Source organism: Bacillus sp. AY3-1 (assembly GCF_008368785.1).
Classification (GTDB): Bacteria; Bacillota; Bacilli; order Bacillales; family Bacillaceae_G; genus Bacillus_A; species Bacillus_A wiedmannii.
Map to the genome: position 1 here is coordinate 115,343 of NZ_QORZ01000004.1, position 51,094 is coordinate 166,436.

The window sequence follows — 51,094 nt, forward strand, 5'->3', positions numbered from 1 at the left end:
AACAGACTTGCATGAATATTTAGCAGGACCTATTTTTATTCCAACAGAAGAGCACCCATTAACACACGTAAAAGCACCGGTTATTTTAGGTCATGAGTTTAGTGGTGAGGTAGTTGAAATCGGTGAAGGCGTTACTTCTCATAAAGTGGGAGATCGCGTCGTTGTAGAACCAATTTATTCTTGTGGTAAATGTGAAGCTTGTAAACATGGACATTACAATGTTTGTGAACAACTTGTTTTCCACGGTCTTGGCGGAGACGGCGGCGGTTTCTCTGAATATACAGTAGTACCAGAAGATATGGTCCACCATATTCCTGATGAAATGACGTATGAACAAGGTGCACTTGTAGAACCAGCAGCGGTAGCAGTTCATGCAGTACGTCAAAGTAAATTAAAAGAAGGGGAAGCTGTAGCAGTATTTGGTTGTGGTCCAATTGGACTTCTTGTCATTCAAGCAGCTAAAGCAGCGGGAGCAACTCCTGTGATTGCAGTAGAACTTTCTAAAGAACGTCAAGAGTTAGCAAAATTAGCAGGTGCGGATTATGTATTAAATCCAGCTACTCAAGATGTACTAGCAGAAATTCGTAACTTAACAAATGGTTTAGGTGTAAATGTGAGCTTTGAAGTAACAGGTGTCGAAGTAGTACTTCGTCAAGCGATTGAAAGTACAAGCTTTGAAGGACAAACTGTAATTGTTAGTGTGTGGGAAAAAGATGCGACAATTACGCCAAACAACCTTGTACTAAAAGAAAAAGAAGTTATCGGTATTCTTGGATACCGTCATATCTTCCCAGCTGTTATTAAATTAATTAGCTCTGGCCAAATTCAAGCAGAGAAATTAATTACGAAAAAAATCACAGTGGATCAAGTTGTTGAAGAAGGATTTGAAGCACTTGTAAAAGATAAAACGCAAGTGAAAATTCTTGTTTCACCTAAATAATAGAGAATAGTAAAAAGTAGCTCTTTTCTAGAAATAGAAGAGGGCTACTTTTTTTCTATACAGAAAGGTGATAGACTTTCCTTTAACTACAGGTATTTTGTTTGGAAGGGGAAGTCTAATGCTTTCATTTATGTTGACATTGAAACGAATGCTAAAAGCTTGTTTACGAGCGTGGAAAGATAAAGAATTTCAAGTATTATTCGTATTAACATTTTTAACATTAACATCTGGTACGATTTTTTATAGTACAGTTGAAGGATTACGTCCTCTTGACGCTTTATATTTTAGTGTGGTCACGTTGACGACTGTCGGTGATGGGAATTTTAGTCCGCAAACTGATTTCGGAAAGGTATTTACAATCTTATATATCTTTATTGGGATTGGATTAGTGTTTGGATTTATTCATAAGTTGGCAGTTAATGTACAACTGCCAAGTATATTATCGAATAGAAAAAAAGAGTAAAGCATGTGGATGCTTTACTCTTTTTTTACATTAGTTTAGACAATCATTCGTAGTAGCTTAACAATACTTTATTACAATATAAGTGCATTCATTCATTATATTCACTATGTATAAAGTTATAATGATATGAACATTTGCATATTTTAATTTATTGATAGAAATTTCATGAAAGGTGGGATATTCTAGTCATAGGTTAACCGGACGATATCATAGGATCCTAACAAAAAGTTTACAATAATTCAATTATAAAATGGAGGATTTCAGATGAAAAAGAAAGTACTTGCTTTAGCAGCAGCTATTACATTAGTAGCGCCGTTACAAAGTGTTGCATTTGCTCATGAAAACGATGGGGGAAGTAAAATAAAAATAGTTCATCGCTGGTCTGCTGAAGATAAACATAAAGAAGGCGTAAACTCTCATTTATGGATTGTAAACCGCGCCATTGATATTATGTCTCGCAATACAACACTTGTAAAACAAGATCGAGTTGCACAATTAAATGAATGGCGTACGGAATTAGAAAATGGTATTTATGCTGCTGACTATGAAAATCCTTATTATGATAATAGCACATTTGCTTCACATTTCTATGATCCAGACAATGGAAAAACATATATTCCATTTGCAAAGCAGGCAAAAGAAACTGGCGCTAAATATTTTAAATTAGCTGGTGAATCATATAAAAATAAAGATATGAAACAAGCATTCTTCTATTTAGGATTATCTCTTCATTATTTAGGAGATGTAAACCAACCGATGCATGCGGCAAACTTTACAAATCTTTCGTACCCACAAGGATTCCATTCTAAATATGAAAACTTTGTAGATACGATAAAAGATAATTATAAAGTAACGGATGGAAATGGATATTGGAACTGGAAAGGTACAAATCCAGAAGAGTGGATTCACGGAGCGGCAGTAGCAGCGAAACAAGATTACGCTGGCATTGTAAATGATAATACGAAAGATTGGTTCGTAAAAGCAGCTGTATCACAAGAATATGCAGATAAATGGCGCGCTGAAGTTACACCAATGACAGGTAAGCGATTAATGGATGCACAACGTGTTACTGCCGGATACATTCAGCTTTGGTTTGATACGTACGGAGATCGTTAAGTATTAAAAAAAGGTCAAATCTCACAATAGAGTATTTGGCCTTTTTATAACTAATACATGGAGGTATGAAACGTGAAAGGAAAATTGCTAAAAGGTGTACTTAGCTTTGGGATTGGTTTAGGAGTTTTATACGGAGGATCTTCAGCTCAAGCAGAAACGTCTACAAATCAAAATAATACTTTGAAAGTGATGACACATAATGTGTACATGCTATCAACAAATTTATATCCGAACTGGGGACAAAGTGAGCGTGCTGATTTAATTGGGGCGGCAGATTATATAAAGAATCAAGACGTTGTTATATTAAATGAAGTGTTTGATAATAGCGCATCAGATCGTTTGTTAGGGAATTTGAAGAAAGAATATCCAAATCAAACAGCGGTATTAGGTCGTAGTAACGGAAATGAATGGGATAAAACGTTAGGTAGCTATTCATCTTCAACTCCTGAAGATGGGGGCGTTGCAATCGTGAGTAAATGGCCGATTGTTGAAAAGATTCAATATGTATTTGCAAAAGGATGCGGGCCAGATAATTTATCGAATAAAGGATTTGTATACACGAAAATTAAGAAAAATGATCGTTTCGTTCATGTAATCGGGACGCATTTGCAGGCTGAAGATAGTATGTGCGGAAAAACTTCACCTGCATCTGTACGTACAAATCAGTTAAAAGAAATTCAAGACTTTATTAAAAATAAGAATATACCAAATGACGAGTACGTCCTATTTGGTGGTGATATGAACGTGAATAAAATAAATGCAGAGAACAATAGTGACTCAGAGTACGCATCCATGTTCAAAACATTGCACGCTTCTATTCCATCTTATACAGGACATACAGCAACTTGGGATGCGACGACAAACAGTATAGCAAAATATAATTTCCCTGATAGCCCTGCCGAGTATTTAGATTATATTATCGCAAGTAAAGACCATGCGAATCCGTCATTTATAGAGAATAAAGTATTACAACCGAAATCTCCACAGTGGACTGTTACATCATGGCTTAAAAAATATACATATAATGATTACTCTGATCATTATCCAGTAGAGGCAACTATTTCTATGAAATAGTCCTAAAAAAGTTTCTTCTTAATAGGAAGAAACTTTTTTATTTTGTAGAGGAAATTTCAACTTTCTTTCCAATATGTATAAGACATATTGAAAAGAGGAGAGAAAAATGTGGATCGAGGAATTTTTAAAGAGGTTCCATTACCGTGTGCATTTTTGGATGAAGTGGCTTTAGATAGAAATATTCAATCGATTATAGAATTAAGTGGGAATAAGAAGATTCGTATAGCGAGTAAATCGTTACGTTCTGTTCCAGTTATGCAAAAGATTTTAGCTACAAATGATCGATTTCAAGGTATTATGTGTTTTTCACCTAGAGAGGCTTTGTTTTTAATTGAACAAGGATTCAATGATTTATTGCTTGGGTATCCTGCTTATGATAAAAGAGCTTTACATGAAATTAGTTTGCTAACAAAGCAAGGCCTCATTATAACTTGTATGGTGGATTGTGAAGACCATATTGTTTATCTAGAAAAAATTGCTGAGGAGTCTAAAGGGTGTTTTCGTGTTTGTTTGGATATTGATATGAGTAGTCATTTTTTTCAATTTCATTTTGGGGTCAAAAGATCACCAGTAAAAGATGTGCAAAGTACTTTGAAAATAGTGAGAAGGGTAAAAGAATCATCATGTTTAATACTAGATGGTGTAATGGGATATGAAGCCCAAATTGCTGGGGTAGGAGATCACATACCTAATCAAAGAGTGAAAAGTAAAGTAATTTCGTATTTAAAGAAGAAGTCAGTGTTAGAAGTTAAAGAAAGAAGAGGACATATCGTAAAAGAAATACAAAACCTAGGTATTGAACTAAGGTTTGTAAATGGGGGAGGCACAGGAAGTATAAAAACAACTGAGCAAGATAATTCAGTTTCAGAGATTACAATAGGTTCTGCTTTTTATGCCCCGAAGCTGTTCGATTATTATAAAGAGGTGCAATTTCATCCAGCTGTCGGATTTGCTTTACCAGTTGTGCGTAAACCAGCCCTGTTTATTTACACTTGTTTAGGTGGTGGATATATTGCCTCAGGTGCAATTGGGAAAGATAAAGAACCTGAGATTTGGAGACCAAATGGTGCCAAACTATTAGCTTTAGAAGGCGCTGGCGAAGTGCAAACACCGATTTTTTATAACGGTGAGGAACGAGTAGAGATAGGAGATTCTATCTTGTTTCGCCATAGTAAAGCTGGAGAGTTATGTGAGCGTTTTCCTTTTTTATATCGTGTGAAAGAAGGAGAGATTGTTGGGGAGTATTCAACATATCGGGGGGATGGCCAATGCTTTCTATAAAGGGACAAAAATGGAGAAATTGGACAGGGAATGTAGAAGGAACGCCGCATTATACGATGTATCCAGAAAGTATACAAGATGTAGTAGAAGTTGTAGGGCTTGCTCGAAAAAAAGGGAAGAAAATTCGTGTTGTCGGTTCAGGACACTCGTTTACACCTCTTGTGCAAACAGAAGAAATTTTAGTTTCTTTAGATGAATTGAAAGGTATTTTGGATATGGATGCAGAGAAGATGGTTGCCGAAGTATGGGCAGGAACAAAGTTACATGATTTAGGGAAGTTACTTGAAGAAAAAGGTTATGCACAAGAAAATTTAGGGGATATTGATTTGCAATCGATTGCAGGAGCGATTAGTACAGGGACTCATGGAACGGGTATTACCTTTGGAAGTTTATCAACACAAGTTATAGAGATTACCGCAGTTTTATCTACAGGCGAGAGTATAGTTTGTTCGGAAACTGAGAATGTGGAATATTGGAGAGCCTTTCAGTTGTCGCTTGGAATGTTAGGTATCATTGTAAAAATAAAATTGAAGGTTATTCCAGCCTATTCACTCGTTTATAAAAGTGAAAAACAGTCATTATCTACTGTAATGAACAAGCTAGAAGAATATAAGAAGAATCGCCATTTTGAATTTTTTGTTTTTCCTTATTCAGATGAAGTACAAGTGAAATTTACAAATGAAACAACGGGTAAAAAAAGTGACTTGAAATGGCATAAACTAAAGGTAGAGTTGCTTGAAAATAAGATGTTCTCTTTGTTATCTAAAGGATGTAAATGGTTTCCTTCTATAAGTAAAGGAGTAAGTCGATTATCGGCTAAAGCTGTACCGAATACAAAGATAGTTGGTCCGAGTTATGAAGTATTTGCTACGTCGCGTGCGGTTCCATTTTATGAAATGGAGTATAGTGTTCCTTCAAATTATATGCGGGCCGTTGTAGAAGAAATTTCAAACCTTATTGAAAAGAAAAAGTATAAAGTGCACTTCCCAATTGAATGTCGTTATGTGAAAAGTGATGATATATGGCTCAGTCCAGCGTACGGAAGGGATTCAGCGTATATTGCCGTTCATATGTATAAAGGTATGAAGTATGCTGCTTATTTTGGTGAGGTGGAGAAAATTTTTCTAAAGTATGAAGGGCGCCCGCATTGGGGGAAAATGCATACGTTAACGTACGAAAAATTACAAAATATATATCCAGAAATGCATTCGTTTCTAAAGGCGAGGAAGTTACTAGATGAAGCAGAAATGTTTTCAAACCTTTACACAGAAAAATTATTTACGATTATGAAAAAAAGCTGACAAAGTATTACTTGTCAGCTTTTTTTAGTATGATCGCATTTCTTGTTTGACTAATACGCTCGTAAAATAGTAATTTATCACGACTAAATACATGCAATAAAACATGAATAATAAATAGACCGTTAATTACAAATTGGAATAATAGTATAACTAGTAATACTAAAGGCTCTGTATGATTTAAGATAGAGCTACTCGAAAGAATATAATTGATTCCGCCTAAAATGAAATAGAATATCCCGTAACGAATGAATAATTCTTTTAGTGTAATACGCTCAGCTTGTCCTTTAATATAAATTCGAAGCAACGCTTTTCCTATTGTTCTTCCATTCGTAAAGTATGGAATGATAATAAAGTAAATTAAGATTGAACATGTAATGAAAAGGAGTTCGTATACATTTGTATAAGATTGGATGTTAGCAATAAATAGTGAATTTCCTTTATTTTTAATGAAAGGTACAACGATAGATAAGAAAATCCAATCAATTTGCATAGCGATGAGACGACGAATAAATCCAACTGGTTTCGTTTCTAAATCAATATGAATATCTAATTCACTTGTTTTCGGAAGGAAGTACGTAAATATTGGTGCAATGATAAAACCAATTACGCCGCCTAGCGTGTTTAAAAACAAATCGTCAATATCAAATAAGCGATAGGCACAATTATAAATACCATATAATCCAGTTACTTGTGTTAACTCAAAGAACAGTGAAAGGCAAAAAGAAATGCACACTGTTTGTAAGAAGCTACGTCGGAAGTAATAACGTAAGTACATACCGAACGGAACGGTTAGTAGAACGTTAAAAGCAACTTGTAAAAACGCAGATTCCTTTAATAAATAGAAGTACGTAGCTGGCTTCGTTAAAATCGCCGAGGTATGATTACTAATCTCTTGTATGAAATAAAATGGCGAGAGTTGCATATGTTGCGTATTAGCCGGTTGTAGGCTACAAGTATCATACGTTTGTGGTAACGGCAAAATCACAAGGAAATAGGCATTTAATAAGTAAAGTAATAATGAATATAAAATAAATGAACGCCATTTATTCAAATAACCGTATTTACGATAATTAAATATTAAAAAAGGGATTAATAGAAACATTGCTAAAATAGGAAATAAAATAAATGCTGTTTTTATTGGAAATAAATATGCAGTCAAAATGAAGCTCCTTTCAATGAAAATTCGTTTATCATTATAACGTTAAAAGAACCTTAAAACAAAATTAAAATATTTCGAAATAGAAAAAATTTCAAATTTAAACGGGGTTAAGTTATACTAAATTTAATATAAGGATATTGTGATTATTATAAGTTGAGAGAGGGTACAAGATATGCGATATGAGCTTTTTTCTGTAAGTGGGGATCATATTACAACTTTTGAAAGTACATGGCGTTTTCAGGAGGGAGAACAGATTTTTGTTCATGATGATCAAACAAAACGAAATTTTATTATTATCCGCCTAACGCATGATGTATTTCAACAAAATAAACATGTTATTCGTTTGTATTGTCAAGAAAAGAAAGTATACGCATAAAAGGGGCCCCTCTGACTGTACAAAAAGGTAAGAGGGGTTTTATCATTATAAAGATATAAAAAAGCGAGTCATCCTAGTTTAATAGAATGACTCGTTTTTCGATTTGTAAGTTGAACTTTATAAGAAAATAAGAGTAAGTACACCTACGATAATACAATAGAAAGAGAAATATTTTAAATTTCCTTTTGCCATAATGTTCATAAACCATTTTAATGAAATATACGTCATGATAAATGTTGCGATAAACGCAACGATATATGGCACGAATAATGTGTCTAGATTTGGATCTTTTGCAATGTCTGTAATACTTAGTAATAAACCACCTAAGCTAACAGGGATATATAGTAAGAATGAGAAACGAAGAGCTGTTTCTTGCTTCATACCAAGTAACATCGCTGCGACGATTGTTGCACCTGATCGGCTTATTCCAGGAATTAGTGCGCAAGCTTGTGCTAATCCGACAATGATTGCATCTTTCATAGAAAGATCACCATCATTTTTACGTCCACGCAAGTTTCTAATAATCCAAAGGCCGACAGCGGTAATAAGAAGGGAAATCCCAACCATTTTCACACCTTTTAAGTACTGGTCGATGTAATCTTTAAATAAAACACCGATAACACCTGCTGGAATGGTCGCAATAACAAGGTAAATAATAAAGAAGAAATCTGATTTTGCGTCCTCTGCTCTTGTAAAGATATAAGATAGACCATTCTTCGTTAGACGAATTAAATCATTTCTATAAATAAGTAATACAGCTAATAATGAAGCTGAATTAACAAGTAGTTCGAAGCTGAACCCTTCTATTTTTAGTCCTAGCAAATGTTGTGCTAAAACGAGGTGACCACTTGAAGAAATCGGAATTGGTTCTGTTAGCCCTTGGAACAGACCGAGAATTAAATATTTTAAAATGTAGTGAAATTGTTCCATAATAACCTCCTTGTTTATTAGTCGAAAGAAACAACTTGTCCATTATAACAAAGATATGGATGAATATTGAAAAGAAATAAAAATTCGAAATATAATAAAACCCCCTTATAGCGCTATAAGGGGGTTTTATTATTAATGAGAAGCCGCTGTTTCTTGGAGACCTTTAGTCAATTGAACATCGACTTTTTCGGCATCATGAATATGGTTCATAATAGTAGTATTTAATTTTTGGAACATTTGTTGTGTATTAGCGAATTCACGTAATATATCATCATTACAAGATTTTTGGTTTTCGATAGCTTTAATAACATTTGTAGCACCATTTTGTAACGTTTGAATCATAATTAAAATATTTTCAATTCTAGCGTTTGTGTCGGCACTCATTTCTACACCTTCATCAACTAAATGTAAATTATCTTTCGTGTTATCATATGCTTTTTCAATTTCTTCTTGAATTTTTTTCGTTAAGTTTCCGATGTTTTTTGTACTTTCTGCCGTGCTTTCTGCTAGTTTTCTTACTTCATTGGCAACGACAGCGAATCCTTTACCGTGTTCTCCAGCACGCGCAGCTTCAATACTTGCATTTAAAGCAAGTAAATTTGTTTGTGCTGCAATGTTTTGGATGACCTCTACAATTTGCTCGATTTCTTTTGAGCGTTCGCTTAAATGATTCATACTGTTAGACGTACGCTGCGATTGTTCACCTAATTTGTTAATTACAATAAGTAAACGGTGAACAGATTCTTTTCCCTCATTAGAACAGTCAATAATTTCTTCAATTGATTGAATTAAGCTTTGTTCTTTTTGTAACATTTCGTTATTCAATTCATTGGAATGTGTAGTACGCGTTGAAACATTTTCGAAACATGAGTTTAATTGTTGAACTAAATTTTGAAGTGTATGGTGTTGATTATTTACAAGTTGATGCTCTTGAACGACGCTTTGCACACGGTCGTGAATAGAAGAAATGATTTCTTGTTTTTCAATATCTTTTTGTTTTAATTCTGCTTCTAATTCCTGTATACGATTTTCTAATTGATCAATTTTATGTTGGAGTGATTTCTTTTGAGTAAACATATATTTATTTCAACCGCCTTTAGAAGTTATATTTTCTCTATATTTGGATTTTAGCATCTTTTATAATTTTTAAATATAGGAATTGTTAAATATTTAAGAATCTATTACATTTTATGCATAATTCCCTTTTTTTCGTCATGAAAAATAAACTGTATTTAATGGTATTGTAAACAAACTGTAAAATAAATCATGTATAACTGTATAAGAAGGGAGTCGGATTATGAACTATTTTAAGCGAATCAGTAGTCTAGTATTAGCAGGCATTATTGGTCTTTCTAGTACAGTCGCTGTAAAAGCAGAGTCAAACGACGAGAAACTTAACAACATGCAACAGCAATTGCAGCAAAACGATGCAGATATGCAAAAGAAAGAGCAAGAGAAGCAAGCTGTTAGTAAAGAAATTCAAGGTATCGAAAACGAACTACATAATTTAAATAATACAATTGCAAAAAATAAAGAGGATCAAGCTGCTATTCAACGTAAAATCGATGAAACACATAAGCAGATTGAGCAAAAAAAGAATGAAATTGTCGTTTTAGAGGATAAAGTCCTTGCTCGTAAGGATATTATGAGAAAACGTATGGTTTCTGTTCAAAACAGTTCAAATACAAGTTTAGTAGTAGAAGTTGTAGTAGAGTCAAAAAACTTTGCAGATTTCTTACAACGTATGAACGCAGTTTCTACTATTCTAGAAGCAGATAAAGAAATTTTACGTCTACAAGAACAAGATCTTCGTCAAATTGAAGAAGATAAGAAAACAATTGATGAAAAAGAAGCATCTTTAGTAGTAGACAAACAAAAATTAGCAAAAGCACAAGCTGAGTTGCAAGATAACTTGAAAAAGCGTCAAGATAACTTACAAACAGTTCAAGCTAAATATAATGCGGTTGCAAGCCAACTTAATTTAGCAGCAGACGAAAAAGCTAAAATCGAATCAAATATGAAAGCAGTTCAAGAAACAATTGCTCGTGAGCAAGAAGCAGCAAGAATTGCTGCAGAAGAGCGTGCAAAAGCAGAAGCAGCTGCAAAGGCTGAGCAAGAAGCTTTAGCTAAGGCACAGGCTGAAATTGCTGAAAAACAAAAGCAAGAAAAAGCTAGTAAACCAGCTGAACCTGTAGCGAAAAATACAGTAACAGAGTCTAAACCTGATACGAAACCAGCTCAAGGTGGAAAAGAATTTTACGTAACAGCAACTGCTTATACAGCTGATCCATCTGAAAACGGCTATAAACCGGGTGAAACTGTAAAATCTAGGTTAGGACATAATTTAACTGCAAATCCAAACATGAAATTAATTGCTGTAGATCCATCTGTTATCCCACTAGGTTCTACTGTATATGTAGAAGGATATGGAACAGCAATTGCTGGAGATACTGGTAGTGCAATAAAAGGGCATATCATTGATCTATTAATGCCAAACTCAGCTCAAGCTAATGAGTGGGGTAGAAGAACAGTTAAAGTTAAAATTTTAAATTAATATGTAATCCAACTTTACAATACGTAAAGTTGGATTTTTTTATAAAAATAATGTTAAGTTAAGTTTACATTTTGTTAAGGAAAGCATACAATGAAATTGAGAGGTGGTAAAATTGACCATTTTAAATAGAGTGAAGGAGTTAAGAGCTCGCTTTAATTTTTCCCAAAGTGTATTAGCAGAAAAGGTTGGAGTGACGAGACAAACAATCGCTGCAATTGAAAAAGGTGATTATGTTCCTTCTTTGTTATTAGCGTTGACGATTTGCGATGTATTCCAGTTAAAGATGGAAGATGTGTTTGTTTTAAATAAGGAGGGGAAAGAGGATGAATAGACTCGTATTTTCTTATATGCTAAATGTACTTTTAATAGTATTAGCAGGTTGGGCGTTTATTGAGTTGTATTATTTTACTATTGAAGTCGCTAATTTTATTCAAACGGAGAGAGTACCATCTGAAATTTCACTGAGTTTAATGCCGCTAGGATTACTTTTAATATTTGGTATTGTATCGACTGTTCTTTATAAAATTCAAAAGAAAAAATATAAAGAGCTCTCGTATTGGATGTTTCCACTATTATTTCCTCAAGAGGATGAGCGAGAAAAGGCAATTACAGAAAAGGCTTGTCGTACTACATTTATGTCACTATGGTATGTGTTACCTTGTGCGGTTGGTTTTTTAACTCTTTCTCCAATTGCTAATCTATATGTTCCTGCATATCCAATATATATTGCATTTAGTATTTTCTTTATTCAAATGACGATTTTTCACGTATCCTTATATCGAAATAAAATCGCTTAAAAATAAACCTTCTTGCACGTGCGAGAAGGTTTATTTCTAGCTTACACTTGTACATATAGCAATATTATCTTATCATTTTATATAGAGTAAGATTTTGTAAGGGAAAGGAATTGTATATGAATAAGCAAAGAATTTATAGTATAGTAGCAATCCTTCTATTTGTTGTAGGTGGTGTGTTAATCGGAAAGCCATTTTATGATGGATATCAGGCTGAAAAGAAACAGACTGAAAATGTACAGGCTGTTCAAAAAATGGATTATGAAAAACATGAGACGGCATTTGTAGATGCTTCGAAAATTGATCAACCAGACTTGGCAGAAGTAGCGAGTGCATCATTAGATAAGAAACAAGTAATTGGTCGTATTTCGATCCCGAGTGTTTCATTAGAACTTCCTGTTTTAAAATCTTCTACTGAGAAAAACCTATTATCAGGTGCAGCAACAGTAAAAGAAAATCAAGTAATGGGAAAAGGGAATTATGCATTAGCAGGACATAACATGTCTAAAAAAGGTGTTTTATTTAGTGATGTAGCCTCTTTAAAAAAAGGCGACAAAATTTATTTGTATGATAATGAAAATGAATATGAATATGCGGTTACTGGTGTATCTGAAGTAACTCCTGATAAATGGGAAGTTGTAGAGGATCATGGGAAAGATGAGATAACGCTTATTACATGTGTATCTGTGAAAGATAATTCTAAACGTTACGTTGTTGCTGGTGATTTAGTAGGAACGAAGGCGAAGAAGTAAAAAAGAAGGTCAACTCTTTAAAGAGTTGACCTTCTTTTTTACTAATGTTGAGAAATAATAGAATATTTTAGTTAGTATTTAAGTATTTTTCTATTTATGTATAATAAAGTTAGAATTCAAGATTTTGGGAGGAACAAGAGTGAAACAACAGGTGAAGAAACTTCTTTTAACAACAAGTGTAGCGTTATTGGTAGCTCCAATTTCAGCCTATGCGCATCCAGGGCGTACAGATGCTAATGGGGGACATACGTGTCGGACAAATTGTGAAAAATGGGGATTACAGTACGGGGAATATCATTATCACAATAAGCCAGCTTCTAGTAGTGGTGCAACGAGTCCAGCTCCTAGCCAAAATGATAATGGTGCTGTAGAAGCCGAAAGACAAGTAGAAGCGCAGCGCAATGCTGAGGCTGAAAAACAACGTGCCGCAGAGGCGCAGCGTAAAGCTGAAGAAGAGAGACAACGTGTAGCGGAGGAACAAAGAAAAGCAGAGGAAGAGAGACAACGTGTAGCTGAAGAGCAAAGAAAAGCAGAAGAGGCACGTAAGCGAGAGGAAGCACAGCGTCAAGCTGATATGGAAAAAGGGCAGCTTGAGGGACAAAAAAGTGGAGAGACTGATTTTAAAGCAGGGCAAAATGATGCGGAATCACATTTAGCTGGAAAATCAGATACATATAAAGAAGCATTCAAAACTGCATATGTTGCATCTTGGTCTTTAGAAGAGCAGAAGAAAACGCATTTTGAAAAAGGAAAAGAGCAAGGTTTAGCACAAGAGACGATGGAAGATAGTCAAATTGCTCCGGAGTTTAAGCCGAACTTTGCAGAAGGTTTCCAAGTAGGGAATAAAGAAAGAACAGAAAACATTGAAAAAGAGCAAGCTGAACTAGGGGAAAAGGCAGGTAAGGAACTAGCCGGAAAGAACCCTGGAAATAGAGAGAAAGATGTGTACGTGAAGGTGTATGAAACAGCTTATGAAAAGGGCTATAAGTCTACAAAAAAAGCAGTAGAAAAGGCTGGCTATAAGTATGCATTTGAAAACTATGATTTGAAAGTTCCTGCTAAGTATGAAAAAAATGAATCGTTAAAGAAATGGTTTATTGAAGGATTTAAATCAAATAAAAAAGCAGCAGAAATTAGAGAAGAAGGATATAAAAAAGGAGACAGTTGGCTTGCATTCTTCTATAAGAATTTTGTGCCAAGTGAATATAAAGAACATAAAGAGCTGTACGAACAAGCGATAGAAAAAGGTAAGAATGCATAAAAAAAGATGAGGGGAATCCCTCATCTTTTTTTAATCCATCCATTTCACTAATCTCTTAGAAATTAATAATAAAACAAAACCTAACACAATTGCTACAGCTCCGATTACTGTAAATACTTCAGCATATCCAAGTGAAGTTGTGAAGCTTGCAAGTTGTCCGCCTAAAATGTTAGCAATTCCTGAGCTTGCTAACCATACTCCCATTAATAAAGAAGCAAGTTTTACTGGGGCAAGTGCACTAACCATTGATAGTCCAACAGGTGATAAGAATAGCTCACCTAACGTATGGAAAAGATACGTAAAGACGATAAATAGTAAGTTTGCTTTTTCTGTAATGTTATGTTCATCACTACCTGTTTTTAATGTAGCGATAACGAGAATGATATAACCGATACCAAGCAAGATCATACCAAGTCCCATTTTAGTTGGGATTTTTAAATCCCCGCGCTTGCGAGTTGCAAGTTTTGCCCATAATGCTGAAATGACTGGAGCAAGTAAAATAATAAATAATGGATTGACCGATTGGAACCAAGATGTTGGAACTTCCCATCCGAACACAGAGCGGTCTACAAATTTGTTTGTATATAATGTTAAAGAGCTACCAGCTTGTTCAAAGCCAGCCCAGAAGAAGACAACGAAGCATGTTAAAATGACGATAACTGCGGTACGTTGTTTTTCTTTTTTTGTTAACGGTGTATCTCCTACTGATGGTTGTCCATCTGTTGTTTGCAAATCACGAGTTGGTTTTTTACCGATATCACCAAGGAAGCGATTTGATAATGTTGTAAATAAAATTTGTCCAATGATCATTCCGATTGAAGCGGCTAAGAAACCGTAACGGAATCCAAAGTGAACAACGCCATCCACTGTTGTTTTGAATAAATTTTCTGATAAAAATCCGCAAACGAGTGGAGCTAAAAATGAACCGACGTTAATACCCATATAGAAAATCGTAAATGCACTATCACGTTTTGGATCGTTCTCTTCGTATAATTCCCCAACCAGTGTAGAGATGTTCGGTTTGAAGAATCCGTTACCGATAATAATAAGCGCTAATCCGAGGTATAGGCCGACTTGGTTTTGCATGGCAAATAGTGTAAGGTTACCGATTGCCATTGTTATACCACCAATTGTGATCGCTTTTCGTCTACCTAGGAACCGGTCTGTTAAGTATCCACCAATCATTGGTGTGAAATAACAGGCTCCAGTGTAAAATCCGTAAATGGAGAGTGCCCACGCAGGACTAAACCCAAGACCACCGCTTACTAAAGCTGTCGTTAAATATAATGTTAATAATCCTCGTAATCCATAGTAACTAAATCTTTCCCACATTTCTGTAAAGAAGAGTAAGTATAAACCTGGAGGATGTTTCTTTTTTCTTTGTTGTTCTCTTTCTAGTTGTATCGTTGATTCCATGTTATTTTCCTCCTGACACAAACAAAAACAAAGTTAATAATTTTGTACATTTAATATTTTACCTTATTAACTATTATAAGTCAATAAAGGTTGATTTTTCAGAAGAAATTGGAAAAGAGGGATAGCTATAGAATGGGTGTTTCTTTTATGTTAGACTATGGACTATGTTTTCTTTGTTAGGAAGCGGATTATTGCACTTTTTTATATGTGAAATTGATTTCATAAAAGATGAAATTAAAGAAGGAGAAACAAATGAAATTGTTACAGAAAAAAGAAATTTTACTGATTAGCCTTATGTTATTCTCGATGTTCTTTGGAGCAGGGAATCTTATATTCCCACCTTTCCTTGGGTATGAAGCAGGAGAACATGTGTGGATTTCATTAATAGGATTTATTATATCAGCAACAGGTCTTCCTATATTGGGTGTTATCGCTATTGCGAAAGCGGGAAGCTTTCAAACGTTAGCGGGTAGGGTTCATTCTTCATTCGCCATTATTTTCCCCTGTATCGTGTATTTATTTATTGGACCAGGTCTTGGTATACCACGTGCAGGAAGTTTAGCTTTTGAAATGGGACCAGGTCAGTTCTTCACAGAATCGGGAAGTGTAGTTTTATTATGTTACACGGTTATTTTCTTTAGTATTGTGTACTGGTTAAGTTTATCACCGTCTAAATTAATGGGGTTGTTCGGAAAAGTTTTAACACCGTTATTATTAGGTATGATTGCCCTTATTTTTATAAAGAGTATGTTTACATCAGTAGGCAGTGTGAAAGAGGCTGCTGGAAACTATGGACAAGCTCCTATGTTCCAAGGCTTTTTAGATGGATATTTAACAATGGATGCACTAGCCGCTTTAATTTTTGGGATTGTTATTGCAAATGCTCTTCGTGCAAAAGGTGTTGAAGATGATAAAGGTTTAGCGAAATATATGAGTATTGCTGGAATTGGTGCAGGACTTTTATTATCTATTATTTACATCATACTTGGATATGTTGGTTCAATTAGCGGTTCGTTAGGTACATTTGATAATGGGGCGAACGTGTTAGCGCAAGTTATGACTACATTATTTGGACAAGGCGGGGTCGTTTTATTAGGTCTTATTTTTACGATCGCGTGTTTATGCGTTTCAATCGGGCTTGTTACATCTTGTAGTCAATTTTTCGCAAGTGCATTTCCGAAAGTAGCGTATAAAGTTTGGGCATTTATATTAAGTTTTGCTAGTATGATTTTAGCTAATTTAGGATTAACGCAAATTTTAAAAGTATCAGTACCGATTCTTGGATTTATTTATCCAGTTGCATTAACACTCATTATTCTAGGGTTATTCCATAAATATATTGGAAAGTATGCATACGTATATGCAGTAACTGTTGTGATTGTAGCGGTATTTAGTGCAATTGATATTTTCAATAAAAATGTGATGATGAATCAGTGGACGCCAATATTGAAATACATTCCGTTTTATACAGAAGGTGTTGGGTGGATTTTTCCAGCTATTATAGGTGTTTGTATAGGCGTTATCGTTAGTGGTGTTCTAAATAAGAATAAATGAGTAAAAAGGTGTTTTCCTATTTCGGAAAATACCTTTCTTTTTTTTGGAAAAATGGTATTGAAAATGAATAGACTAAGAGTATGATAAAGATAATTGGTAATATATAGATTTTGAATGAATGATGAGGGGGGAGCGTATGAAGGAGAATTTAAATAAGAAAATAGAAGCGCTCGAAACGGCAATTGAAACAATTCAAGAAGCGCTTTTTGAATTGAAAGCAAAACAAAAAGAAATAGAAGTAGAAAATGCTCAGCGACATGTTAGTAAAGAAAAGAAAGAATATATTGAAACGGTGATGGAGGAAAAACCAAAAGAAGAAGTAGTTACAATAAAAGAGCCTGTGCAAGAACGTGAGGTAAAACAAGTGGATATATCTGCTTTTAAACCAGAACCATTTAATATTATTAAGTTTTGCCAAACTTGGTTACCACGCATATTTGTTGGCATTATGTTACTTGGAGTAATCTGGTTATTTAAAGCAGGGGTAGATGCTGGGTTATTAACACCTGCAATACGAATTGTGTTTGGTATTGTCCTATCAATCGGTTTTTATTATATAGGTGATATTCAAATTAAACGAGAGCGGCAAGCGTTGGGTTTAGTATTAGCAGGAGGAAGTATTACGGGTATAGTTTTAACGACATTTGCAGCGCATTATTTATATGGGTTTATTCCAGCAAGTGTTGCGTTTGTATGTAATATTGCATGGGTCATTTTAGGTATTTATGTAGCGAAGAGGTATCAATCGGAATATCTTACTATATTCGTAGCCGTAGGAGCTTTCTTCGTGCCATTCTTATTAAATAGTACGACTCCTAATCCATATATTTTCTTTGGATATGAGACGATACTAACACTTAGCTTATTATGGTATGCGTTGAAAAATCGTTATCAGTATTTATATATGATTTCTTATGCTGTTGCTGCTATTGTCCTTTTTGTTTTCTTTGCTATTATGTCAATGTTAGTAGAGGATTTGCAAGTACAGTTAACAGTTGTTTATGGTTTGATTCACTTACTATTATTTTGGCATATGTTTACGGAGAGAAGCTTTATATTAGAGCCACGCTTGGCGATATTTAGTGCGAATGCAGTTTTCTTTATATTAGCCATTTCAAAAATACCTGAATTTACAACATGGGGATTAATGATTAGTGCACTCGTTCACGCTACGATGTTCGTGTTTGAATATAGAAAAAATAGGCATTCTTCATTTACAAATCTTTTATTTGGTTTCGCAATGGGTGCATTTAGTTTAGCGATTTTATATGAGTATAGTTTAGTGAATGCAGCGATTGTATTATTATTACAAGGTTTCCTCGGTATGGTGACTGCTATTAAAGTAAAACAACAAATAAAATTATATGTTAGCGCGACGATTTACGCGATTGGAATGATACAGACTATTTTTAGCCCGTTCGATCATTTTGTTTCAGCTGGGTTTGTTGCTCATATTATTTTAATAGGTACATTTTATTACTGCATGAAACGAGCGAAAGATGTATTAACGAGCTTTGGAAAATATGTTTATTCTATAGCACTCTATTGGTTTATGGTTATCGTATTTATTGCAATTACTAGAGTCGGTGAAGTGCTGTCTACAGATGGAAGTATAATAAGCGTATCTGTATCGTTATTATGGATGGTATATGCATTATTTGCCGTTTGGCTTGGAAGGAATAAAAATATGAATGAAATATTGTATGCCGGCTTAGTCGTGTTAGTCGTAACGATAGGGAAGCTATTTCTTCTGGACTTACCAGAAGTATCGATGATGATCAGGGCTGTGTTATTCTTAATTGTAGGTAGTATAGGTATCGTTATTTCAAGAATGTTTTTCTCGAAAGAAGAGAAGTGAGAAGAAGGCAATCCGCATGCGGATTGCCTTTTTCATCATTTCTTATTAATCGTTACAGCCTCACTATATTTCGCTGTTGTATTTTGGCGTAGACGAAGTGTTGCTTGTCCAGTTGTATTTGAATCAAGTTGTACGTTCACAATTTTTTCAGCAGAACCAAAGCTGTTTGTTGTGAATGAGAAGGCGCTACTATATCCGAAAGTAGATGGCCAAGTGCCGTTTGTATTTTGGACTTTTGCTACTTGTGTTCCACCAGTCGAGAAGATACCTAAAGAATAGTTATTATAAGTTGTATTAGGTAATAAGTTGTTTACTTGAATCTTTATTTGGAACACTTCATTGTTTGGTAGAATGCTAGGGCGTGTAATCACATAATCATTTGCTGTTACGGCGCCGTTATATCCGTATGAACCAGATTTAAATGTATTTGTATTAAACCATTGGTAACCCGCGTTTGGTGCACTCCAAGGTTCTGGTTGTGGCTCTGTTGATAAGCTTGGTTGTTCAAATGTTTGTAAAGCAGTAGGTGAATCAAGTTGTAAACCGTTTACTTGATCTAAGCTTGTAAATGTTTCTTTATTCGATAGCCAATTTACGATATTTTCTAGTAAGATAGCATCGTTTTCTTCTTTATATCCATCGTAAGTTTTCTTTGTTTGGCCAGAATCTTCACGAACGTATTTTGGCGATGCATCTTCAACTGGAGAAGAATCACCGATAAAGGCAGCTTTTCCAAGTCCTACTTTTGCGATTGCAGCATATGGACCCTCTGCAACGCCACCGCCGTTATAAACACCACTATCAACAGCGTTATTCCATTTTGACGGATTTTCTGGAAGATAAACAAGCCCTTTTGCTAGTTTTGGGTTTGTAATTGCTAGAGTAGAACCTGCATGCATTGCTACAGATGAAACACCTTTTGTAATTCCAAATGATTGTTCAGGTGACACAATATTTTTAGCTGCAACATCACCGATTGCATTGTAGCGGAAGCGAATACCGAAGTTGTCAGATAGCCAATCAGAGCTTTCTACTCCTTGCATAGCTTGTGAATTTACTTCATCACTTGACATTCCTTTTGCAGGGTTATCCCATGCACCGCGTCTATATCCATTAAATACTTCAGAAGAGTCCCAGCGATTTTTATTACGATCTGCATTATAATGGTCAGCGATAAAGAAAATACTACCGCCATTTTTCACGTATTGTAACATAGCATCTTGTTCAGATTTTTTGTAAGGAATATTTGCTTCTGGAACGATAAACACATTGTAGTCTTTTAAATCTTCGTATGTAATTGGTGTTGATTTACGTAGTTCTTTTACATGATAGCCATTTTGAGCAATACCATTTCCGAAATCAGAAAAGCCACCATCAATAACCCAGTCAGCGGTTCCGGCAGTTTGACCGTGTGTATTATCGAATAATACTTTTTTCCCATTGTTTTGATTTACAACTTTTGCAGCAATTTCAGGAGCTGGGTCTACAGAGCTCTCTGCATAAGTAGACGGTATGAACGAAGTCCCTATACTTAGTGTAATTGCTGTTGCTAAAGAAAATGTAATCCATTTTTTATTCTTCATAGAAGAATCCCCCTAATAATAAATATATGTGCTTTAATAATGTAATTTATTTTTCTGTAAAAATAAAGACGGAAAACATAAAAAATATTAAAAAATTGTAAAAATAACGTGAATTTTGTTGAGAAATATTTATATAGATTTAAAAACATCCCTTCCAAGTAATAAGGAAGGGATGTTTTGTTTAACTAATTTTTGAATTAGGTGTTTCATCAATTTTATGGAAACCTTTCATGTAATACACGATAGCTAAACCAATAAGCCAAATAGGACCAACAATCAATGCAATTCTTGTATCTTCTGAATACGCCATAATACCTAATACGAGTGCAAGGAAAGCGAGTGAGAAATATGAACTGAATGGATGTAAAGGCATTTTATACGTTAGCTTGTCTTTTTTCTCAGTTGATAATCCTTTACGGAATTTAATTTGAGCGACTAATATAATCCCCCAAGTCCAAATTGCCCCGAAAGTTGAAATACTAGTTAACCATGTAAACACTTTTGCGGGCACAAGGTAGTTTAATATAACACCAACGAGTAAAACGATAGCCGTTGCTATGATTCCTTGACTCGGAATACCGTTTTTATTTAAACGACCGAATCTTTCAGGAGCTTTCTTTTGTTGTGCCAATGTAAATAGCATACGCCCTGTACTAAATAAACCACCGTTACAAGAAGAAAGTGCAGCTGTTAATACGACAAAGTTAATAATACCTGCTGCTTTTGCAATGCCGATTTGTTGGAATGTTAATACGAATGGACTTCCTTTCTCGCCAAGTTCGTTCCATGGATAAATTGCCATCATAACGAATAATGCCCCGACGTAAAAGATTAGGATTCTCCAAAATACGTTATCGATAGCTTTTGCGAGTGTTTTCTTCGGGTTTTGAGCTTCACCAGCTGTAACACCAATTAGTTCAACGCCTAAATAAGCGAATAATACCATTTGTAAGGAGAGTAGTAATCCGGAAAATCCATTTGGGAACCAGCCACCATGTGACCAAAGATTTGAAATACCAGTAGCGATACCACCATTTCCGAATCCGAATAAAATAATGCCAGCTCCAACTACTATCATACAGATGATTGTGACAATTTTAATGAGAGCAAACCAAAACTCAAGTTCTCCAAATACTTTTACTGATAAGAAGTTGAAAGCGCTCATTAATAATAGAGCGAGTAGTGCCCAAGTCCAGCGCGGGATATCTGGGAACCAGTACTGCATGTAAATGCCAGCCGCCGTAATTTCGGCCATACAAGTAACAACCCATAAGAACCAGTAGTTCCAACCAGTAATATAGCCAGCAAGTGGGCCGATATAATCATTAGCGTATTTACTAAAAGAACCGGCAACCGGTTGTTCAATTGCCATTTCTCCGAGCGCTCGCATAATGAAAAAAATAACGAGTCCAGCGATCATATAACCTAGTAAGATGGAAGGACCGGCTAGTTTAATAGCAGAAGCGGATCCTAAAAATAGTCCAACGCCAATAGCTGAACCGAGTGACATTAAAGTAATATGTCGTTCTTTTAAACCTCGATTTAAAGTTTCAGATTTGTTTGTGTGTTGCATAAGAAGAATCCTCCTTGTAGAGTGAACGATATTTGAATGCGTTTACTAAATATTTAACTATTTCAAATTATAAAACATTTCTATCTGTTATGCTACAAAAATAAACATGATTAACTGTACTACATCTGTACTTGTCAGACTTAAACTTAAAATTCGAACTATTAGTGAATATATTGACTCTTCTTTTTATTGATTGTTAAGATTAAGTATTATATTTTCTCACATACTAGTAAGAAAAGAATATGTGATAATAATTCAGATGTAGGAAGGGTACATAACCATGTTTCAATTACAAAAATATAACACTTCTGTGAAGCAAGAGCTTTTAGCTGGCATCACAACTTTTTTTACATTTGCGTATATTCTTGTCATCAATCCAAAAATATTATCTGATGCAGGTGTACCATTTGATCAAGCTTTTACGGCAACTATTATTGCGACTGTTATAGGGACGCTATGTATGGCGTTTTTAGCTAACTATCCAATTGTTATTGCTCCAGCTATGGGAATGAATGCGTATTTTGCTTATTCTGTTGTTCAACAGGCAGAGGGGATTACATATGTCATTGCGTTTTCAGCAGTATTTGTAACAGGTATCATTTTTCTTTTATTATCTTTCACTTCATTTAGGCAAAAGCTAATTGTCGCAATTCCTGATAGTTTAAAACATGCAATTGCAGGTGGAATTGGACTATTTATTGCTTTTATTGGATTACGCCTTTCTGGAATTATCGTTGATCATCCATCTAATTTAGTTACGATTGGTGATTTTCATTCTCCAGCCGTTATTTTAACTTTAATTGGTTTAATATTAGCGGCGGTATTAATGGCATTACGTGTGAGCGGTGCATTATTTATTAGTATGATTGTGACAGGAGTTATCGCCTTCTTTACAGGGCAATTGAAGTTTACGGATAAAATTGTTGCGATGCCTCATTTACCAGAGGGAATTATCGTTTCAAACCCAATCAATGCTTTTTCAGATGTAATTGAATACGGATTATATGGTGTTGTATTTTCATTTTTACTTGTACTGTTATTTGATACAACAGGTGCATTACTTGGTTTAATTAAACAAGCGGGTTTAATTACAGATAATACAGAGAAACGTTTTGGTAAAGCGTTTATTGCAGATGCAATTGGTGGGACTACAGGTTCTATCTTTGGAACAAGCCCAACAGCAGCGACGATTGAATCATCAGCTGGTATTGCTGCAGGTGGTAAAACAGGATTAACGGGTATTGTAGTTGTCGGTCTAACGATTATAACGGCATTCTTCAGCCCTGTGATTGCTTCTTTATCCAGTGTAGCCGCTATTACAGCTCCTTCATTAATTATTGTAGGTAGTCTAATGGCGCAAAGTCTTCGTGATATTAATTGGAATGAATTTGAAGATGCATTACCAGCATTTTTAATTTTTATTGGTATTCCGTTAACGTCTAGCATTGCGAATGGAATTGCAATTGGATTTTTAGTGTATCCAGTCTTAAAAATTGTGAAAGGGAAAGGGATGGAAGTACATCCGTTACTATACTTATTTACAATTTTATTTGGATGTCATTTATTCTTATAATATAGATATAGAAGAGGGAGCTTCTTATGGGAGGCTCTTTTTTTGTGTATAATAAAGTAAAAATCAAACGATTTTAGTAAAATATAAATTACCTAATGAAATATATATATTACAATAAAGACAGAGGAGGAACATGAATGGCTGTAAGTAAAATAAAAGTCGCGCGTGTTCAGTTAGATTTAACACAGCAACAATTAGCAGAAAAAGTAGGCGTTACAAGGCAAACGATTAGTTTAATTGAGAAGGGGAAATACAACCCGTCTTTAGATTTATGTTTGAAAATTTGTTATGCGGTAGACAAAACATTGAATGATTTATTTTGGGAGGAAGAGGAGTGAGGATTGTGAAAGATGAACGTTTAATGATTGAGGGGCTAAAACATATTAGACTCGTTTTCATCTTACAAAATATCGTCATACTAGGTATTGTTTTTTATCGCTACGTTTTGCAAGGTGCAGGATATGAAAGTGTTTCGGATTTATTAATGGTATTTATGGGCGGGATCGTAGTCATTAACTTCTTAAATTTAAAACATTCTGTAGAGGCATATGAGCATACAGGTGGAGTATCACGCAGCTATTTTATGAAATTATTATTTATTCCAGTAGGTATTGTTATTGGGATTTTAGCTATTTGTATTATTGTAACACCAGATATTGATATAAAGGAAATTAGTATGACAGGACTTATTATGTTTGCTTGTTTTTTAGTTCCTAGTTTGTTTATATACATATATATGAGAAAAATAAAAAGTGAAGATTGAAATATAAGAAAAGCTTTCCCATATTGCGGAAAGCTTTTCTTATATTCTTTTATACAATACTTTATGAAGGCCAATCGGTTCAATTTCAAAGATTTCACCATGTTCCTGAAAGCCTAAGCGCTTGTAATAGTCAGCTACAGTAATTCGGCCATTACACCATAATATATTTGCTTTACGTTCTTGCAAGACTTGCTCCGCCTTCTGAATTAAGGAACTTCCAGCACGTTTGTTTCGAAATTCAGGTAATGTGGCCATTCCTCGTAGACGATAATGAACACCTGTTAGTAAGTCAGGGTATATCTCTTTTGAGAAGGAAGCGATACTAATTAGTTCATCGTTTATAAATGCGCCTAAGTGAAAGGTGTCTGTTTCATAGTCGGAAGAGTATTTACAATCTGCTAATGTTTGATTCGGGCGTAAAATTTTTTGACGTAATACGTAAGTTTCAGATCCCTCAATATTTTCCACGGTAATCATATTAACATCCTTTCTTATAAGGCGTTTTCTGTTAGTTGTATAAAGAAATAGGCAGGTGCGGCGAAAAGTCCGAGTATGCTAGCAGCTCCGAGAAGGAGTGAAAGTAAGAGGCAAGAGTATTTTATTCCATTCGATTTTTTCCATCCGTAACTACAAATTTCAATGCTAACACCGATGAGAATAATGGCAACGAGTATTTCCGCCAATAATAAAAGAGCTAAAGTTACAATAGACATAATGTGATCCATCCTCATAATATGTGATAGTAACATTTTACCATATGGAATGGAAAAAAATGCCCCTCAATTATGTGAGGGGCATTTTTTATTCTAATATGTTTTTCAACGTATCAATATGTTCTTTTGAACCTGTGACAAGCAATGTATCACCATGTTGTAGTCTCGTATCACCATGCGGGATTAATGCTTTATTACCGCGGTAAATTTGAATGACGAGTACATCCCCTAAAAACGGAAGGCGACGTAGTGCAACACCGTTATATGTATTGCTACGTAGTTCGACTTCACGGACTGTTTCGTTTGCTGTTGTAATTAAGCGAACGAGACTCGGTTTATCAATTAGTGCACGTAACAGAATACGTGTAGAGTTAATTGTTGAGAATACGGCGATATGTTCTTGCGTTGCCTTTTCTTGTAGAAGCGGATCTTCTACACTTGCGATAACATGTTCAACGCCTAGTTCTTTTGCGTGTTCTGCTAATAATAAGTTTTGTTCATCATCACTTGTTGCAACAACAACACGATCTGCATGAAATGCTGTTTGTTCAGTTAATGATGCGATTGTGATGTCATCTAATTTCACGATAGGGAAGTCATGTGATTTCGCTTCCTCATCATTTATTTTATTTTGACGCATCATATATAGTGTTACGTCATAATCTTCTCGTTTTAAATCAAGTGATAACGGAAGGGTAATTCTGCTTGCGCCAATAATAGAAACTTTTGGTTTTGGTGTTTCTACTTTTGGGAACATTTTTTTAAATAATATAGGTGCAAAAATACAAGTAATAACTGCGCTTAAAATAAGGGAAGCAGATAAACTTGGACTGATGATTCCTAGTTTTTCACCAATTTGTGCAGCTGCAATAACTAAAGAAAGTGTCGATGTTAATAAGATGGCACTTCCTAGTACGATATTACGTGGATACCATTTTCGTAAGACGAGTGATGGTAACAGCTTTGAAATAAAGAGTCCTACAATTAAAATTGGGATCATTAGCATGCTAGAAGGTTCTTTAAAAATAGACCAAACCTCTAAGTTTACACCAACCATCACGAAGAAAATAGGAATGAAGAAACCATATCCGATGGAATCCAGCTTTTCCACCATATCTTCATTTGGTGATAATAACGATACGAGTACCCCTGCTAAGAAGGCACCTAAAATATTTTCAGCTCCAACAGATTCAGATAACCCAACTAATATTAAGATGAGTGCAAAAACAGCTCGTGTATCAATTTGTACACTACCAGCTTTTAAGCTATCTAAGTATGGAATGTTTTTAAAGCGTTTTGCAACGAAGTAAATAACAATACCAGCGCCGAATAGAAGAAGAAGGAGCCACATGCTTTGACCGCTTTCGGAATTTAATCCGACAAATACAGCGAGTAAAATCATTGTAACTAAATCTGCAATAACAGCGACTAATAAAATGATTTGGCCGATTGCCGTTTTTCCTAAGTTATTTTCTTTTAATGTTGGTACAACAACACCTAAAGAAATAGTGGAAATAATTAAAGTCATAAACATTGCATTATCTACGAATCCTAGCCATACGAATAGTAATGATAGGGCATAAGATAAGATGAAAATAAATAAAAAGATAATGCTTGCTGCCTGGAATGTGTTTGGTTCGTTTGTCGTATTCTTTTTCCCTTTTTGTTTAAAGATAGAAAAATCAATTTCTAAACCGCTTAAGAACATTAAGAAGATAAATCCTAGTGTCGATAAGACTTGAAGCCACATATCTGGCTCAATAATATTAAACCCACTTTTACCTACAAAGATTCCTGCGATGATTTCTGCAACAACGACAGGAAGTGCTTTTAATTTAAAGCGTTGTAACAAAAGGGGAACGAAAAACGCGATTGCAACGACAACCATAAGTGATAGAACAGAAGTATGATGTTCCATTGCGTTCTCTCCCTTCAAATAAATATAGTACCTATTTAGCCATATAATAGGTAGAAAAGCAACGCATATGGATTCGATTTCATAAAGAAAGAGTTTTCTTAAGATTTGTCATAATAAGTATATTTTTCATGATTCTGTTGTTAATTCCGTAATGTGGATGTAATAGGTGAGGGGATAAAGTGAAACTTTAATCAGTGGGGGTCTTACTGCTCGTTAATGAGGGATAAAAAAAGACTGCTGAGGAATCTCAGCAGTCTTTTTCATGTACATTACATTGAGAAGAAGATCCATACAGTTAAACCAACTGTTGCAGTTGCAACGAAGAAACTGTATATCATTGTAAGGATTTGAACTCTTCCTTCTCCTTCTTTTAAATGCATGAACATAATTAATTGTAACAACGCTTGCGCAACAGCCATTACGATAATAGTTGTTAAGATCGTTGAAAGTGGCAAGTTTGTATAAAGTGCCACGTATAACGCTAGAAACGTTAGTGCAAGCGATAAAATAAATCCGAAAACGTGTGACCAAGGGAATCCGCTATGCGCATGCCCGTTTGCTTGGTTGTTATTTTGATCCATTTACGCCACCATCCCGTTCAAGTAAACTAGTGTGTAAATAAATACCCAAACTAGATCAAGGAAATGCCAATATAAGCTGATAATGAATACTTTACGCGCTGTAACTGGTGTTAAACCTCGTTTTAAAATTTGGATAATAACACAAGTTGCCCAAATGATACCGCCTGTTACGTGGGCACCATGTGTTCCAAGAAGAACGAAGAATGCAGATAGGAAAGCACTTGTTTGAATTGTTGCGCCTTCACCGATGTACATAATGAACTCTTCGATTTCAAAGAATAGGAAACCTGCACCTAAAAGTAATGTAAGGATGAACCATCCAAGCATTGCTTTTTGGTTGTGCTTACGCATTTCGTGAATTACGATACCACATGTGAAACTACTTGTTAAAAGTAGTAATGTTTGAATTAAAAGCGTTTTAAGTTCAAACAGTTGCGCTGGAGTTGGGCCATCAGCCGTACGACCAGCAAGTACTAGATAAGAGGCGAAAAGTGTTGCGAACAGCATAATTTCAGCCCCAAGAAAAATCCAAAATCCTAGGATATTCAATCTGCTTTGCTCGGATTGATATTCCAAAGGTAAGCTTTTATCTAAAGCCGCCATATCATTTCACCTCTCATGCTATATGTTCTGTTTCTTTAATTTCATCAACGCTTACGTAGTAGCCATCATCATAATCGAACGAACGATAGATTAAGCAAGCTAAAATACCAACGCCGCCGATTGCTGCAAGCCAGAACCAGCTAAATACTAATGCGAAACCTGCAAGACCGAAGAATAAAGACGCAATAATAGGCACACCAGAGTTACTTGGCATGTGAATTGGTTTGATATCTTCTGCTGCTGGTGTAACTGTTTCTCCGCGTTTTTTCATGTACCAGAAAGCATCAGCTTCTTTGATTTCAGGAAGTTTCGCGAAGTTGTAATGTTGTACAGGAGATTGAGTTGCCCATTCAAGTGTACGGCCATCCCATGGATCTCCAGTTGTGTCACGTTCACCGTGACGAGCACTCCAAATTACGTTGTAACAAAGAATTAGGAAACCAATACCCATCATTACCGCACCAACAGATGCGATTTGGTTTAGCCATCCCCATCCAAGACTTTCAGAGTAAGTGTACATACGACGAGTCATACCGTCTAAACCTAAGAAGTACATTGGGAAGAAACAGATATTGAATCCGCTCATAAAGATCCAGAATGTCCATTTACCTAGGCGTTCGTTTAACATATGACCAGTCATTTTTGGATACCAGAATGTGAATCCAGCAAGCATAGCGAATACTGTACCTGCGATTAATACGTAGTGGAAGTGAGCAATTAGGAAGTAGCTGTTATGGTACTGATAATCAGCTGCTGCCATACCAAGCATAACCCCTGTAACCCCACCGACTACGAAGTTTGGAATAAATGCCAATGACCAAAGCATTGGAACTGTAAAACGAATACGTCCTTTATACAGTGTAAACAACCAGTTAAAGATCTTAACCCCGGTTGGAATCGAAATCGCCATTGTCGAAATCGAGAAGAATGAGTTAACCGCTGGACCTGCACCCATCGTGAAGAAGTGATGAAGCCATACGACGAAACTTAGTAAAGAAATTGCAACCATTGAGTATACCATCGCACTGTAACCGAATAGACGTTTACGTGAGAATGTACTAATGATTTCAGAGAAAATACCGAATGCCGGTAAAATAACGATATATACTTCAGGGTGACCCCATACCCAGAATAGGTTGGCCCATAACATTGGCATACCGCCGCTCGCCATCGTAAAGAAGTGAGCATCGAATAGACGGTCAAATGTCATTAATGCAAGAGCAACTGTTAATACTGGGAAAGCGAAAATAATGATAACTGTTGTAATTAAGATTGACCAAGTAAACATTGGCATTCTCATTAAAGTCATACCAGGTGTACGCATTTTTAAGATAGTAACAAGGAAGTTAATACCGGTCATTAGCGTACCGAGACCTGAAATCTGTAATGCAATTGCGTAGTAGTTATTTCCTACACCAGAAGTAAACTCTGTACCTGCCATTGGGAAGTAAGAAGTCCACCCAGCGTCTGGAGAACCACCGATTACGAAAGCGATGTTGAATAACATTGCTCCGACAAAGAATAACCAGAAACTTAAAGCATTTAAGAACGGATATGCAACGTCACGAGCACCAATTTGTAATGGTACTACAAGGTTCATTAATCCCATAACGAATGGCATCGCCATGAAAAGAATCATAACTGTACCGTGTGTTGTGAAGATTCCGTTATAGTGTTCAGCATTTAAATAAGTTGTTTCTGGGAATGTTAACTGTGCACGGATCATTAAACCGTCCATACCACCACGGAATAACATGATAACCGCAGAAATAATATACATGGCCCCAATTTTTTTATGGTCAACAGTTGTTAACCATTCGTCCCAAAGCCATTTCCATTTTTTATACTTTGTTAGTACGAAAATGATTGCTAATGTCACAAGAACGATAGAAGCGTCTGCACCGTAAATAATCGGGTCACCTGTGACAAAGAATTCATCAAGCTTCACTGTGTTCACTCCAATCTGTTGGAATAATAGCTATTATTTTTTGTTTTTGTAGTAGTTGTAATCACAATATTCAAGTGATTTTGGATCTACATAACTTAAGTGGTGACTAGAGAATGTCATACGACCAACTACACCAGGTTTAACAATTTCGTTGTACTTATCTTCTGTTAGTTTAGGAGCAGTTTGTTGTACTTCTTTAACCCACTTGTCATATTTCTCTTTAGTTTTTGCTTCAACTTCGAACTCCATATGTGTGAATCCTTCACCAGAGAAGTTCGCACTACGGCCTAGGTAAGAACCAGGCTTATCAGCTTGTAAATAAAGATCCATAATCATGCCATCCATAGTGTACTTCATACCACCAAGTTCTGGTACCCAGAAAGCATTCATTGGACCGACAGAAGTCAGTTTGAATTGAATTGGTACACCAGCTGGGATGTTTAAATAGTTAACGGTTTCAATTTTTTCCTCTGGGTAACTGAATAACCATTTCCAGTTTGCAGATGTAACATAAATCTCAACTGGTTTAATATGTTTGGACTCTTGTGGAACCTCTTCCGAAGCATAAGTTGCTTTTACTGTTGGAATCGATAATGCGATAACGATAATAACAGGAACAAGCGTCCAAATAATTTCTAATAATGTGTTACCGTGTTGTTCAGGTGGCTCGTAGTCCATATTCTCTGGTTTTTCACGATAACGAATCAAGATGACTGTAAACAAGATGAATACAATTGCGATAATTAATGACATAAGCAAGAATGACCAAACAATTAAATCATACTGTGCTTTTGCAACAGGTCCTTGCGGATTTAATACTGCGAGTTTCTTATCACAGCCGCCGAGGAACAGAAGTAATGATAACGGAAGAAGCGAAGCCAGCTTCCAAAACGTTTTCTTTAGTTGCACGATTGAAAATCTCCTTTCTCCTTGGATTGAAACTATGCCAATAAAACAATATAAACCTATTAATTTATAGATGGCAATAGTTTTTGTGATATTGTTAAAAAATAGACACAAATGCACACTTTTTAAGGTGAATATCATTTGTAACTTGATAACATTGTAAACCATTTTCCAGTGAAAAACGTGATTGTGGAAATTTTAAGATAAATAAAGTTATACCAAGATATCCAAGAAATAGAAAAAAGCTATCTTATGATAAGGAAGATAGCTGAATATTTTGTATATTTAGTTTACTTCTTTTTTTAGATTTATTTGTTGTTCAAATGTGACAACTTTTTTATATTTTAATTGGTATAAAATGTAACAAAAAATCATAAATGGAATACCACAATAAAGAGCAATTCTCTGATCTGGAATGAAAGCTAAACTAACAAATGTAATGAAATTGAGTGAGAATGCTACGATTGGAACGATTGGATAAAGCGGTGTACGATATTTTAAATCATTAATGTCCCCGCCGTTTTTTAAGAAATTTCTACGGAAGAAAAACTGTGAAGCTGCGATTGACATCCAAACTACGACAGCGGCCATAGCTGCAATAGATGTTAAAACTAAAAAGACAGTATCTGCCGCAAATATACTTGTTAATAGAGACAAACTTGCAAAAATTAGACTGAAAATTAATGCGTTTAGTGGCACTCCTTTTTTAGTTAACTTTGTAAAAGCTGGACTTGCCATTCCTTGTTTTGCCATCGCCCAAAGCATACGAGAATTTGCGTATAGACCAGAGTTGGCTACGGATAATACTGCTGTAATAATAACAAAGTTCATAATGTCAGCTGCATATGGAACACCAGCCACATCAAATACAAATACAAATGGACTTTCGACTAGATTAGCCTCTTGCCATGGGAGTAAACCTACAACAACTGATATTGCTAGGACGAAGAAGAAGAGAGTTCGCCAAATGGTATTTTTAATCGCTTTTGGAATTGTTTTCTCAGGGTTTTCACTTTCTCCTGAAGCAATTCCGATTAATTCTGTTCCTTGGAAGGAGTAATTTACTGTAATCATCGTAAGAAGAACAGCTAATGCACCGTTTGGAAATAATCCGCCATTTTCAGTGAAATTGTGAAGCATTGGCGCTGGTTTTCCATTAAAGTCTAGTAGACCGAACATAACTGCACCACCGAGTACGATGAAAATAACAATGGTTGCGACTTTTACACTTGCGAACCAAAATTCTGCTTCTGCATATGCTTTTGCTGATAATGCGTTTACAAGAAATAGTGCTGCTGCAAATGTAACACACCAAATCCACGAAGAAACGTCTGGAAACCAACGTTTCATTAAAATACTTACAGTTGTTAACTCTACCCCAACTGTAACAGCCCAATTTAACCAATACATCCAACCGACAACAAATCCAAAACCAGGTGAAATAAATTTGCTTGCATAGCTTTGGAATGAACCTGCTTCTGGCATAGCAACTGATAATTCACCAAGACATAACATCGTTAAATACATAACAAATCCACCGACTAAAAATGCAAGAATAGCACCACCAGGACCGGCGTTATGGACGATTTGACCAGATCCCATAAATAGGCCAGTTCCGATAACACCACCAAGTGCAATCATAAATAGGTGTCTACTTTTCATTGTTCGTTTTAAATCTGTTTGTTCTACTTGTTGATTCATATGCCCCTCACCCCGTTATTTTCTTGTATGTATGAATTGATTTTCATTCCGAGTTTTTAATCATTAGTGGGGGATGTGACACATACTCGGCTTATTTATTATGAAATGAATGGAGTATGTAAAATGCGAACTATGACTAAATACTCTAAGAATGTTTTTATTAACAAGGTGATATCTTCACTATGTTAATTATTTTGATTTTAGCAAAAATATTCAGAAAAGCATATTGTTTTTTCTTTTTATTAAAAATAATTAGAATTTTATAACGATGGAAGTGTGAACAATAATTCATAGAATCTTTCTAGCAAACTAGTAAGAAGAAAGGTACAATGATAAGAGGTATGTCTGTAAAATAATAATTAATGGAGTTTTGTTTAAAATGAAAAAGTTAAAATATCTTTTTATTTTTGGAATTATATTTGCTGCCGCGTTTTTTATAGGGAAAGATAAAATTATACAAAAGGCGCAAGTGTTCCGTTTAGAGTTTTTATCTGAAATGAAAGAAGCGACTATGATTGAAAATGTTCCGTTTATAAAGCAGTTACCAGAATTACCTCGTGGATGTGAAGTTACAAGTTTGGCTATGTTGCTACAATACAAAGGTATACAAGTAGATAAGATGCAACTTGCTAGCGAAATTCATCGTGTTCCATTTGAACAAAATGATTTACGTGGAAATCCTTATGAGGGGTTCGTTGGAAATATTTATACGAAGGCAGAGCCAGGATATGGTGTATATAATCCACCCATTTTTAATTTAGCAGAAAAATATGCTCCTGAAAAAGTAGTTAATTTAACAGGTAGAGACGTGCAAGATATGTATAAAGTAGTTAGTTCCGGTTCGCCAGTATGGGTCATTATTAATACAACGTTTAAGCCACTAGCCGAGAGTAGTTTTGAAACATGGAATACAAGCTCTGGCGAAGTGAAAATTACATATTATGAACATAGTGTAGTAATAGTTGGGTATGATCAAAACTTTGTATATGTAAATGATCCACTTAAAAATAATCCGCGTTTTGCTGTTCCGCGAGCAGAGTTTGAGAAAGCTTGGGAGCAAATGGGGAAACAAGCGATTACTATTTTATAATACTGAAAAAGTCATCTTTTTGATGGCTTTTTATTTTTAAGTTATTATAACGGAAAATTCAGAAGATTCTTTTAAAAGTTAGCGATTCACGCTATAATAACATTTAACTTGGTGAAGAAGGGGCGAAGAGAAATGGATGTTGCAAAGGAACTGGTTTTATCGAAAAATCAATTAATTGAGTGGAGAAGGCATTTTCATAAGTATCCAGAGTTATCTTTTCAAGAAGAAAAAACATCACAGTTTGTATTCGATATACTTCAAAAAATCCCATATTTAGAAGTGTCAAGACCTACTAAATATAGTGTAATGGCAAGGTTAATTGGTAAGCAACCTGGTAAAACCATCGCGGTTCGTGCTGACATGGACGCGCTTCCTATTCATGAAGAAAATGAGTTTGATTTTATTTCTACATATCCAGGTGTGATGCATGCATGTGGCCATGATGGACATATAGCGATATTACTTGGGGTCGTACATAAGTTAGTAGAAGAAAGAGAGAAGATTAAAGGAGAGATTCGTTTTCTCTTCCAACATGCAGAAGAAAACTTTCCTGGCGGTGCAGAGGAAATGGTTGCAGCGGGTGTAATGGAATGTGTGGATTATATTATTGGTGCTCACCTTTGGGTATCGTTAGAGGTTGGTAAAATAGGTGTAATTTATGGTCCTGCAATGGCAGCCCCAGATGTTTTTAAAATTACGATAGAAGGAAAAGGTGGACATGCTGGAATCCCTCATGAAACGGTTGATAGCATTGCAATCGGTACACAAGTTGTTTCGCAACTTCAGCACATTGTATCTCGCCTCACGAATCCATTAGATCCCCTTGTAGTATCTGTTACGCAATTTCATGCTGGGACAACCCATAATGTGATCCCAGAACAAGCGGAGATTGAAGGGACAGTGCGGAGTTTAAGACATGAGTTGCGAGAAGAAACAGAGAAAAGGATTGAACGAATTGTGAAGCATGTGACGGAATCTTACGGGGCGAAATATACATTTTCTTATGAATATGGATATCGACCAGTAGTAAATGATTATGAAGTTACAGAGATTATTGAGCAAACAGCATTACAGCTTTATGGAAGAGAGCAAGTTACTCGTTTACAGCCGACGATGGCTGGAGAAGATTTTTCAGCGTTTTTACAAAAGGCGCCAGGTACATTCTTTTTTATCGGAGCGGGAAATAACGAGAAAGGAATTATATATCCTCACCATCATCCTCGTTTTACGATTGATGAAGATGCATTACCGATTGGCGTGGAAGTCTTTGTATCATCCATTATGAATTTTATAAGTAAAGGAGAATGAGATGAAGAAAATACACGTATTAGCGCTTATTCCAGTTTTTTGTTTAGTTATTGGACCTGTATTTGCTAATTCAGTTACTCCTTACGTATTAGGGATGCCATTTTTATTGTTTTGGGTATTATTATCGGTGCTCATTACGTCTCTTTGTATGGGACTTGTGTACGTATTTGATCCTGCTAATAAGGGGGATGTAAAATGATCGCATTACTTATCATTATATTATTTTTGTTTCTTGCACTATTTTTAGGAATTCGGGCACAACATGGAAAAGATATGAATTTAGAGCAATGGTCAGTTGGTGGAAGAGGATTTGGCACTATTTTTGTTTTTCTTCTTATGGCAGGTGAAATTTATACGACGTTTACATTTTTAGGCGGAAGTGGATGGGCGTACAGTAAAGGAGCACCTACTTTCTATATTTTAGGTTATGGTGCACTAGCTTATATTTTATCTTACTTTTTATTGCCGCCAGTTTGGAAGTATGCGAAAGAGCATAATCTTGTTTCGCAGCCAGATTTTTTTGTGAAGAAATATAAGAGTCAGACACTTGGCATTATCGTTTCTGTCATTGGGGTTATTTCGATTATTCCATACCTTGTTTTACAGTTAAAAGGATTAGGAATTATCGTTTCGGAAGCATCTTACGGAAGGGTATCACCGGTTATTGCAGTGTGGATTGGTGCAATTGTTATAACGATATATGTAATGGTTTCAGGTATACACGGCTCTGCTTGGACAGCAGCTTTGAAGGATATTATGATACTGTTTATCGTTATGTTTTTAGGTATATATTTACCGTACCATTATTACGGGGGATTTCAGCTGATGTTTGAAGCGGTAGAAGCAGCGAAACCAGGATTTTTATCTTTACCTGATGAAGGGATGAGCATTTCTTGGTTTGTTTCTACTATTGTATTAACAGCTCTCGGTTTCTATATGTGGCCCCATACATTTGCTTCTGCTTTCTCTGCAAAAAATGAAAAAGTATTTAGGAAAAATGCGGCGATCATGCCTCTTTATTCTTTAGTATTGCTTTTCGTATTCTTTGCAGGTTTTGCTGCTATACTGCAAGTTCCAGGGTTAAAGGGAGGGGATGTAGACCTTTCGTTATTCCGTCTCGCTCTTCAAACATTTGATCCATGGTTTATTGGGATTATTGGTAGTGCAGGAGTATTAACAGCATTAGTTCCGGGTTCCATGCTTGTTATGGCGGCGTCTACTTTATTAGCAAAAAACATTTACCGAACAATGGTCCCATCTGCTTCAGATAGACAAGTTGCTAAAGTGGCAAAATTATTTGTGCCTGTAGTAACGCTTGTAGCTGTTTTGTTCACTTTTAAAGGTGGAGAAACAATAGGGGCACTTCTTTTAATGGGATATAGTATAGTGACACAACTTTTCCCTGCACTTGTATGTAGTTTGTTTCCACGTCAAGTTATTACGAAGCAAGGGGCAATTGCAGGGATGGGGATTGGGTTGTTAGTGGTCGCATATATTACTTTATCTGGTTCAACTATAGCTACGATGTTTCCAGCTTTCCCTCAATATATAAAAGATTTAAATGTAGGTATAGTCGCATTGTTAATGAATATGATTGTGATGTTTATCGTTAGCGGGTTCACGAGAAATGTGTCTATAAAGACAGACAATATAATAGTAGAAAAGTAATCCGTGTGCTAGAGCTATCTTTGAAAAGAGATAGCTCTTTTTTGTATATATTTTCTTCTATTAGCGGAATCTAACTAAAAACTTGTTGAAAAGGAAGTTAGGTGGGGGAATTGTTAGAGTTAAAAGGTAACTTATTTGAAGTTATGAAAGAAATTAGGGATGAGTTAGGTTCGCCTAATGATTTAACAATTAGGGAAGTTGCCCTTGCTGGTAGTTTTACACGCTGTGCGGTTATTTTTTTATGTGGGTTAACAGATAAGGATAATGTTTATAAATATGTAGTTCGTACACTTCAATATGAAGAAGTACAAAAAGAAGAAGCTGTTGTTCAAACGTTATTGGATCGCTTTATTTCTATTGCGGAAGTTGGTAAGAAGACAACGTTTCCGGATATTATAAATGCGATTTTAGCGGGAGATACAGTTATATTAATTGATAATATTCCAACCGCTATCGTGATTAATAGTAGAGCGTGGGAAAAAAGAAGTTTAGAACCGCCGGTAACAGAAGATTTAATACGTGGACCGAGGATTGGGTTAAATGAAGATATTAACGTGAATAAAATGTTAATTCGCCGTACTTTACGTGACCCGAAGCTGAGGTTTCAATCTTATATTATGGGGAAGAGATCCCAAAAAGAAGTGACGTTAGTATATATAGAAGACATTATTAACCCTTACATTGTAAAAGAGTTAGATCGGCGTCTTCAATCAATAGAGACAGATGTCGTTTTTGAGACGGGTACGATTGAGCAATTAATTCAAGATAATAATTTGTCACCGTTCCCGCAGTTTTTGAATACGGAAAGGCCTGATAATATTGTGGCCTCATTAGCGAAAGGAAAGGCTGCTATTTTGGTGGATGGATCACCGTTTGCCCTTATAGCTCCGTTAGTATTCGTTGATATTTTTCAATCTGTGGAAGATCACTATGAGCGTTGGGTAATTGGGACTTTATTAAGAATTTTGCGGATGGGTTCTGGCATAGTTGCAGTTTTAATGCCAGCGATGTATGTAGCTCTCGTATCATATCACCAAGGACTTATCCCTTCTAAACTGGCTTATTCAATCGCTGGAGCCAGGGAAGGTGTTCCGTTTCCAGCCTATATAGAAACGTTAATGATGGCATTAACGATGGAGTTAATACGAGAAGCGGGAATTAGGTTGCCGAAACCGATGGGGCAAACAATTGGGATTGTAGGTGGTCTTGTAATCGGAGAAGCAGCGGTGAACGCAGGAATTGTAAATCCGTTTTTAGTTATCATTATTGCGGTTACAGCTATTGCTACATTTTCACTGCCTGTATATAGTATTACGATTACGTTTCGGATTTTACTTTTTGTCTTTGTTTTAGCGGCGACTGCTTTTGGTTTGTATGGAATTATTTTAGCTCTTATTGCACTTGCGGTTCATATTACGAATTTGAAGAGTGTCGGGGTGCCGTATACAACGCCTATCGCTCCTGCATTTTATAAAGATTGGAAAGAAGAACTTATTCGTATGCCAAAATCGATGTTGAAAGAGAGACCGGAATATTTACAAACGAAAGACGCTACATTACGTCCAAAGGAGCGAGAGTAATTGAAACCATTTGAGTATGGCGATGAAGAGATTGGATCTCGGGAAATTGGGTTTGCGGTATCTTCAACAATTATTGGTATAGGAGCATTGTCTATGCCAAGAGATATCGCTAACCAAACTTTATTTTCAGACGGTTGGATTATTTTGCTTCTGGGTGGATTGATATGTGCAGTTTTAGGTTGGTTTGTAACGAGGGTAGCTATTTTATTCCCGAAACAAAACTTTGTTCAATATACGAGTACGCATTTGACAAAGCCTGTTGCATACACAATTAGTAGCATTTTAGTATTAACGTTTGCTGCTTTGACAGCATATGAGTCACGAATGATTGCAATTATTTCACAAACATATTTATTTAGTGATACACCAATACAGCTACTCTCTTTCTTCTTCTTATTAGTTGTTATTTATGGAGTAGCAGGATCGAGAGCGGCTTTAGTAAGGTTAAATGTTCTATTCTTACCTATCGTGCTCATTGCGATAGTGTTGCTTTCTTTATTGAATATAAATTTAATGGAAATAAACAATTTACTACCAGCTTTTCAAACGAACGCAAGTCAATATGCTGTAGGAGTTAAAAACTCTATTTTCACATTTATCGGATTTGAGGTAGCTCTGTTTTATGCTGTGATGTTGAACGATAAGACAGCGAAAAAAGCGCCAATGGCAGTTGCAAAAGCAGTGATGGTAAATGTGCTGTCATACATTTTAATTTATGTAACTTGTATTAGCGTTTTTTCGTATATGACAACCCGTGGATTGACGTATCCAACAATTGAATTGGGTAAAGAAATTGAAATTGGTGGAGGTTTTTTAGAAAGATTTGATGCGATTTTTTTTACGACTTGGATTATTACTATTTATAACACTACAGCAATGTATTATGACGTCGCATCTTTATTGTTTTGTGCTATGTTTCCGAAAGTGAAGAAACATATTTTTATTTTCGTAAGTGCTCCTATTATTTTTATGGTGAATATGATACCGAGTAATTTAGATTCATTATCACATTACGGAACTTATTTAGCTTGGATAGATATGGGATTTGTTGTATTAGCGCCTTTGCTCGTTTTAATTGTATATAAAATAAAAAGAAGGAATGGTGGAAATGAAACACCTTCTTAAATTTATAATGGTTATAGCTGTAGTTGGATTTATGAGTGGGTGTTCTGAGTTAGAGGAGATAGAAGAAAGGGGATTTGTAGTAGGTGCAGCCTATGATATTGTGAAAAAAAAGAAATCAAATCCAATTATGAAAGGGACGTATCAGATGGTACTTCCCAGTAAGTTAGCGCAGCAAGGTGGCCAAAGCGGTCGAGATAGTGAGAATTATATTAATGTTAGTGCGAAAGCAGATAGTGTCTTTGAGCAAATACGAATTATCTCTAAAAAAATTAGTCGCTCATTATTCTTTCCGCACATACAAGTGATAATTTTTTCTAAAGATTTACTAGCGAATCCATATGTTTTACAAAATACGTTAGATGTATATATTCGTGATCACGAGATGAGAAGAAATATTCGTTTGTTCGTTTCTAAGAAAAATGCAGAAGCTATTTTAAAGCAGAGTGCCAAGCCTGAGAACTTACCGGCGCAGTATATTGATATGTTAGCTGAGCATCCTCCGAAAAATGCTCAAATGATTGAAGCTGCAAGAATTGGTGAGGTACAGCAAAAAATGATTGCTAACCAAAGTTTCGTATTACCTATTCTAGAACTAACAAAGCAGGGGGTACAAATGAATGGGGCAGCGTTGTTTCGTGGAAAAGATAATAAGTGTGTAGGCAGTTTGAATGGAGAAGAAACATTAGGAATGAATTATGTAATAGGTAAAAAAATTGGAGGGTTCTTTACTATCCGTAAACAAGGTCAGCTTGTTACATACGAAATTCATAAGATGCGCCGAAAGATTAAAGTATCTACGGAAAATGCTACAAAACCGAAGTTTGATATCCATTTATCTTTGGAAGGGACTTTAGCAGAGTTACATTTTAGTGATCATAAACAAATTATGAATGAAAAGGGATTAAAGAAAACCATTGCGGAAGAAATGGAGAAGCGTATCCAAAAATCGATTAAGCTTGTTCAAAAAAAATATAAGGTAGATGTATTAGCGTTAGGAGAAGTATATAAGCGGCATAATTATAAAGAATGGAAGAAGATAGATAAGAATTGGGATCAAGGTGAAAATTACTTTAGTAATGCGGAGGTTACTGTTCATGTTCACCCGACAATTGAGCATTCAGGTTCCGCCTTACCGAAAAGAGTGAAATAAGGTGATGTAAGTTGTTTACTGGATTAGGGATTAGTTGCACGATATTAATGGCAGTCCTTCCGGGAGCCATATACTTTATTCATAAGAAACTCACAACGTATGGAGCACAGCCTTGGAATACTGATGCACAAAAAAAGAAACCTGAATGATTTCAGGTTTCTTTCGCGCAAAGCAAATGTGAAGGGGGATACCTTCTATGTATGCTTTGCTTATAAAAGCCCTAACCAATGTACCAATTGTGTAGAGAGGAATGTCACAACAATGGCGATAACGGTAGGGATTGCAAACGATAAGAATGTCCATTTTGCACTTTTTGTTTCTTTATATATGTTAACCAGTGTTGTTCCACATGGGAAATGAAGAAGTGAGAACAACATTGTGTTTAACGCTGTTAACCAAGTCCAGCCATTTTCTAAGAATAGATTTTTAATTTGGTTAAAATCATCTATTTCAGTTAAAGCTCCGGTTGATAAGTAAGACATTAATAAAATCGGGATAACAATTTCATTCGCTGGTAGTCCAAGAATGAACGCAGCTAAAATGAATCCATCAAGTCCTAACATTTTAGCGAATGGATCTAGGAAGTTTACAAAATACATAAGTAAGCTTGTGTCACCGATGAAAATATTAGCTAGTAACCAAGTTAATGCAGCCGCAGGGGCAGCTACAACGATAGCTCGTTTTAAAACATAAATTGATTTATCGAGTGTTGCACGTACAATTGTATTCCAAACTTTTGGCTTACGGTACGGTGGTAACTCAAGAGTGTAGTGAGTTGGCACACCTTTTAAAGCTGTTTTTGATAGTACCCAAGAAACAGTTAATGTCATAATAACACCAATTACAACCATTCCAACTACAACGCCAGCAGTAACTAATGTTTGCATACTACCTGTATAACCAGCAGCCATAAATAATGAAGCCATTAAAATTAACATAGGCCAGCGACCGTTACAAGGAACGAAGTTGTTTGTTAAGATTGCAAGCATACGTTCACGTGGTGATTCAATAATACGCGTTGACATAATAGCGGCTGCATTACAACCAAATCCCATTGCCATTGTTAAAGATTGTTTGCCATGTGCACCGGAACGTTTAAATAAGCGATCCATATTAAAAGCGACACGTGGTAAATATCCGTAGTTTTCTAATAGTGCGAACATAGGGAAAAAGATTGCCATAGGTGGCAACATAACGCTAATAACAGCACCGATACCACGGAATAAACCAAGTATTAAAATGCCATGTAGCCATTCGGGTGCATGTGCTGCCTGGAACCAAGATGTTAAATATCCTTCGGCCCATCCGAAAAACTCAGCAATCATATCAGATGGTACGTTAGCACCTGCAATTGTAAGATAAAAAATAATAGATAAAATACCGAGCATAATTGGAAATCCCCAGATTGGAGATGTGAAAATTTTATCTAGTTTTTCAGAACGATACAATTTATCAGTATTTGTATATTGAACAGACTCTTTACATATGCTTGCAGATGTTCGATAAATATCTCCGACAATATCATCTCGTATATCTTCTTTTGAGAGTGCTTGTGCATGTTGAATAATATAGTCTAATGGAAGAGCTTTACTGGCTGAGTGAGATTCCATTCATTACGACCTCCCTTACAAGTGGTTCATTATGGTGTTTTTGAAGTGTAGTTAAGAAATTTTTATCTCCATCTAATATACGTAACGCAATCCAACGTGCTGGATACGTATCACCGAACACTTTATAAATTTGTGGTTCTAATTCCTGAATCATATTTTCGATTTTTTCACTGTAAGAAATTTTAATTGGTGTTGGAATTAATTTTTTATTTGCTACTTTAGCGATAACACTTAGCAAATGCCCAATACCTACTCGGTTACGAGCAGAAATCTTAACTACAGGTACACCGAGCGATTTTGCTAATTTCTTTTCATCAATAACGATGCCTTTTTTCTCCGCTTCATCAATTAAATTAATACAAATGACTACATTGCTTGTCATTTCCATCACTTGGAGGGCTAAATTTAAATTTCTTTCCATTGCAGTTGCATCTATAACAACTACAGTTACTTCTGGTTTTTCAAATATAATATAATCTCTTGCTACTTCTTCATCCGCAGAATTTGAATATAGTGAGTAAGTTCCAGGTAAATCTATTAATGTATATTTACTTCCGTTATGTTCATATTCCCCTTCAGCTTTTAAAACAGTTTTTCCCGTCCAGTTTCCAGTATGTTGTTTTAAGCCTGTTAAAGTGTTAAATAATGTACTTTTCCCGGTATTCGGGTTGCCAGCTAAAGCAATACGATGTTTGCTCATCTGAAATCATCTCCTATTAATACCCCGAAAATAAGGGAACTTTCTTCCTTACGTAGTGCGATAGTTGTATTGCTTACTTGATAAGCGACCGGATCTCCAAGCGGACTGCGCTGTAATACTTTAATTGTTGCCCCAGGGATAAATCCTAAGTCTAATAAACGTCGTTTCATAGTTCCTTCTAATTGTATCTTCTCAATTTGTACGAACTCTCCTGTCTTAAACTCGGAAAGTGGTTTTGTATTAGCCGATACCATAAAAGTTACCTCATCTCTATATTGTTTGTTTAAGTTTAAAAAGTTTCCTTAGGTAAACTTTTTGTTAATAATATAGTAGACTACATTGGATGATGCTGTCAATTGGTACTTTAAAAATATTCATTTATTTTTAGAATTGTTCCAATTTATTTAGTTGTACTAAAAAATATTACTGAAATTCTGTTGAATGTAAATAAAGTAAGAGTGTAAAAGTTAAAAGATACAATGTATTTGTAAATGTATTTTTAATTAAAAGGGGAAAAGAGCGAAAAACATTTACATTGAATTTACATTGTTAAGAATAAATTTACATTACAGCTTAATTCGTGTGGATTTTGTTGGGTTCTTTAACTATAAATGTTGGGATTCCTAGCTTTTAAGGGCTATTATCGTCATTTACTTAAAATTAAAAATTGCTTAACACTCACATAATATTGTTGTCCTACAATGAATTTGTGTTCGAAAGAAAATGAATTCGAAAAGTGAGAATCCAAATGGGGGTACAAGACATGGTTATGAAAAAAGGTATTAAATTTTCTTTAGCGGCTTTAGTGGTAGCAGGAGCGTTAGTTGGATGTGGGAAAGCAGATGATACAGCTAGTAAAGAAACTGCTAAAGGAAGCGATAATACAAAACAAGAATTATCAGGTACGATTGCAGCAGCTGGTTCTACAGCTCTTCTACCTCTTGCGGAGGAAGCTGGAAAGAAATTCATGGAGAAAAATTCAAAAGTTTCTATTCAAGTGCAAGGCGGCGGTAGTGGAACTGGGATTAACCAAGTAGCATCGGGTGCAGTACAAATTGGTAATTCAGATGTTCCATCAGGGGATAAAATAAAAGATGCTGAAAAAGCGAAAGAATTAGTAGATAACAAGGTTGCGGGTATTGCATTCGCGCTTGTCGTAAATAAAGATGTAAAAGTTGATAACTTAACAGTGCAACAAGTACAAGATATCTTCACTGGGAAAGTAACAAACTGGAAAGAGTTAGGCGGGAAAGATGAAAAAATCAACGTAATTAACCGTCCAGCTTCATCTGGTACACGTGCTACATTTGAAAAGACAGTTATGAAAGAAGCGAAAATTAACGATGGAACTGGTACAACACAAGATTCTAACGGTGCAGTAGAGCAAGCGATCAATTCTACTCCAGGTTCAGTAAGTTATTTAGCAATGTCTTACATGGTTGGCGATAAAAAAGGTGCGCTACAAACAGTGAAAATTGATGGTTCTGAACCAAAAGTTGAAAACATTTCGTCTGGTAAATATCCATTCTGGTCTTACGAGTACATGGTAACAAAAGGTGAAGCGAAAGAAGCAACGAAAGCTTACATTGATTATGTAAAAGGCAAAGACTTTGAAAAGCAAGTAGAAGATATGGGTTACATCCCGATGTCTAAATTAAATAAGTAATAAATTTTTATGGGGCTGGCTGCAAGGCCAGTCCTGTTCATTTCAATCTATGAAGTGGGGTCTGACCTGTGATGAAGGGGAAAAAACAAATTAATTACGTAAAAAGTGAATATATAGGAAGATCGCTTGTTACGTTTTGTGGTATTTTTATTGTTTTAATTACATTAGCTATTATTGCTTTTATTTGCGGTAAAGGTATTCAATCTTTTACACAAAGTGGTATCTCATTTACTGAGATGTTAACATCGACAAAATGGAATCCAAATGCTGACGAAGGAACCTTCGGGGCTTTGATTTTTATTGTAGGTTCAACGGTGGTTTCGTTAGGTGCGGTTATTATTAGTGCGCCAATTGCTATAGCTCTTGCTATATTCATGAATTTAATTTCGCCAAAGTTTGGAAATAAAGTATTGAAGCCCGTTTTAGAATTATTAGTTGGTATTCCTTCGGTTGTATACGGATTATTAGGGGTTACGATTTTAGTGCCACTATTACGTGATTCGTTCGGGGGAGTGGGATTTAGTCTAATTGCGGGTATTGTTGTATTAAGTATTATGATTTTACCTACTATTGCTAGTATCGCTTCTGATGCAATACGCTCTGTTCCATTTGATTATTTAGAAGCTTCTTATGGTCTAGGATCGACGAAATGGCAAGCGGTTAGCCGAGTGATTGTTCCTGCTGCGAAAAAAGGGATTTTAACAGGTGTTGTTTTAGGTTTAGCGCGTGCTTTTGGTGAAGCATTAGCAGTTCAAATGGTAATCGGGAACACAATTAAATTACCAGAAGGAATATATAGCCCGACAGCGACGTTAACTGGTATTTTGACAATGGACATGACAAATACATTAAACGGAACTGCTTGGAATAATGCGCTATGGACTTTAGCGATGATTTTACTTGTTATTTCATTCCTGTTTATTTTAGTAATTCGAGCGATTGGGCAAAGAGGTGAGCGATAATAATGAATGCAAGAACGGTAAATAAAATTTGGACAGGTATCTTTTATGCAGTTGCAGCTTTAGTTGTAGCTCTGCTAGTATTCTTAGTGTTTGAAATTCTGCAAAAGGGATGGGGATTTTGGGATCCTGATTTCTTGTTTGGAGAACCAAGTAATACAAGAGCTGGTGGTGGGATTGGTCCACAGTTATTCAATTCCTTCTACATGCTTGTTATAACGCTTGTTATATCTATTCCTCTTGGGTTAGGGGCTGGAATATATTTAGCAGAGTACGCAAAACAAGGGCGCTTTTTAAATTTTGTTCGTTTATGTATTGAGACAATGGCGTCGTTACCTTCGATTGTTGTTGGTTTATTCGGTTTGTTAGTGTTCGTTACCATGACAGGTTGGGGATACACAGTAATGGGCGGTGCTCTTGCTTTAACTATTTTAAACTTACCAGGTTTAACACGTGTTTGTGAAAATGCGATTTCAGAAGTGCCTCATAATGTAAAAGAGGCAAGTCTTGGATTAGGTGCAACGAAATGGCAAACAATTGCTCGTATCATTATTCCGTCGTCATTACCGCAAATTATTACAGGTATTATTTTAGCGGCAGGTCGTATATTTGGTGAAGCGGCAGCGTTAATTTACACAGCGGGTTTAACATCCCCGATTTTAAATTCAGCAGCGGACTTCTCAAGTCCTGCCCATCCTCTAAATCCATTTAGACCAGCTGAAACGTTAGCGGTTCACATTTGGAAGTTAAATTCTGAAGGAGTTATTCCGGATGCAAAGTTGATTGCGACAAAATCTGCAGCTGTATTAATTATTATGGTATTACTATTCAATGTTATTTCGCGCTTGGTAGCATCTATATTGCATAAGCGTTTTACAGGAGCGAAAAGAAAAAGTAAAACGACGAAGAAGGTAAAAGCAGCATAAAATACAAAAAGAACTCTCTACTTATAAGTAGAGAGTTCTTTTTGTATTTTAATATAGAAGGAATGGATGTAATGATTGTTGAATTTGTAATTGATTATATAGATGAATAGGTACAGATGAGAGGAGAAGTTAATTTGTTTTTTCTACAAATGTCAGGTTTTCCTGGATCGGGAAAATCGACAGTTTCTAAGTATATAGCGAAGTTAACAGGTGCTGTAATTGTAGATCATGACGTTTTGAAATCGGCATTGTTACAATCATTAGAAATGAAAGGGGTTGAATCGACAATTGTTGGAGGAGTATCATACGATATTGAATGGGCATTGATTGATTCTTATTTAGAACAAGGGCATAGTGTTATATTGGATAGTCCGTGTCTATATGAAGGGATGGTTGAAAAAGGAATAAAATTGTCTAATAAACATGGTGTAAAATATAAATATATCGAATGTTACCTTAATGATATGGAAGAGATTAATCATAGGCTGCAAACACGTAAACGTATGGCCAGTCAGATTGGAAAAGTGGATTCGGAAGTAGCTTTTAAAAAGTGGTTAGATGGTAGTAAGAGACCTTCGAATACTGAATATCTTATTGTAGATTCTGATAAACCTCTAGAGCGATATGCTCAAAAAATGATGGATTATATGAGTAGGTAGAGAAAAGCGTTATCTTCATTCATGAAGATAACGCTTTTCTTTTAAATATCAGGTGTTTCTGTGGAAGTGCTTATTTTTCTACGAGAGCGTCTTTTTCTCCCGATTTTATCTAATAGTTCATACATAACTGGAACGACTACTAATGTAAGAACGGTTGAGACTGCTAAACCACCGATGACAACGACGGCAAGACTTTTTGATACCATGCTTCCTGCTTGCGATTGACCAAATAGGAGAGGGAGCATAGCGACGATTGTTGTTATAGCTGTCATAATGATTGGACGTAATCTAGTGGATCCCGCTTCTAGTAAGGCATCTCTTGTTTCCATTCCGTGTTCCCGATTTTGTTGCACTCTTTCTATTAATACAATCGCGTTTGTAACGACAATCCCGATTAACATTAATGCGCCGATCAAGGAATTTACATCAACGGGTGTTCCTGAAATGATTAATCCTAAAATACCGCCAACAGCAGCTAATGGTAAGGAGAACAAAATTGCAAAAGGAGCGCGCGCCTGTCCGAAGGTGATAACCATAATTAAATATACAATCCCGATTGCAATCCCCATAATTTTGAATAAATCTGTGAAGTTCTCTTGCATAGATTCAGTTGCACCTGCAATAGTTACTTTTGCGCCGCTAGGTAAGTCTAAGTTAGCTATCGTTTCGTTTACTTCTGCGCTTACTTTACTTAAATCTTCATTTGAGGCCTCGGCAGTAATTTGAATCGTTTCTTTTCCGTCTTTATGGAAGACTTCTGTTTGAAGTTTCTTTTCTGAAATAGTTGCAATGTCTTTTAAAGGAATTGGTCCATTGATAGGTGATAGTATGTTTGTGTTTAAAATGTCTTCTTGTTTAGTGATGTTTTCTTTTTTGTGTTCTATTATAATAGTTGTTTTTTCATTATTGATTGAAACTTCACCAATAGGTGATTTCTTCATAAGGAATGCTACTTGTTGTGCTGCTAATTCTGGTGTTAAGCCTAGTTGTTCGGCCTTTGTTTGATCAACATGGATTTGCCATTCTTTCTTAGAGTCTTCTAAATTTGTTTTTACTTTAGAGAGAGCAGCCATATCTTTTAGTTTTGTTTCGACGATAGTAGCAGCCTCTTTTAAATTCGTTTCGTTAGTTGCTGTTACGTTAAATTGCAAATTGTTGCCACCACCAGAGCTTGAATAACTTGTTTTTATATAATCTAGTTCAGCAGGCTCAAAAGCTTTATGTTCTTTCTTTAACTCTTTAATATATTGATCAATATTAGAGCCTTTCTTGAAGACTACAAATATACTGGCAAGATTATTTTTTGTCGTTTGTCCCCATTGTGCATCTTCTGCGCTAGATCCCATTCGTAAAATAACATCTGTTACATCCGAATTAGAAAGTAATTTCTTTTCGAAATCGAAGGCTTTTTGTTTTTGCGTTTCAGGAGCGTAATCAGCTGGGAAAGTCATATTAATAGATAACATTGTGTCGTCTTCAGATTTTATGTTCGCTTTCGGTAGTAATACATAGGCTGCAATTGATCCTGCGAATAATAAAAAGGCGGTAAGTAGAATAATGAATTTATGCGAAAGAGCCCACTTTAATGTAGCGACATATCGTGGTGAAGAACTTGGCTTTTTGTGTTTTGTTTTTTTGAGTAGTAAAAACGCCATAAGTGGAACAACTGTTAGTGCAACGATTAAGGATGATAGTATAGAATATACAACTGCTAATACCATAGGTAACATTAATTTTCCGATTACTCCTGATACGAGGCCGATAGGTAAGAAAACAGCGACTGTTGTTAAAGTAGAAGAAGTAATTGCGACGGCGACCTCTTTCGTTGCATCGAGAATAATATCTTTAGAGAAAGATTCTTTTTGTAAACGACGGAAAATATTCTCGATGACAACGATACTATCATCAACGAGACGTCCAACTGCAACTGCTAAACCACCAAGCGTTAAGGTGTTAAGTGTGATGTTAGATTGGTGTAGTAAAAAGAGTGTTAATAAAATAGATAATGGAATACTGACAACGGCGATGAGTGTCGTTCGGAAGTTACGCAAAAAGATTAAGATAATTAGAGTTGCAGCAATTGCTCCAAGAATTACTTCTTTGCCCATACTAGTAACAGCATTTTCAACTTGCTCATGAGTTGAGGCTAAAAGTTTAATAGAAAACTGATCTTTATATTGTTTACTTATATCTTTGATTTTCTTATCGATTTCCTTTCCGATTGCAACTGCATTTTTACTTGGCTCTTTCATGATGATTAATCCGGTTCCTTCTTCTCCGTTTATATGTGAGATTGTATCGTAGTGTTGTTTAAGTTCAATTTGAGCAACATCTTGTAATTTTACTTGAGGTGCAACGGTTATGTTTTTAATATCATCTACATTTTTTATATCCCCAATGACACGAAGGTTATATTCTTCTTTATTAACGGTAATTGCTCCAGCTGGAGTGGAAGTTTCTTTTCCTTGTAAAACCTTTAATATTTGTTCTGTTGTTACGTTTTTATCTTTTAATTGGTTTGGGTCTAGTATGATAGATAATTCAGAGGCTGATTTTCCGAAAAACATAACGTTGGCAACACCATCAATGCTTTCGAGTTGTGGTACGATTTCTTTTTCGATTTGTTTTTCATCTGCTTTTGAAAATCCGTTTTGCTTCTGGATAGCAATTTGAGCGAGTGGAATCATAGAAGTATTTAATTGGCTAACTATGGGTTTAGTTGCATCTTTAGGTAATTTAATTGTGTTAATGGCCTTTTCAACTTCGCGTGCTGCGTCTTTCATGTTTGCTTTGGATGTATACGCGATATCGATACGTGATAACCCCTCGTGCGTAGAAGAGGTGATGCTGTCGATGTGTTCTAAATTGCGAAATTGTTTTTCGAGGGGATCAGTTACTTCTTTTGTCATCGCTTCAGCGTCGAGTCCTTGAGATAAGGTTGTGACAGTGACTGCTGGATTATCGATGCTTGGTAAAAATTCCATAGGTAATTTAGATCCGGAATAAACGCCAAGTACGGAAATGAGAAAAACCATGATGATAACAGCGGCGCGGTTTTTTAATGAAAACTTTGTTAACCTATCCATAAAGTAATTCCTCCATTGGTTTATTTATAGTTGAGTACGTCCTTCCTTACTATATAACAAAAAATGGATATTTTTCATTAATTAAATGTAAAAAAATTCTAACAATAATCTTAAGTTAATGTTTTTGTTGGAATTTCATTATTTATTCCGCTATTCGCCGAGCGATAAGACTATTACCTAATCGAGCTGTCTGTAAACAACCGATTCGTTCAATTAATAGTTTGTGTGGAGGAACAAAACTAAAAATCGGCATGTTTGCTTTATGTAGGAAGTGGTGAATCTGTTTTTTTAGTTTGGATTGATTTGTTTTTTATATTGTTAGTCTATAGAGAAGTAAATGATCAGGGCTTTAATATAGAAGAGAATGAAAATCTAGGAAGGGGTTATGAAATACAGTTTGGTTAACTAGAGTGTATTGGTATACAATTTAAATAGCTGTTTTCCATAGATGGGAGGAGGTGTCTCTATATAGAAGAAAGTAGGATGGATATTTTTTTGTGTTTTTTAAAAAAACACTTGTTATTTAAAAATCATGATGGTATATTAATAAACGTCGCTGACGCGGAAACGCAGAAAACGACAAAAAAAGAAATTTTAAAACGTAGTTGACATCGAAAAATGAAGATGTTAATATAATGAAGTCGCAACTGAGCGGCAGACTAGTTCTTTGAAAACTGAACGAAACAAACAACGTGAAACGTCAATTTTTATTTTTAGATGCTAGACAAACTAACTTTATTGGAGAGTTTGATCCTGGCTCAGGATGAACGCTGGCGGCGTGCCTAATACATGCAAGTCGAGCGAATGGATTGAGAGCTTGCTCTCAAGAAGTTAGCGGCGGACGGGTGAGTAACACGTGGGTAACCTGCCCATAAG

The 51,094-nt window shown here is 35.6% G+C and carries 47 protein-coding genes and 1 rRNA gene (1 of these 48 only partly in view); 30 read left to right on the forward strand and 18 right to left on the reverse strand.

The genetic code is table 11. The features are described from left to right. The 6 genes from bdhA to DN389_RS02410 all read left to right on the forward strand — a co-directional run. Window positions 1-940, forward strand: partial view of a (R,R)-butanediol dehydrogenase gene (gene bdhA / locus DN389_RS02385; protein WP_000645832.1) — the 3' portion only. It extends 113 nt beyond the left edge of the window; 940 of the gene's 1,053 nt are visible here — the last part of the coding sequence; the start codon falls outside the window, past its left edge; it ends in the stop codon at window positions 938-940. A gap of 118 nt (window positions 941-1,058) precedes the next feature. After that, complete coding sequence (locus DN389_RS02390) at window positions 1,059-1,403, forward strand: potassium channel family protein (RefSeq protein WP_000948239.1); 345 nt, start codon at window positions 1,059-1,061, stop codon at window positions 1,401-1,403. A gap of 264 nt (window positions 1,404-1,667) precedes the next feature. Continuing rightward, entirely contained in the window at window positions 1,668-2,519 is an 852-nt protein-coding gene (gene cerA / locus DN389_RS02395) for a phospholipase CerA (RefSeq protein WP_000731008.1), read from the forward strand. Between the two features lie 72 nt (window positions 2,520-2,591). Further along, the gene (sph, locus tag DN389_RS02400; protein WP_000676775.1) at window positions 2,592-3,593 is read left to right on the forward strand and encodes a sphingomyelinase C; all 1,002 of its coding nucleotides are present in this window, start codon (window positions 2,592-2,594) and stop codon (window positions 3,591-3,593) included. A 108-nt stretch (window positions 3,594-3,701) separates the two neighbouring features. Then, complete coding sequence (locus DN389_RS02405) at window positions 3,702-4,874, forward strand: amino acid deaminase/aldolase (protein WP_046957310.1); 1,173 nt, start codon at window positions 3,702-3,704, stop codon at window positions 4,872-4,874. Next, window positions 4,862-6,175, forward strand: coding sequence for a D-arabinono-1,4-lactone oxidase (locus tag DN389_RS02410; protein ID WP_098190738.1), 1,314 nt, complete (start codon window positions 4,862-4,864; stop codon window positions 6,173-6,175). The genes DN389_RS02405 and DN389_RS02410 overlap by 13 nt, the downstream gene beginning before the upstream one ends. Before the next feature lie 7 nt (window positions 6,176-6,182). On the opposite strand, the gene DN389_RS02415 is transcribed toward DN389_RS02410, so the two are convergent. Next, the gene (locus tag DN389_RS02415) at window positions 6,183-7,334 is read right to left on the reverse strand and encodes a VanZ family protein (RefSeq protein ID WP_000128006.1); all 1,152 of its coding nucleotides are present in this window, start codon (window positions 7,332-7,334) and stop codon (window positions 6,183-6,185) included. A 172-nt stretch (window positions 7,335-7,506) separates the two neighbouring features. On the opposite strand from DN389_RS02415, the gene DN389_RS02420 reads away from it, so the two are divergent. Beyond that, a complete protein-coding gene (locus DN389_RS02420; RefSeq protein WP_001268334.1) occupies window positions 7,507-7,710 on the forward strand; it encodes a hypothetical protein in 204 nt (67 codons plus the stop codon). A gap of 117 nt (window positions 7,711-7,827) precedes the next feature. On the opposite strand, the gene DN389_RS02425 is transcribed toward DN389_RS02420, so the two are convergent. Then, complete coding sequence (locus DN389_RS02425; RefSeq protein ID WP_044791332.1) at window positions 7,828-8,640, reverse strand: undecaprenyl-diphosphate phosphatase; 813 nt, start codon at window positions 8,638-8,640, stop codon at window positions 7,828-7,830. Window positions 8,641-8,772: 132 nt separating this feature from the next. After that, entirely contained in the window at window positions 8,773-9,717 is a 945-nt protein-coding gene (locus tag DN389_RS02430) for a methyl-accepting chemotaxis protein (protein WP_060486976.1), read from the reverse strand. Window positions 9,718-9,937: 220 nt separating this feature from the next. Between DN389_RS02430 and DN389_RS02435 the strand changes: the two genes are divergently transcribed. The 5 genes from DN389_RS02435 to DN389_RS02455 all read left to right on the forward strand — a co-directional run bounded on the left by DN389_RS02435 (window position 9,938) and on the right by DN389_RS02455 (window position 14,001). Next, window positions 9,938-11,194, forward strand: coding sequence for a 3D domain-containing protein (locus tag DN389_RS02435; RefSeq protein WP_060486975.1), 1,257 nt, complete (start codon window positions 9,938-9,940; stop codon window positions 11,192-11,194). Window positions 11,195-11,306: 112 nt separating this feature from the next. After that, a complete protein-coding gene (locus tag DN389_RS02440) occupies window positions 11,307-11,525 on the forward strand; it encodes a helix-turn-helix transcriptional regulator (protein WP_000154014.1) in 219 nt (72 codons plus the stop codon). Next, on the forward strand, window positions 11,518-11,991 hold the full coding sequence (locus DN389_RS02445) for a hypothetical protein (protein WP_060486974.1): 474 nt from the start codon (window positions 11,518-11,520) through the stop codon (window positions 11,989-11,991). Before DN389_RS02440 ends, DN389_RS02445 begins: the two co-directional genes overlap by 8 nt. Before the next feature lie 116 nt (window positions 11,992-12,107). Beyond that, window positions 12,108-12,740, forward strand: a complete 633-nt coding sequence (locus DN389_RS02450) for a class A sortase (protein ID WP_046957304.1) — start codon at window positions 12,108-12,110, stop codon at window positions 12,738-12,740. Between the two features lie 139 nt (window positions 12,741-12,879). After that, a complete protein-coding gene (locus tag DN389_RS02455; protein ID WP_098190736.1) occupies window positions 12,880-14,001 on the forward strand; it encodes a YHYH domain-containing protein in 1,122 nt (373 codons plus the stop codon). 30 nt (window positions 14,002-14,031) lie between these two features. Here DN389_RS02455 and DN389_RS02460 read toward each other — a convergent pair whose 3' ends face one another. Further along, the gene (locus tag DN389_RS02460; protein ID WP_046953787.1) at window positions 14,032-15,417 is read right to left on the reverse strand and encodes a peptide MFS transporter; all 1,386 of its coding nucleotides are present in this window, start codon (window positions 15,415-15,417) and stop codon (window positions 14,032-14,034) included. Window positions 15,418-15,669: 252 nt separating this feature from the next. Here DN389_RS02460 and brnQ1 point away from each other — a divergent pair, with 252 nt between their 5' ends. Then, window positions 15,670-16,971, forward strand: coding sequence for a branched-chain amino acid transport system II carrier protein BrnQ1 (gene brnQ1, locus DN389_RS02465; protein WP_149236778.1), 1,302 nt, complete (start codon window positions 15,670-15,672; stop codon window positions 16,969-16,971). Window positions 16,972-17,107: 136 nt separating this feature from the next. Further along, a complete protein-coding gene (locus tag DN389_RS02470) occupies window positions 17,108-18,829 on the forward strand; it encodes a DUF2339 domain-containing protein (protein ID WP_088121299.1) in 1,722 nt (573 codons plus the stop codon). 35 nt (window positions 18,830-18,864) lie between these two features. Here DN389_RS02470 and DN389_RS02475 read toward each other — a convergent pair whose 3' ends face one another. Further along, on the reverse strand, window positions 18,865-20,412 hold the full coding sequence (locus tag DN389_RS02475; protein WP_098190735.1) for a DNA-binding protein: 1,548 nt from the start codon (window positions 20,410-20,412) through the stop codon (window positions 18,865-18,867). A gap of 181 nt (window positions 20,413-20,593) precedes the next feature. Beyond that, entirely contained in the window at window positions 20,594-21,985 is a 1,392-nt protein-coding gene (locus DN389_RS02480) for an amino acid permease (protein WP_098190734.1), read from the reverse strand. A gap of 280 nt (window positions 21,986-22,265) precedes the next feature. Between DN389_RS02480 and DN389_RS02485 the strand changes: the two genes are divergently transcribed. From DN389_RS02485 to DN389_RS02495, 3 genes are all read left to right on the forward strand, one after another. Then, entirely contained in the window at window positions 22,266-23,558 is a 1,293-nt protein-coding gene (locus DN389_RS02485; protein WP_000487200.1) for an NCS2 family permease, read from the forward strand. Window positions 23,559-23,695: 137 nt separating this feature from the next. After that, window positions 23,696-23,896: a helix-turn-helix transcriptional regulator gene (locus DN389_RS02490; RefSeq protein ID WP_000301181.1), complete on the forward strand. Its 201-nt coding sequence runs from the start codon at window positions 23,696-23,698 to the stop codon at window positions 23,894-23,896. Beyond that, window positions 23,893-24,321 (forward strand): hypothetical protein, encoded by a 429-nt coding sequence (locus tag DN389_RS02495; RefSeq protein WP_088121302.1) that lies wholly within the window; start codon window positions 23,893-23,895, stop codon window positions 24,319-24,321. Before DN389_RS02490 ends, DN389_RS02495 begins: the two co-directional genes overlap by 4 nt. Window positions 24,322-24,360: 39 nt before the next feature. Here the strand turns inward: DN389_RS02495 and DN389_RS02500 are convergent, their stop codons facing one another. The 8 genes from DN389_RS02500 to DN389_RS02540 form a co-directional block, all read right to left on the reverse strand. Further along, on the reverse strand, window positions 24,361-24,798 hold the full coding sequence (locus DN389_RS02500; protein ID WP_088121303.1) for a GNAT family N-acetyltransferase: 438 nt from the start codon (window positions 24,796-24,798) through the stop codon (window positions 24,361-24,363). Between the two features lie 14 nt (window positions 24,799-24,812). Beyond that, window positions 24,813-25,070, reverse strand: a complete 258-nt coding sequence (locus DN389_RS02505; RefSeq protein ID WP_141503374.1) for a DUF4022 family protein — start codon at window positions 25,068-25,070, stop codon at window positions 24,813-24,815. Window positions 25,071-25,122: 52 nt separating this feature from the next. Beyond that, on the reverse strand, window positions 25,123-26,952 hold the full coding sequence (locus tag DN389_RS02510; RefSeq protein WP_088095183.1) for a monovalent cation:proton antiporter family protein: 1,830 nt from the start codon (window positions 26,950-26,952) through the stop codon (window positions 25,123-25,125). Window positions 26,953-27,221: 269 nt separating this feature from the next. Further along, a complete protein-coding gene (gene qoxD / locus DN389_RS02520; RefSeq protein WP_000372611.1) occupies window positions 27,222-27,533 on the reverse strand; it encodes a cytochrome aa3 quinol oxidase subunit IV in 312 nt (103 codons plus the stop codon). Beyond that, window positions 27,534-28,136, reverse strand: a complete 603-nt coding sequence (gene qoxC / locus DN389_RS02525) for a cytochrome aa3 quinol oxidase subunit III (RefSeq protein WP_000729314.1) — start codon at window positions 28,134-28,136, stop codon at window positions 27,534-27,536. It lies immediately after the preceding gene. Window positions 28,137-28,149: 13 nt separating this feature from the next. Next, entirely contained in the window at window positions 28,150-30,084 is a 1,935-nt protein-coding gene (gene qoxB, locus DN389_RS02530; RefSeq protein WP_000762383.1) for a cytochrome aa3 quinol oxidase subunit I, read from the reverse strand. 33 nt (window positions 30,085-30,117) lie between these two features. Beyond that, window positions 30,118-30,993: a cytochrome aa3 quinol oxidase subunit II gene (locus tag DN389_RS02535; protein ID WP_001176183.1), complete on the reverse strand. Its 876-nt coding sequence runs from the start codon at window positions 30,991-30,993 to the stop codon at window positions 30,118-30,120. A gap of 282 nt (window positions 30,994-31,275) precedes the next feature. Then, the gene (locus tag DN389_RS02540; protein WP_149236779.1) at window positions 31,276-32,691 is read right to left on the reverse strand and encodes an amino acid permease; all 1,416 of its coding nucleotides are present in this window, start codon (window positions 32,689-32,691) and stop codon (window positions 31,276-31,278) included. Window positions 32,692-33,070: 379 nt separating this feature from the next. Here DN389_RS02540 and DN389_RS02545 point away from each other — a divergent pair, with 379 nt between their 5' ends. The 8 genes from DN389_RS02545 (at window position 33,071) to DN389_RS28340 (ending at window position 40,761) form a co-directional block, all read left to right on the forward strand. Then, window positions 33,071-33,781 (forward strand): C39 family peptidase, encoded by a 711-nt coding sequence (locus DN389_RS02545; RefSeq protein WP_088121304.1) that lies wholly within the window; start codon window positions 33,071-33,073, stop codon window positions 33,779-33,781. Window positions 33,782-33,913: 132 nt separating this feature from the next. Then, complete coding sequence (locus tag DN389_RS02550) at window positions 33,914-35,089, forward strand: amidohydrolase (RefSeq protein ID WP_097858409.1); 1,176 nt, start codon at window positions 33,914-33,916, stop codon at window positions 35,087-35,089. 1 nt (window position 35,090) lies between these two features. After that, on the forward strand, window positions 35,091-35,288 hold the full coding sequence (locus tag DN389_RS02555) for a DUF3311 domain-containing protein (protein WP_087983279.1): 198 nt from the start codon (window positions 35,091-35,093) through the stop codon (window positions 35,286-35,288). After that, complete coding sequence (locus DN389_RS02560) at window positions 35,285-36,757, forward strand: sodium:solute symporter family protein (protein ID WP_098190731.1); 1,473 nt, start codon at window positions 35,285-35,287, stop codon at window positions 36,755-36,757. The genes DN389_RS02555 and DN389_RS02560 overlap by 4 nt, the downstream gene beginning before the upstream one ends. Before the next feature lie 101 nt (window positions 36,758-36,858). Further along, complete coding sequence (gerLA, locus tag DN389_RS02565; protein WP_098190730.1) at window positions 36,859-38,337, forward strand: spore germination protein GerLA; 1,479 nt, start codon at window positions 36,859-36,861, stop codon at window positions 38,335-38,337. Beyond that, on the forward strand, window positions 38,338-39,462 hold the full coding sequence (gene gerLB, locus DN389_RS02570) for a spore germination protein GerLB (RefSeq protein WP_088121306.1): 1,125 nt from the start codon (window positions 38,338-38,340) through the stop codon (window positions 39,460-39,462). Next, window positions 39,446-40,612, forward strand: a complete 1,167-nt coding sequence (locus DN389_RS02575) for a Ger(x)C family spore germination protein (protein WP_137011101.1) — start codon at window positions 39,446-39,448, stop codon at window positions 40,610-40,612. Before gerLB ends, DN389_RS02575 begins: the two co-directional genes overlap by 17 nt. 11 nt (window positions 40,613-40,623) lie before the next feature. Then, window positions 40,624-40,761 carry a hypothetical protein gene (locus DN389_RS28340; RefSeq protein ID WP_000493989.1) on the forward strand — a complete coding sequence of 46 codons (138 nt, stop codon included), beginning with the start codon at window positions 40,624-40,626 and terminating at the stop codon, window positions 40,759-40,761. 60 nt (window positions 40,762-40,821) lie between these two features. Here the strand turns inward: DN389_RS28340 and DN389_RS02580 are convergent, their stop codons facing one another. From DN389_RS02580 to DN389_RS02590, 3 genes are read right to left on the reverse strand one after another with little or no spacing between them, the layout of a single operon-like run. Further along, window positions 40,822-42,222: a nucleoside recognition domain-containing protein gene (locus tag DN389_RS02580; RefSeq protein WP_088061939.1), complete on the reverse strand. Its 1,401-nt coding sequence runs from the start codon at window positions 42,220-42,222 to the stop codon at window positions 40,822-40,824. After that, a complete protein-coding gene (locus DN389_RS02585; RefSeq protein WP_046953769.1) occupies window positions 42,200-42,922 on the reverse strand; it encodes a FeoB small GTPase domain-containing protein in 723 nt (240 codons plus the stop codon). The genes DN389_RS02580 and DN389_RS02585 overlap by 23 nt, the downstream gene beginning before the upstream one ends. Further along, complete coding sequence (locus DN389_RS02590; RefSeq protein WP_000252989.1) at window positions 42,919-43,176, reverse strand: FeoA family protein; 258 nt, start codon at window positions 43,174-43,176, stop codon at window positions 42,919-42,921. The genes DN389_RS02585 and DN389_RS02590 overlap by 4 nt, the downstream gene beginning before the upstream one ends. Window positions 43,177-43,685: 509 nt before the next feature. On the opposite strand from DN389_RS02590, the gene DN389_RS02595 reads away from it, so the two are divergent. The 4 genes from DN389_RS02595 (at window position 43,686) to DN389_RS02610 (ending at window position 47,132) form a co-directional block, all read left to right on the forward strand. Beyond that, entirely contained in the window at window positions 43,686-44,588 is a 903-nt protein-coding gene (locus DN389_RS02595) for a phosphate ABC transporter substrate-binding protein PstS family protein (protein WP_142343649.1), read from the forward strand. A 71-nt stretch (window positions 44,589-44,659) separates the two neighbouring features. Beyond that, window positions 44,660-45,550 carry a phosphate ABC transporter permease subunit PstC gene (gene pstC / locus DN389_RS02600; RefSeq protein WP_000676675.1) on the forward strand — a complete coding sequence of 297 codons (891 nt, stop codon included), beginning with the start codon at window positions 44,660-44,662 and terminating at the stop codon, window positions 45,548-45,550. Window positions 45,551-45,552: 2 nt separating this feature from the next. Next, on the forward strand, window positions 45,553-46,473 hold the full coding sequence (pstA, locus tag DN389_RS02605) for a phosphate ABC transporter permease PstA (protein WP_097858413.1): 921 nt from the start codon (window positions 45,553-45,555) through the stop codon (window positions 46,471-46,473). Window positions 46,474-46,607: 134 nt separating this feature from the next. Next, window positions 46,608-47,132 (forward strand): P-loop nucleotide/nucleoside kinase family protein, encoded by a 525-nt coding sequence (locus tag DN389_RS02610; protein ID WP_088061944.1) that lies wholly within the window; start codon window positions 46,608-46,610, stop codon window positions 47,130-47,132. Window positions 47,133-47,173: 41 nt separating this feature from the next. Here the strand turns inward: DN389_RS02610 and DN389_RS02615 are convergent, their stop codons facing one another. Beyond that, a complete protein-coding gene (locus DN389_RS02615) occupies window positions 47,174-50,218 on the reverse strand; it encodes an efflux RND transporter permease subunit (RefSeq protein WP_149236780.1) in 3,045 nt (1,014 codons plus the stop codon). Between the two features lie 735 nt (window positions 50,219-50,953). On the opposite strand from DN389_RS02615, the gene DN389_RS02620 reads away from it, so the two are divergent. Beyond that, window positions 50,954-51,094: ribosomal RNA gene (locus DN389_RS02620) — 16S ribosomal RNA — on the forward strand; the annotation flags it as partial.

Coding starts and splice junctions, on each gene's coding strand:
- DN389_RS02390 (WP_000948239.1), top strand. CDS start 1,059: ATGCTTTCATTTATGTTGACATTGAAACGAATGCTAAAAGCTTGTTTA.
- cerA (WP_000731008.1), top strand. CDS start 1,668: ATGAAAAAGAAAGTACTTGCTTTAGCAGCAGCTATTACATTAGTAGCG.
- DN389_RS02410 (WP_098190738.1), top strand. CDS start 4,862: ATGCTTTCTATAAAGGGACAAAAATGGAGAAATTGGACAGGGAATGTA.
- DN389_RS02420 (WP_001268334.1), top strand. CDS start 7,507: ATGCGATATGAGCTTTTTTCTGTAAGTGGGGATCATATTACAACTTTT.
- DN389_RS02425 (WP_044791332.1), bottom strand. CDS start 8,640: ATGGAACAATTTCACTACATTTTAAAATATTTAATTCTCGGTCTGTTC.
- DN389_RS02430 (WP_060486976.1), bottom strand. CDS start 9,717: ATGTTTACTCAAAAGAAATCACTCCAACATAAAATTGATCAATTAGAA.
- DN389_RS02435 (WP_060486975.1), top strand. CDS start 9,938: ATGAACTATTTTAAGCGAATCAGTAGTCTAGTATTAGCAGGCATTATT.
- DN389_RS02445 (WP_060486974.1), top strand. CDS start 11,518: ATGAATAGACTCGTATTTTCTTATATGCTAAATGTACTTTTAATAGTA.
- DN389_RS02450 (WP_046957304.1), top strand. CDS start 12,108: ATGAATAAGCAAAGAATTTATAGTATAGTAGCAATCCTTCTATTTGTT.
- DN389_RS02460 (WP_046953787.1), bottom strand. CDS start 15,417: ATGGAATCAACGATACAACTAGAAAGAGAACAACAAAGAAAAAAGAAA.
- brnQ1 (WP_149236778.1), top strand. CDS start 15,670: ATGAAATTGTTACAGAAAAAAGAAATTTTACTGATTAGCCTTATGTTA.
- DN389_RS02470 (WP_088121299.1), top strand. CDS start 17,108: ATGAAGGAGAATTTAAATAAGAAAATAGAAGCGCTCGAAACGGCAATT.
- DN389_RS02475 (WP_098190735.1), bottom strand. CDS start 20,412: ATGAAGAATAAAAAATGGATTACATTTTCTTTAGCAACAGCAATTACA.
- DN389_RS02480 (WP_098190734.1), bottom strand. CDS start 21,985: ATGCAACACACAAACAAATCTGAAACTTTAAATCGAGGTTTAAAAGAA.
- DN389_RS02485 (WP_000487200.1), top strand. CDS start 22,266: ATGTTTCAATTACAAAAATATAACACTTCTGTGAAGCAAGAGCTTTTA.
- DN389_RS02490 (WP_000301181.1), top strand. CDS start 23,696: ATGGCTGTAAGTAAAATAAAAGTCGCGCGTGTTCAGTTAGATTTAACA.
- DN389_RS02500 (WP_088121303.1), bottom strand. CDS start 24,798: ATGATTACCGTGGAAAATATTGAGGGATCTGAAACTTACGTATTACGT.
- DN389_RS02505 (WP_141503374.1), bottom strand. CDS start 25,070: ATGTTACTATCACATATTATGAGGATGGATCACATTATGTCTATTGTA.
- DN389_RS02510 (WP_088095183.1), bottom strand. CDS start 26,952: ATGGAACATCATACTTCTGTTCTATCACTTATGGTTGTCGTTGCAATC.
- qoxD (WP_000372611.1), bottom strand. CDS start 27,533: ATGGATCAAAATAACAACCAAGCAAACGGGCATGCGCATAGCGGATTC.
- qoxC (WP_000729314.1), bottom strand. CDS start 28,136: ATGGCGGCTTTAGATAAAAGCTTACCTTTGGAATATCAATCCGAGCAA.
- DN389_RS02540 (WP_149236779.1), bottom strand. CDS start 32,691: ATGAATCAACAAGTAGAACAAACAGATTTAAAACGAACAATGAAAAGT.
- DN389_RS02545 (WP_088121304.1), top strand. CDS start 33,071: ATGAAAAAGTTAAAATATCTTTTTATTTTTGGAATTATATTTGCTGCC.
- DN389_RS02550 (WP_097858409.1), top strand. CDS start 33,914: ATGGATGTTGCAAAGGAACTGGTTTTATCGAAAAATCAATTAATTGAG.
- DN389_RS02555 (WP_087983279.1), top strand. CDS start 35,091: ATGAAGAAAATACACGTATTAGCGCTTATTCCAGTTTTTTGTTTAGTT.
- DN389_RS02560 (WP_098190731.1), top strand. CDS start 35,285: ATGATCGCATTACTTATCATTATATTATTTTTGTTTCTTGCACTATTT.
- DN389_RS02575 (WP_137011101.1), top strand. CDS start 39,446: ATGAAACACCTTCTTAAATTTATAATGGTTATAGCTGTAGTTGGATTT.
- DN389_RS02580 (WP_088061939.1), bottom strand. CDS start 42,222: ATGGAATCTCACTCAGCCAGTAAAGCTCTTCCATTAGACTATATTATT.
- DN389_RS02585 (WP_046953769.1), bottom strand. CDS start 42,922: ATGAGCAAACATCGTATTGCTTTAGCTGGCAACCCGAATACCGGGAAA.
- DN389_RS02590 (WP_000252989.1), bottom strand. CDS start 43,176: ATGGTATCGGCTAATACAAAACCACTTTCCGAGTTTAAGACAGGAGAG.
- DN389_RS02595 (WP_142343649.1), top strand. CDS start 43,686: ATGGTTATGAAAAAAGGTATTAAATTTTCTTTAGCGGCTTTAGTGGTA.
- pstC (WP_000676675.1), top strand. CDS start 44,660: ATGAAGGGGAAAAAACAAATTAATTACGTAAAAAGTGAATATATAGGA.
- pstA (WP_097858413.1), top strand. CDS start 45,553: ATGAATGCAAGAACGGTAAATAAAATTTGGACAGGTATCTTTTATGCA.
- DN389_RS02615 (WP_149236780.1), bottom strand. CDS start 50,218: ATGGATAGGTTAACAAAGTTTTCATTAAAAAACCGCGCCGCTGTTATC.